Annotated in this window: 42 protein-coding genes; 17 read left to right on the top strand and 25 right to left on the bottom strand. The window is 64.8% G+C overall.

The features are described from left to right. On the top strand, positions 1-795 hold a 795-nt coding region (locus ACTJLC_RS22835), incomplete at its 5' end, for a LysR substrate-binding domain-containing protein (protein ID WP_440845189.1). Between the two features lie 393 nt (positions 796-1,188). Here the strand turns inward: ACTJLC_RS22835 and ACTJLC_RS22830 are convergent. The 4 genes from ACTJLC_RS22830 to ACTJLC_RS22815 form a co-directional block, all read right to left on the bottom strand. Beyond that, positions 1,189-1,974, bottom strand: coding sequence for a ProQ/FinO family protein (locus ACTJLC_RS22830; RefSeq protein WP_310132458.1), 786 nt, complete (start codon positions 1,972-1,974; stop codon positions 1,189-1,191). A gap of 157 nt (positions 1,975-2,131) precedes the next feature. Then, positions 2,132-3,517: a sensor histidine kinase gene (locus tag ACTJLC_RS22825; RefSeq protein ID WP_310132663.1), complete on the bottom strand. Its 1,386-nt coding sequence runs from the start codon at positions 3,515-3,517 to the stop codon at positions 2,132-2,134. Then, entirely contained in the window at positions 3,514-4,176 is a 663-nt protein-coding gene (locus ACTJLC_RS22820; protein WP_310132454.1) for a response regulator, read from the bottom strand. Before ACTJLC_RS22820 ends, ACTJLC_RS22825 begins: the two co-directional genes overlap by 4 nt. Positions 4,177-4,403: 227 nt before the next feature. Continuing rightward, entirely contained in the window at positions 4,404-4,607 is a 204-nt protein-coding gene (locus ACTJLC_RS22815; RefSeq protein ID WP_007181784.1) for a cold-shock protein, read from the bottom strand. Between the two features lie 470 nt (positions 4,608-5,077). Here ACTJLC_RS22815 and ACTJLC_RS22810 point away from each other — a divergent pair, with 470 nt between their 5' ends. Then, positions 5,078-6,523, top strand: coding sequence for an NAD-dependent succinate-semialdehyde dehydrogenase (locus ACTJLC_RS22810; RefSeq protein ID WP_310132452.1), 1,446 nt, complete (start codon positions 5,078-5,080; stop codon positions 6,521-6,523). A 115-nt stretch (positions 6,524-6,638) separates the two neighbouring features. Beyond that, positions 6,639-7,214 carry a GNAT family N-acetyltransferase gene (locus ACTJLC_RS22805; RefSeq protein WP_310132449.1) on the top strand — a complete coding sequence of 192 codons (576 nt, stop codon included), beginning with the start codon at positions 6,639-6,641 and terminating at the stop codon, positions 7,212-7,214. A gap of 39 nt (positions 7,215-7,253) precedes the next feature. Here ACTJLC_RS22805 and kdgT read toward each other — a convergent pair whose 3' ends face one another. Then, positions 7,254-8,270 carry a 2-keto-3-deoxygluconate transporter gene (gene kdgT / locus ACTJLC_RS22800; protein WP_114162516.1) on the bottom strand — a complete coding sequence of 339 codons (1,017 nt, stop codon included), beginning with the start codon at positions 8,268-8,270 and terminating at the stop codon, positions 7,254-7,256. Positions 8,271-8,573: 303 nt separating this feature from the next. Here kdgT and kduI point away from each other — a divergent pair, with 303 nt between their 5' ends. From kduI to kdgR, 3 genes are all read left to right on the top strand, one after another. Further along, on the top strand, positions 8,574-9,410 hold the full coding sequence (gene kduI, locus ACTJLC_RS22795; protein ID WP_073432815.1) for a 5-dehydro-4-deoxy-D-glucuronate isomerase: 837 nt from the start codon (positions 8,574-8,576) through the stop codon (positions 9,408-9,410). A gap of 40 nt (positions 9,411-9,450) precedes the next feature. Then, positions 9,451-10,221, top strand: a complete 771-nt coding sequence (gene kduD, locus ACTJLC_RS22790; RefSeq protein WP_154873932.1) for a 2-dehydro-3-deoxy-D-gluconate 5-dehydrogenase KduD — start codon at positions 9,451-9,453, stop codon at positions 10,219-10,221. Between the two features lie 108 nt (positions 10,222-10,329). Next, positions 10,330-11,199 carry a DNA-binding transcriptional regulator KdgR gene (gene kdgR / locus ACTJLC_RS22785; protein WP_310132661.1) on the top strand — a complete coding sequence of 290 codons (870 nt, stop codon included), beginning with the start codon at positions 10,330-10,332 and terminating at the stop codon, positions 11,197-11,199. Positions 11,200-11,266: 67 nt separating this feature from the next. On the opposite strand, the gene ACTJLC_RS22780 is transcribed toward kdgR, so the two are convergent. Then, positions 11,267-11,824 (bottom strand): cytochrome b, encoded by a 558-nt coding sequence (locus tag ACTJLC_RS22780; RefSeq protein ID WP_374710298.1) that lies wholly within the window; start codon positions 11,822-11,824, stop codon positions 11,267-11,269. 494 nt (positions 11,825-12,318) lie between these two features. Here ACTJLC_RS22780 and ACTJLC_RS22775 point away from each other — a divergent pair, with 494 nt between their 5' ends. The 3 genes from ACTJLC_RS22775 (at position 12,319) to ACTJLC_RS22765 (ending at position 13,307) form a co-directional block, all read left to right on the top strand. Next, positions 12,319-12,441, top strand: coding sequence for a hypothetical protein (locus ACTJLC_RS22775; protein WP_268802013.1), 123 nt, complete (start codon positions 12,319-12,321; stop codon positions 12,439-12,441). 111 nt (positions 12,442-12,552) lie between these two features. Then, on the top strand, positions 12,553-12,981 hold the full coding sequence (locus ACTJLC_RS22770) for a hypothetical protein (RefSeq protein ID WP_310132442.1): 429 nt from the start codon (positions 12,553-12,555) through the stop codon (positions 12,979-12,981). 77 nt (positions 12,982-13,058) lie between these two features. Further along, positions 13,059-13,307 (top strand): hypothetical protein, encoded by a 249-nt coding sequence (locus ACTJLC_RS22765; protein WP_073432821.1) that lies wholly within the window; start codon positions 13,059-13,061, stop codon positions 13,305-13,307. Between the two features lie 80 nt (positions 13,308-13,387). Here ACTJLC_RS22765 and ACTJLC_RS22760 read toward each other — a convergent pair whose 3' ends face one another. From ACTJLC_RS22760 to mprF, 5 genes are all read right to left on the bottom strand, one after another. Then, entirely contained in the window at positions 13,388-13,639 is a 252-nt protein-coding gene (locus ACTJLC_RS22760; protein ID WP_073432823.1) for a hypothetical protein, read from the bottom strand. Positions 13,640-13,855: 216 nt separating this feature from the next. Further along, a complete protein-coding gene (locus tag ACTJLC_RS22755) occupies positions 13,856-15,028 on the bottom strand; it encodes a 4-hydroxybenzoate 3-monooxygenase (protein ID WP_310132437.1) in 1,173 nt (390 codons plus the stop codon). Between the two features lie 254 nt (positions 15,029-15,282). Beyond that, on the bottom strand, positions 15,283-16,854 hold the full coding sequence (ilvA, locus tag ACTJLC_RS22750; RefSeq protein ID WP_440845181.1) for a threonine ammonia-lyase, biosynthetic: 1,572 nt from the start codon (positions 16,852-16,854) through the stop codon (positions 15,283-15,285). A gap of 466 nt (positions 16,855-17,320) precedes the next feature. Beyond that, positions 17,321-18,586, bottom strand: a complete 1,266-nt coding sequence (locus tag ACTJLC_RS22745; protein ID WP_073431094.1) for a virulence factor family protein — start codon at positions 18,584-18,586, stop codon at positions 17,321-17,323. Then, the gene (mprF, locus tag ACTJLC_RS22740) at positions 18,583-21,135 is read right to left on the bottom strand and encodes a bifunctional lysylphosphatidylglycerol flippase/synthetase MprF (protein WP_227470737.1); all 2,553 of its coding nucleotides are present in this window, start codon (positions 21,133-21,135) and stop codon (positions 18,583-18,585) included. The genes ACTJLC_RS22745 and mprF overlap by 4 nt, the downstream gene beginning before the upstream one ends. A gap of 411 nt (positions 21,136-21,546) precedes the next feature. On the opposite strand from mprF, the gene ACTJLC_RS22735 reads away from it, so the two are divergent. Continuing rightward, positions 21,547-21,759 (top strand): hypothetical protein, encoded by a 213-nt coding sequence (locus ACTJLC_RS22735; RefSeq protein ID WP_143031967.1) that lies wholly within the window; start codon positions 21,547-21,549, stop codon positions 21,757-21,759. Between the two features lie 144 nt (positions 21,760-21,903). Here the strand turns inward: ACTJLC_RS22735 and ACTJLC_RS22730 are convergent, their stop codons facing one another. Next, positions 21,904-22,056: a hypothetical protein gene (locus ACTJLC_RS22730; RefSeq protein WP_167363301.1), complete on the bottom strand. Its 153-nt coding sequence runs from the start codon at positions 22,054-22,056 to the stop codon at positions 21,904-21,906. Positions 22,057-22,286: 230 nt separating this feature from the next. Between ACTJLC_RS22730 and ACTJLC_RS22725 the strand changes: the two genes are divergently transcribed. Then, positions 22,287-23,684, top strand: a complete 1,398-nt coding sequence (locus ACTJLC_RS22725) for an MFS transporter (RefSeq protein WP_310132430.1) — start codon at positions 22,287-22,289, stop codon at positions 23,682-23,684. Positions 23,685-23,694: 10 nt separating this feature from the next. Here the strand turns inward: ACTJLC_RS22725 and ACTJLC_RS22720 are convergent, their stop codons facing one another. The 8 genes from ACTJLC_RS22720 to ACTJLC_RS22685 form a co-directional block, all read right to left on the bottom strand. Then, positions 23,695-24,195, bottom strand: a complete 501-nt coding sequence (locus tag ACTJLC_RS22720) for a DUF421 domain-containing protein (protein ID WP_073431091.1) — start codon at positions 24,193-24,195, stop codon at positions 23,695-23,697. 162 nt (positions 24,196-24,357) lie between these two features. Then, positions 24,358-26,331 carry a PAS domain-containing hybrid sensor histidine kinase/response regulator gene (locus ACTJLC_RS22715; protein ID WP_073431090.1) on the bottom strand — a complete coding sequence of 658 codons (1,974 nt, stop codon included), beginning with the start codon at positions 26,329-26,331 and terminating at the stop codon, positions 24,358-24,360. A 102-nt stretch (positions 26,332-26,433) separates the two neighbouring features. After that, the gene (locus ACTJLC_RS22710) at positions 26,434-27,921 is read right to left on the bottom strand and encodes a c-type cytochrome (protein ID WP_440845177.1); all 1,488 of its coding nucleotides are present in this window, start codon (positions 27,919-27,921) and stop codon (positions 26,434-26,436) included. A gap of 2 nt (positions 27,922-27,923) precedes the next feature. Next, positions 27,924-28,367, bottom strand: a complete 444-nt coding sequence (locus ACTJLC_RS22705) for a hypothetical protein (RefSeq protein ID WP_310124990.1) — start codon at positions 28,365-28,367, stop codon at positions 27,924-27,926. Then, positions 28,364-29,002, bottom strand: a complete 639-nt coding sequence (locus ACTJLC_RS22700; protein ID WP_310132421.1) for a cytochrome c oxidase subunit 3 — start codon at positions 29,000-29,002, stop codon at positions 28,364-28,366. The genes ACTJLC_RS22705 and ACTJLC_RS22700 overlap by 4 nt, the downstream gene beginning before the upstream one ends. A gap of 1 nt (position 29,003) precedes the next feature. Then, on the bottom strand, positions 29,004-31,046 hold the full coding sequence (ctaD, locus tag ACTJLC_RS22695) for a cytochrome c oxidase subunit I (protein WP_310132418.1): 2,043 nt from the start codon (positions 31,044-31,046) through the stop codon (positions 29,004-29,006). A 50-nt stretch (positions 31,047-31,096) separates the two neighbouring features. Next, a complete protein-coding gene (gene coxB / locus ACTJLC_RS22690; RefSeq protein ID WP_310132658.1) occupies positions 31,097-32,110 on the bottom strand; it encodes a cytochrome c oxidase subunit II in 1,014 nt (337 codons plus the stop codon). Between the two features lie 303 nt (positions 32,111-32,413). Continuing rightward, complete coding sequence (locus tag ACTJLC_RS22685) at positions 32,414-33,463, bottom strand: NAD(P)/FAD-dependent oxidoreductase (protein ID WP_310124980.1); 1,050 nt, start codon at positions 33,461-33,463, stop codon at positions 32,414-32,416. A gap of 202 nt (positions 33,464-33,665) precedes the next feature. On the opposite strand from ACTJLC_RS22685, the gene ACTJLC_RS22680 reads away from it, so the two are divergent. Beyond that, positions 33,666-35,066, top strand: a complete 1,401-nt coding sequence (locus tag ACTJLC_RS22680; protein WP_310132415.1) for a DHA2 family efflux MFS transporter permease subunit — start codon at positions 33,666-33,668, stop codon at positions 35,064-35,066. A gap of 34 nt (positions 35,067-35,100) precedes the next feature. Here the strand turns inward: ACTJLC_RS22680 and ACTJLC_RS22675 are convergent, their stop codons facing one another. Further along, on the bottom strand, positions 35,101-35,874 hold the full coding sequence (locus ACTJLC_RS22675; RefSeq protein ID WP_310124975.1) for an SDR family NAD(P)-dependent oxidoreductase: 774 nt from the start codon (positions 35,872-35,874) through the stop codon (positions 35,101-35,103). Between the two features lie 253 nt (positions 35,875-36,127). Between ACTJLC_RS22675 and ACTJLC_RS22670 the strand changes: the two genes are divergently transcribed. Next, positions 36,128-37,057, top strand: coding sequence for a LysR family transcriptional regulator (locus tag ACTJLC_RS22670; protein WP_310132413.1), 930 nt, complete (start codon positions 36,128-36,130; stop codon positions 37,055-37,057). Between the two features lie 86 nt (positions 37,058-37,143). Here ACTJLC_RS22670 and ACTJLC_RS22665 read toward each other — a convergent pair whose 3' ends face one another. Continuing rightward, positions 37,144-37,395: a DUF1488 domain-containing protein gene (locus ACTJLC_RS22665; RefSeq protein WP_073431083.1), complete on the bottom strand. Its 252-nt coding sequence runs from the start codon at positions 37,393-37,395 to the stop codon at positions 37,144-37,146. A gap of 195 nt (positions 37,396-37,590) precedes the next feature. Between ACTJLC_RS22665 and ACTJLC_RS22660 the strand changes: the two genes are divergently transcribed. From ACTJLC_RS22660 to ACTJLC_RS22645, 4 genes are all read left to right on the top strand, one after another. Next, positions 37,591-37,770, top strand: coding sequence for a hypothetical protein (locus ACTJLC_RS22660; RefSeq protein ID WP_073431082.1), 180 nt, complete (start codon positions 37,591-37,593; stop codon positions 37,768-37,770). A gap of 1 nt (position 37,771) precedes the next feature. After that, complete coding sequence (locus tag ACTJLC_RS22655; protein WP_440845172.1) at positions 37,772-38,017, top strand: hypothetical protein; 246 nt, start codon at positions 37,772-37,774, stop codon at positions 38,015-38,017. Further along, a complete protein-coding gene (locus tag ACTJLC_RS22650; RefSeq protein WP_073431081.1) occupies positions 37,983-39,065 on the top strand; it encodes a glycosyltransferase family 2 protein in 1,083 nt (360 codons plus the stop codon). Before ACTJLC_RS22655 ends, ACTJLC_RS22650 begins: the two co-directional genes overlap by 35 nt. Before the next feature lie 198 nt (positions 39,066-39,263). Then, positions 39,264-39,485: a hypothetical protein gene (locus ACTJLC_RS22645; protein ID WP_073431080.1), complete on the top strand. Its 222-nt coding sequence runs from the start codon at positions 39,264-39,266 to the stop codon at positions 39,483-39,485. A gap of 123 nt (positions 39,486-39,608) precedes the next feature. Here ACTJLC_RS22645 and ACTJLC_RS22640 read toward each other — a convergent pair whose 3' ends face one another. The 3 genes from ACTJLC_RS22640 to ACTJLC_RS22630 all read right to left on the bottom strand — a co-directional run bounded on the left by ACTJLC_RS22640 (position 39,609) and on the right by ACTJLC_RS22630 (position 44,234). Further along, positions 39,609-40,913, bottom strand: coding sequence for an MFS family transporter (locus ACTJLC_RS22640; RefSeq protein WP_114162535.1), 1,305 nt, complete (start codon positions 40,911-40,913; stop codon positions 39,609-39,611). A 340-nt stretch (positions 40,914-41,253) separates the two neighbouring features. Beyond that, entirely contained in the window at positions 41,254-42,966 is a 1,713-nt protein-coding gene (locus tag ACTJLC_RS22635; protein WP_073431078.1) for a SpoVR family protein, read from the bottom strand. Further along, positions 42,963-44,234, bottom strand: coding sequence for a YeaH/YhbH family protein (locus ACTJLC_RS22630; protein WP_073431077.1), 1,272 nt, complete (start codon positions 44,232-44,234; stop codon positions 42,963-42,965). Before ACTJLC_RS22630 ends, ACTJLC_RS22635 begins: the two co-directional genes overlap by 4 nt. Positions 44,235-44,454 lie beyond the last annotated feature (220 nt).

Genomic DNA, 44,454 nt, shown 5'->3' with positions numbered 1-44,454 from the left:
GCTGAGTGCGTCCGTCGGGTTCTCTTCGTCATCTTCAAGGTTCCTTTGTCGGCATTATCGCCGCCTCAGGCCCCGAGCGTTTCACTTATCCGGCTGTCCGAATTTGCGCGGCCACCTCTTCTCGAAGTTAAAGCGAAGGGAATTAGCGACGGCTGGGAGTCGGAACTGCGATTGTGCTTTGACGAAATCCTGCCGGCCAGATTCGTGTGGTCATATGTGAACGGATTTTATGACCTGAAAATACCCACTCAACTGCGTCTGTCTACTGAAGTGCTCGGGGGAGTCTGGGATGCTCTAATTTCGAGGCGTGTCGATTTGGCGGTCGGAACCGTCGGGGAGCCGCCGCTCGATCCGAACATCATCGCACGCCCGATTGGAACGCTCAATCATGTATTCGTCACGGCGCTGGATCATCCACTCGCGAGCATCCCAGAGCCATTGGAGAGCGAGACGATTGCGCGATATCGAGGTGTTGTCATGAGCGACACGTCCCGTGAGCTGGATCCCCAAGCCGTAGCTATCCACGAGGGACAACCGCTCATCTTCGTGTCGACTCGCGAAGCCAAACTCGAAGCACTCTGCGAAGGTATTGCGGTCGGCATGCTCCCCGAGCCGTTGGCCGAAGGGTTGATACGCAAAGGGAAGCTGGTTGCGCGCCGCATTGTGGGCGTACGCGAATACTCGAATTGCTATCTCGCTTGGCGCAGAGACAAGGCCGGGAACGCATTGAACTGGTGGATCGATCAGCTTGACCAAGCCGATCTGATTGGCCGGTTATTCGCACAGATTCGGTAGCGGTCGACCAACGCAGCCTGGCGGTTCGCGCGGGCCATTCCCAAGGCGTTTCGGTTCGCTACGCTGACAATTGTCGCCGCATCGGTCTGCGGAGACGCGGATGCATGCAGCCCAAACCCGGCTGTCTGAGACTCGAGGCGGGCTTCCTGGCGCCGCGCAGGGAACCTAATGAGGGGGATAACACACGACTGAGCGTCCGCTATCGGTCGATTCGGTCGTCCCTTGTGGGTCGATCAGCGACAATCACAGACAGCCAAGCCATCGTTGCAAACCGTCAGCCGCCTGGATCATTTCGCTAACCGTGTCATCGGTTTTCGACTTACCTAGCGCGGATTTTCACCTTGCGTGGCATCGCCCAGCAAAGCAGCCGCCCCTGGGCGGGGCGGCGGTCGTTCAAGCTTCGGGAGTACCCGGCGGTATGCTCACCGGCGAAGTAGCAGACGCGACGTCAGCTTCATCGCTGGCCGATGCGTCCGTCGAACCGACTTGCGGCTTGCCATCCGCATCATGCTGCGAGCCGGCCTGCGAAGCCACCTCGGCATCCCCGGACGAAGCCGCCGCATCGGCAGACGCATTCACCGCGCCGCCCGCCGCTTTCGACGCGCCGCGCGCCGCGCGATGCGCCTGCAAACGCTGCGCACCCGCGGCTTCCTGCGCCGTGACCTTGCCCGCCTCGGCGCCCGTCAGATCGACACGCGCCGCACCTTCGACCAGACACTTCCAGTAGCGGCTGCCACGGCACCACGTCTTGATCGCGTCGCGCAACTCCGCTTCGTTCAGCGACAGTTCCTTCGCGTGCGCGACGAGGTCCTCGAAGATGCCGACCTTCAACGGCAGCTTGGGCGCCGGATTCTTCGGGAAGGCATTCGGAAAATGTTTTTGCAGTCTGCCAATCGACTTCACCACCGGGTCCACCGGCTTCGCGTCCGCGGGCCTCGGCTGCGCCGCGGGATTGGCGGCGGCTTCGGGCGCGCCACGGCGCGCATGCGCCGGCTTGCGCGCAGGCCTCGCGTCCGGCCGCGCATCGGGCTTCGCGCCGGACTTGGCAGCGGGCTTGGAACCGGGCCGGGCACCCGACCTGGCGCCCTCGGACTTGGCACCCGGCTTCGCGGCGGGTGCCGCTTCCGCGCGGGCCGCGGCCAGTTGCTTCTTCAGTTCAGCGAGTTGTTCGAAACCCATGGCGCACAATCAATCGGAGGAAACCGAGATTGTAGCAGCGTGTGGCGACACGCTCATGACGCCGCTTGCGGGGCGCGGCCCTGCGGGAGCGGCGCGATCCTCCCGCGCGGCGTCTGAAACCGATTTTCTGGCGTATTCCTGTAGCGCCGCGCGCGTTTCAGCGGATCGGCGACACAGGGGACGCCATGCCCTCGGTCGGCAACGCCGCGCCCTCATACGTTTTCAGCCCAGAGACGCAAACGCACAAGCCTGGTCGACCCTCGTTATTGCGCAGCGAAAGCCCGAGCCGATGCCGCTCGGCGATCCGCGACACGATCGCAAGGCCTAGCCCACTGCCCTCCCCCTGCGCGTCCTCGCCTCGATAGAAACGGTCGAAAACACGTTCGAGCTCCGCCTCGGGTATGCCTGAGCCGCTATCCACCACATCGAATCCCACGCGCTCCGCCGAGCGCCTCAGGATCACGTCGACTCGACCGCCGCGCGGCGTATGGCGGATCGCGTTGTTGATCAGATTGCCCAACAGCACGCTCATTCCGTGCGGATCGGCGAGCACGGTGTAAGCATCGTCGGCCGTGCGGGCGTGCTCGCATTCGAGACCGAGGTCGATCTCCTTGGCCTCGGCCAGCAACGAACAATCGCCCACCACCTGCTCACCGATCCGGCGCAAGCTCACGGGCGTCATCGAGGTGACCGGATGCGCGTCCTCACGCGCCAGCGTCAACAATTGCTGGACCAGGTGAATCATCCGGTTCACGCGCCCCTCGACGCGTTCCAGCGTCTGCCCCTCGCCCTTCAACGAGCCGTCGCGCGAGGCCGCCTGCAATTGCAGCTTCAAGGCGGCGAGCGGCGAGCGCAACTCATGCGCGGCATCGGCGATGAAGGTGCGCTGCGCCTGCGATGCGGCGTTCAGGCGCTGCAGGAGATCGTTGAGCGCGACCACCAGCGGCGTGATTTCGACCGGCACGGTGCCGTCGAGACGCAGCGGTTCGAGCGAATCGATCGAACGCGTCGACAGCGCGCGCGACAGTCCGCCGATCGGCGCGAGCCCGCGCGCCACCACCAACAGCACCAGCGCGACCGTCACCGGCACCAGCACGCCGAGCGGCCACAGCGTATGCAGCGCCAGTTGCATCGCCAGGTCGTCGCGCACGGACACCGGCTGCGCCACCTGAACGTAGCGGTCGGCCTGCTGCAATCCGAACGCGCGCCAGTGGTACTCGCCGGTCTCCACGGTATTGAAGCCCACGGGCAGACGCGCGAACACCGGCTCCTGCATCGAGTGATAGACGAGCTTGCCGGAACGGTCCCAGATCTCGATGACGAGCCGGTCGTCGGCCAGGTCGCCCAGGTCGGGCTGGCGATCGCCCTCGCCCGCGCCGGCCAGATTCGCGGGCAGCGACAGCGCCACCGTGCGCAGTTCATAGTCGAACAGTTCGCCGGCCTCGACGCGCGCCGTGTGAAAGATGCCGTAGGCGGCCACGCCCGACGCCGCGGCGAGGCCGAAGATGAGCCAGCCGAGCAGCCAGCGGCGGATCGATCTCACCCGCATCGTTTCAGACGGTAGCCCACGCCGCGCACGGTTACCACCTGGTCCGCGCCGATCTTGCGCCGCAGGCTGTGCACGTGCACCTCGATCGTATTGCTGCCGACTTCCTCGCCCCAGCCGTACAGCTTCTCTTCCAGTTCGGTCTTGGTGAACACGCGCGTGGGCTCCTCGATCAGCGCTTGCAGGAGCGCGAATTCGCGCGGCACGAGCGGCAACGGTTCGCCGGCCTTGGTGACTTCGTGCGCCGCCGGGTCGAGCGTGAGTTCGCCGTGCGTATAGACGGGCTGCTTGTGGCCGGTGCGCCGCCGCAATAGCGCACGCACGCGCGCGCCGAGTTCGTCGAGGTCGAAGGGTTTGATCAGGTAATCGTCGGCGCCCGCATCGAGGCCGCGGATGCGTTCTTCCACCGCGTCGCGCGCGGTCAGGATGATCACCGGCGCGGCGCCGCCGTTCTTGCGGTAGGCGCCGAGCAGGTCGATGCCGTCCTTCTGCGGCAAGCCGAGATCGAGCAGTACGAGGTCGTACACGCCGTTGCCCAGCGACAATTCCGCCGCTCGGCCGTCACTGGCCCAATCGATCGCGTAACCGGCGCGGCGCATCGCGCCCAGCACCGTCTCCGCGATCATGTCGTCGTCCTCGACCAATAGCAGACGCATCGCCTCTCTTCCCCCGTTTTGCCCGCACTGTAGTCCGCTAGCTTAACGCGTCCTGGTGCTTGCACAGGGGCGATTCAGCGCCCGGTGCGCCTTCATGTTCTTCGTCAGCGTTCTTCTTCATCGCTCCGGTTCATGGAGCGATATACCGACATACGCGGGCGCGGCCGCATCGCGCGACGCGCTTGCCCGCGCCCGGCTCGGCTGGGAGCGCGAGCCGGCCGTCACCGTCATACCGGCTTGATGTCCGCCGCCTGCTTGCCTTTCGGCCCTTGCTTGATTTCGAAGCTGACCTTCTGGTTTTCCTGCAACGATTTGAAGCCCTCGCTGCGGATTTCGGAGAAATGCGCGAACAGGTCTTCGCCACCGTCATCGGGTGTGATGAAGCCAAAGCCCTTCGCGTCGTTGAACCACTTCACTGTACCGGTTGGCATGTCGATTCCTATGTGTATCCAGGTTGATGGGGCTGCATGTCGCCGTCTTTCGTCCGCTGATTCGACCAGCGCCGGCGCCCCGGGCACTACCGCAGCAGCGCTTCGTGCGCGGTCGATGACGCGGACATTCGCCGGCTCATGCCACTGCGGCTCGACTCTACGCCTCTTTACATGACGTTGCCGTGATGGCTGCCGTGATGGCTGCCGTGACCGCCGCCGTGGCTGCTGCTGTGACTACCTTCGTGAGATTTTCGCCGTGACCTCCGCATGACTTTCGCTATCGCGTCTACTCGCGTCGCAAGACGCGTGCCTCGCGCGAGCCGTGGCAGGCGCCGATGCGATTTCGCGCAATCAGATAAGATAATCGGAATCGGCAATCCACTCTGGTCGCGCAGGTTCATCCGACCGCCACACGGTCGCGCGGCTATCGTTTTCGCCTATCCAGGCTTTCCCACATACAGGAACTCAGCATGGCCATTTCGAGCTATACCGATACCCGACTTCTGATCAACGGCGAGTGGTGCGATGCCGCAAGCGGCAAGACGCTCGACGTCATCAACCCGGCCACGGGCCAGCCCATCGGCAAGGTGGCGCACGCCGGCATCGCCGATCTGGACCGCGCGCTCGCCGCCGCGCAACGCGGCTTCGAAGCCTGGCGCAAGGTTCCGGCCAACGAACGCGCGACCACCATGCGCAAGGCCGCGGGCTTCGTGCGCGAGCGCGCCGCCGACATCGCCCGCCTGATGACGCAGGAACAGGGCAAGCCGTTCGCCGAAGCGCGCGTCGAAGTGCTCGCCGCGGCGGACATCATCGAATGGTTTGCCGACGAAGGTCGCCGCGTGTACGGCCGCATCGTGCCGTCGCGCAATCTGTCCGCGCAGCAACTGGTGCTCAAGGAACCGATCGGTCCGGTGGCCGCGTTCACGCCGTGGAATTTCCCGGTCAACCAGATCGTGCGCAAGCTGAGCGCGGCGCTCGCAAGCGGCTGTTCGTTCCTCGTCAAGGCGCCGGAGGAAACCCCGGCGTCGCCGGCCGGTCTGTTGCAGGCGTTCGTCGACGCCGGCGTGCCGCCGGGCACGGTCGGCCTCGTGTTCGGCGATCCGGCCGAGATTTCGAGCTACCTGATTCCGCACCCGGTCATCCGCAAGGTGACGTTCACCGGCTCCACGCCGGTCGGCAAGCAATTGGCCGCACTCGCCGGCGCGCACATGAAACGCGCCACGATGGAACTGGGCGGTCATGCGCCGGTGATCGTCGCCGAAGATGCCGACGTGGCGCTCGCCGTGAAAGCGGCCGGCGGCGCGAAATTCCGCAATGCGGGCCAGGTCTGCATCTCGCCTACCCGCTTCCTGGTGCACAACAGCATCCGCGAGGAGTTCGCCGCGGCGTTGGTCAAGCATGCCGAAGGTCTCAAGCTCGGCGACGGTCTCGCGGAAGGCACGACGCTCGGGCCGCTCGCCAACGCGCGCCGTCTCAGCGCGATGAGCAAGATGCTCGATGACGCGCGCAAGACCGGCGCCACGGTCGCGACCGGTGGCGAACGCGTGGGCTCGGAAGGCAACTTCTTCGCGCCGACCGTGCTCACCAACGTGTCGCTCGAAGCCGACGTGTTCAACAACGAGCCGTTCGGCCCGATCGCGGCGATCCGCGGCTTCGACAAGCTCGAAGAGGCGATCGCCGAAGCGAACCGGCTGCCGTTCGGCCTCGCCGGCTATGCGTTCACGAAGTCGTTCAGCAACGTGCATCTGCTGTCGCAGCAACTGGAAGTCGGCATGCTGTGGATCAACCAGCCGGCCACGCCTTCCCCGGAAATGCCGTTTGGCGGCGTGAAGGATTCGGGTTACGGTTCGGAAGGCGGCCCGGAAGCGATGGAAGCGTACCTGGTCACCAAGGCGGTTTCGGTGATGGCGGCTTAAGCGCCCGAAGCGGCCTAAGGCTGGTTTTTCAGGCCTCTTCGCTTGCCATGAAGGTCCGCGGGCGTTTGCCCGCGGACCTTTTTTCTTGTGCTCGACCACCAACACGCCTGAACTCATGCAACCCACGCTGACTGGAACCATCGTCGAACTCAGGCCGCTTCGGCGGGAACACGCAAGCGCGCTGCTCGACGCCGCCGCGGACGGTGAACTCTGGAACATGACGCTGACCGTGGTGCCGGGACCGGACACCATCGGCGGCTATCTGGCAACCGCACTCGAAGGATGCGCGGCCGGCACCGTGATGCCGTTCGTGATCGTGAAGCGCGATACGGGCGCGATTGTCGGCAGCACGCGGTTCTGGAAAATCGATCGCGTGAATCGCAAGCTCGAAATCGGCCACACGTGGTTGAGCGCGTCCGTGCAGCGCTCGGCGGTGAACACCGAGGCGAAATATCTGTTGCTGTGTCACGCGTTCGAAGCGATGCAATGCGTGCGCGTGCAGTTCACCACCGACGAACTCAACGAGAAATCACGCGCGGCGATTCTGCGCATCGGCGCGAAGCAGGAAGGTGTGGTCCGGCATGAGCGCATCATGCCGGACGGACGCAAGCGCAACTCGGTGCGCTTCAGCATCATCGATGACGAGTGGCCTGAGGTGAAGACTGTGCTCGAAGGGAAACTGGGGCGGTGATACGGCCCAGCCACTCCCCGCCAGCACAAAGCTTCACGTTCAAACGTGCGCGTCGCGCTCGCTGAGCGGCTGCGCTTTCGCCACCGTGAACTCCTCGCGCAACGCGTCGCGCGCGTGATGCCGGCGCACCCATAGCGCGGTGAGGATCGGCACGAGAATCGCCGTGACGAGGCAGGCCGTCGCGACCATCGCGGTCGCGGCCGGCACGAGCGGCTTGAAGCTCGGAATCATCTCGCCGATGATCGCGGGGTTCGCCACCGCGGCGCCCGCCGTCGACGAGGCCGCGAGGCCCGCCGCGCCATTGCCGCCCGCGATCCAGCGGTCGGCGAGAATCAGCGGAATGCCGGTCACGACGATCACCGCGAGACCGAGCAGGACGCCCGGCAGACCGCTCTTCGCGATCACGTTCAGGTCGATGCCGTTGCCGAGCGCGAAGCCGAAGAACGGAATCAGCGGATGCACGCAGCGGCCGAAGAACTCCCGCAGCTCGCTATCGAGGTTGCCCAGCACGAACCCCACGAGAAACGGCAGCACCGCGCCGACGAAAAGCCGCGGCTCGAAGAACGCGACGCCGGCCGCGCCGAGAATGATCATGCTGACGAGTGGCCCCGATTCGACCGACATCAGCACGAACGCGCCCGCCTCTTCCTTGGTGCCGTATTGCTGCATCACCGCGGCATAGAGGCCGCCGTTGGTCATGTCCATCGACGTGGTGATCGCCAGCACCGACAGGCCGGCGAAGAGGCCCGCCTTGATGCCGTCGACGGGAATGAAATGCGATGCGACGAGCGTCGCGATCCACGCCACCACCATCTTGGTGACGAGCAGCGTGCCCGACTTGCGCAGCACCGTGCCGGTCGCCCGCAGGTCGATCGTCGCGCCCATGCAGAAGAACCACACCGCCAGAATCGGCACGGTGCCGCTGATCAAACCATTGGTAAACGAGCCGAAGTATTTCCCCGCGCCCGGCGCAAACGTGTGGACACAAGCGCCGAGCAGCAACGGCACCAGCATCAGACCGCCTGGAATGCGGTCGATGGCCTTCTTGATCTTCATGCCTCCTCCGTGGACTTCGCGTCCAGTTATCGGGTGGGTTACCCGGGGTAATGTCCCGGTCTTACGCCGGGCTGCTCCCTTTCGGCGCAATATAACATCGTGAAAGGAACACTGTTCCGATTCTCTTTGAATTTCGGATCATCGTTTACCCGAGCGATCCTGAAACACCGCACCATTACTCGACAGACCCCGCAATATTTTTTGGACCATCGTTCCGAAACGCGAATTCTGCGTTAAAGTCGAGCCCACACATCCGCCTCGATGCGGCATGGCGAGGCGCCCAATCAGACCGGAGACAGAACAATGGAAGTGAGACAGGCCATCAACAGCGAGTACGCAAAGACGCTCGATACCGCGGGGCTGCGCAAGGAATTTCTCGTCGACCAGGTGTTCGAGCGCGACGCGCTGCGGCTCACGTATAGCCACATCGACCGCATCATCGTCGGCGGCGTGTGGCCGGCCACGCGCGCCGTCGAAGTGCCCGCCTCGCTCGGCAAGGCGATCGGCGTCGGCTATCTGCTGGAGCGCCGCGAACTCGGCGCGATCAACATCGGCGGCGACGGCTGGGTCGACGTGGACGGCACGCGTCATATCGTGCGCAACGAAGAGGCGATCTACATCGGCAAGGGCGCGCAAGCCGTCGCGTTCGGCAGCGACGACGTCGCCCATCCCGCGAAGTTTTATCTGAACTGCGCGCCCGCGCACGAGACGCATCCGACCCGCACGATCTCGCTCGCGCAAGCTTCGCCGCAAACGCTCGGCGACCCGGCCACGAGCAACCGCCGCACGATCTACAAGTTCATCGTCCCTGAAGTGCTGCCCACCTGCCAGCTTTCGATGGGCATGACCAAGCTCGAACCCGGCAGCCTCTGGAACACGATGCCGTGCCACACGCACGAGCGTCGCATGGAGGTGTATTTCTATTTCAACGTCGCCGACGACGCCGCCGTCTTCCACATGATGGGCGAGCCGAACGAGACGCGCCATATCGTCGTGCACAACGAGCAGGCCGTGATCTCGCCGAGCTGGTCGATTCACTCGGGCGTCGGCACGCGCGCGTACACGTTCATCTGGGGCATGGTCGGCGAAAACCAGGTGTTCGGCGATATGGACCACATCGCCGTGCGCGATCTGCGGTGATCGACATGACGCTCTCCCTTCACGACAATCCGCGCACGATATGAGCCAGAAAACAGTGAACCCCTTCGATCTGACCGGCAAGGTCGCCATCGTCACCGGCAGCAATACGGGCCTTGGCGCGGGCATGGCGGTGGCGCTCGCGTCGGCCGGCTGCGACATCGTCGGCGTGAGCCGCGGCGACGCCGGCGACACACCCGCGCGCGTGCAGGCGGCAGGCCGCCGTTTCGCGGACGTGCGCGCCGATCTTGCCTCGATCGCGCCTATCGAGGACATCGTGCGCGCGGCGGTCGAGGCATTCGGCCGCGTCGACGTGCTCGTGAACAACGCGGGCATCATCCGCCGCGAAGACGCGCTCGCGTTCGGCGAGGACGACTGGGACGCGGTCATGGACGTCAATCTGAAGAGCGTCTTCTTTCTTTCGCAAGCCGTCGCGCGGCAGTTCGTCAAGCAGCAAGGCGGCGGCAAGATCGTCAACATCGCGTCGATGCTGTCGTTCCAGGGCGGCATACGGGTCGCCTCCTACACGGCGTCGAAAAGCGGCGTGCTCGGTCTCACGCGCCTGCTCGCGAACGAGTGGGCCGCGCGCGGCGTCAACGTGAACGCAATCGCGCCGGGCTACATGGCGACCGCGAACACCGCGGCGTTGCGCGACGACGCGCAGCGCAACGACGAGATTCTCGGCCGCATTCCGGCCGGCCGCTGGGGCACGCCCGACGACCTCGCGGGACCGGTCGTGTTTCTCGCGTCGTCCGCCTCGGACTACGTGCATGGCCATACGCTCGCGGTGGACGGCGGCTGGCTCGCGCGCTAGCTCGGCAGACGGCATCGGAAGCGGTATGCTTCTGATGCGGCGCGCGCGTTGACACGTTGACACGCCGACGCGGCTGACGTGGGCAGGCATCGACAGGGAATGACGGAAATGGCAGCAATGGGCAAGCAGCGCAAGGACGCCGCCACGCACGACGCGGAAAGCGCGGATTGTGTCGGCATGAGCGGTGAATCGGCTTCATCGGTCGGCCGGGTGTTCGCGATTCTCGGGGCGATCGGCGACAGCGGAGAAATCGGCATCAGCGACCTGTCGCAACGGCTCGGCATGTCGAAAACCACGGTGCACCGCGTGATCCAGACGCTGAAGGCGCTCGGCTACGTGACGCAGGAAATCGAAACCGAGCGCTACCGGCTCACCATTCGTCTGTTCGAACTCGGCGCGAAGGCGCTGGAGAGCGTCGATCTCGTGCGCGAGGCCGACGTCGAGATGCGCCGCATCGGTCAGATCACGCGCGAGGCGGTCCACCTCGGTGCATTCGACGAAGACGCGATCATCTACATTCACAAGATCGACGCCGACTACGGGCTGCGCATGCAGTCGCGCATCGGCCGCCGCAATCCGCTGCACAGCACGGCGATCGGCAAGGTGCTGCTCGCGTGGATGGACCCGGCCGAGGCGCGCGAAGTGCTCTCGCACGTGGAATTTCGCAAGTCGACGCAAAAGACGCTCGCTTCCGCCGAAGCCGTGCTGAGCATTCTGCCGCACGTGCGCGAGCAAGGTTACGGCGAGGACAACGAGGAACAGGAGGAAGGGCTTCGGTGTCTCGCGGTGCCGGTATTCGACCGCTTCGGCCGCGTGATCGCCGGCCTGTCGATTTCGTTTCCGACGATGCGCTGCGGCGCCGACACCAAATCGCACTACGTCGCGCTGCTCAAGCAGTCGGGTCTTGCGATCTCCACACGGCTCGGCTATCGCGAAGCGACCGCCGCCGCCGAGCATGCGGCCGCCGAGCCGGGCTGAGCGGCCAGGCCCAACGCGCGGCAGGCATCGAGCGGCGCGAGAGTCGACGCGCCCGCCGCGCGAACATTCAAGGCAGCATCCGCTGCATAACCCGATCCTTCAGCACGAAGCGATGAAAGAGCGCCCCGCCGACGTGCAAGACAATCAGCGCGAACAGCACCCAGGCCAGCACGCCATGAATGTCGCCCATTTCATGAGCGACAGGCGAGCCGACTGGTGCGATCGCCGGATAAGGCAGCACGCCGAATAGCCTGATCAACCAGTCGCGCGAGGATGCATTGGCCCAGCCCAGCACCGGCACGATCACCAGCGCGAGATACAGCAACCCATGCGTGACGTTCGACACGATCCGCAGAGAAGGTGAAACGTCCGCGGGCGCGGGCGAATGCGTGAGACGCCAGACGATTCGCAACGCCACCGCTGCAATCAGCGTGGCGCCCACGCCGAGGTGCCATGCGATCAGGCCGTCCGGCCGCGTGTCCTTGTGAATCTCCGGCATGGTCCAGCCGATCACGAACTGGGCCGAGATCAGCAGGACCACCAGCCAGTGCAAGAACTTCGCTACGCCGTCGTAACCCGCCGTATAAGGGCGAAAAAGATCGGCTTGGTCGGATTGCATTTTCATGAGCGTTTGTCGCCGTCGTTTAGCGGTTGGTTGGGGATGCAGGTCACGCCGGCATAAAGAATCGCGGGCGCATGCGCCGGGTATGCTACACACGCAACCTTAAGAATTGCTGATGCGCATCTGTCGGCGCGCTGCGCGTGCGCGGCCGCTAGGTCCATTGATAATCCGCTACAGGCGATCTTGCGTCGTTGCGCGAGCGCAAGATCATCCACGCAGTCTGCAACCGAATGTATCCGCTGAGCAAAGTCGCCGGCCCCTGAACGCGCCCGGCAGCGCCGGATGCCGCAGCCGTCCTCTTTTCCATAACGCGCTCAACGGGTTGCCGGCAACTGCTTGCTGGCGCATCGCTCCGCCGCGCGCCTTTCCAACGCCCTCCTGCCCACGTCCGCGCTCCGGCGACAGCGGATCGAATCGACACGTCCTGTTACACACGAACACATCGGTAATGCGACGGCTCAGTAGAGTTCCGATCAACAAGGAAAGGGAGCAAGGTCATGAAACGAATTCTCGCGCTGGTCATATTGGCGGTAACGCTCGGCAGCGCCTTGAGCGCTTGCATCGTGGTGCCCGCAGGCGGCGGCTATCACGACCATTACCGCTATCGCGACCGTTACTAAGCCCGTTACTAAGCCGGTTACCAAGCCCGTTACCAAGCTCGTTACCAAGCTCGATCCGCGCAGTCCCGCATCCCGCGGTGCAAACTCAATCGTAAAACCCGAGAATAAAACATGAGTCATTCACGAAACCGCTGGCTGTCCATGGCGATCGTTGCAGGTCTGGGGATCGGCGCATCGTCGGTCGCGCTCGCGCACGTCGATGTGGGCGTCGGTGTGAACATCGGCGTTCCGGGCGTCGCTTACGCGCCCGAGCCGGTCTATGCGCCACCCCCCCCGGTGTATGCGCCTCCTCCCGTGGTGGTCATCAGCCCCGGCTGGTACGGCGAGCGCTATTACGACGGTCATCGCTATTGGGAGCGGCGCGACTGGGAAGCGCATCACCGTGGCGGACGCGAATGGCACGAAGCCCGCGGACCGCGCGGCGACTGGCACGACGGCGGGCGCGACTACGGCTACGGGCGCGGCTACGGCGGCCCGCGCGGCGATTGGCGCGGCGATGGTCATGGTCACGGCGAGGGCCGCGGTCACGGCGACCATTGATACGCGGCACCCGGCGGCATCATCGGCCACGCCGGGCCGCACACGCATGAGCGTCACCCACTTTGAGGAGCGACGATTTGCTAAGCAGCGATCCCCGGCGTGTCACCGCGCAAGTCGACGGCGTGCTCATGTGCGCCGAATACAGTGAATTGACCGGCCAATTGTGCTTGCGTCAGGATGGCGCGTTGCTGCGCGAATGGTTTCCGCCTCATTCGTGGATCGCGATTGCATCCGCGGCGGGGGCGCGGCATTGGGGCACGCGGCCGACCGATGAAGATCTGCTCGCGCTGTTGCGCAATGAAGTGACGTTGTTGCGTGGAGCTTAGGTTAAAACTTAGATGCGAGACGGACGAAGCACGCGGCGAGGCGCTCGCCGCGTGCTTCGTTGGATGCTTCGTTGACTGCTTCAACGCGCGTTATAAATCGGCGGCGAATACGAACTGACCGTGGTATCGCGGCCATGTCCGGCTTGCCACGTGCCGTGGCTACCCGAACCATATCCGCTGGTGTCGGCTTGAGCCGCGTTTTGCGGGTCGGAGGTCCGCGCTTGCGTGGCTTGAACGTCTTGCGAAGCCGGCTGAGCGGACGACTGCGCAAACGAAGCAAGCGGCGCGGCAAGAACGACAGCGATAGCAACAGCTTGAATGAGCGATTTCATGTAACCACCTCCAGAGATTGTCTTTGTACGCGCTGCCGATGCGGCTTGTGTTGCAGCGATGAAGGCAGTGTAGGTGGCCGGCCTTACGGGATAAATCCGCTAATCATGAATTCACTGTTGCTTCGCGCACGACAATGAAAAACGTCCTGATCGGGCGTTCCTTCGCACGCACTCGGCGCCGGACACATTCAATCGCCGACGCCCTCCCCATTCGCTCTAAACGGCGGCGACCCCCACGTAGTTTTCCGCCATGACCGTGGCCGCCGCGCGCGACGTGGTCACGTATTCGAGTTCGGCCACCTGAAGCTGCTGCTCGAACGGCGACGCGCCTTCGATACGATGCATCATGCTCGTCATCCAGTAAGAGAAGTGCTCGGCGCGCCAGATGCGCTTGAGCGCGGTTTCGCTATAGCTGTCGAGCAGATCGGTGCGATTTTCCACGTAGAACGCCTTCAACGCGCGGGTGAGCACGCGCACATCGGCGACGGCGAGATTCATCCCTTTCGCGCCGGTGGGCGGCACGATATGCGCGGCGTCCCCGGCAAGAAAGAGCCGGCCATGCTGCATCGTGGCCGACACGAAACTACGCATGCCGACAATGTTCTTCTGAAAGATCTTGCCGTCGACAAGCTTCTGGCCGTCGTGCGAATCGACGCGCGCGTGCAGTTCCGCCCAGATTCTGTCGTCGGACCAATGGTCGACGGAGTCTTTCGGATCGCACTGGAAATACATGCGCTGCACGTTGCGCGAGCGCGTGCTGATCAGCGCAAAACCGCGTTCGTGCCGCGCATAGATCAATTCTTCCGAAGAAGGCGGCCCTTCGCACAAGATCCCGAACCAGCCGAATGGATAAACGCGTTCGAAGTCCTTGCGCAGCGCCTGCGGAATCGACGCGCGCGAGACGCCTTGCGAACCGTCGCAGCCGATCACGAAGTCGCATTGCAGTTCGCATGCTTCGCCTTCGTGGCGATAGCGGATCGAAGGCGAGTCGGTCTCGATGTCGTGCAGCGAGGTCTCCGACACGCCGAAACGCAGCGCCCCGCCCGCGGCGATACGCGCCGCGACCAGATCCTTGATCACTTCGTGCTGCGCGTAAACGGTGATCGAATGGCCGGTGAGTCCGGTCAGATCGATGCGCCGCCGCTTGCCCTCGAAAGCGAGTTCGAAGCCGTGATGCAGCGCGCCCTCCGCTTTCATGCGCGCGCCGACGCCGGCTTCGGTCAGCAGGTCCATCGTGCCCTGTTCGAGCACGCCGGCGCGAATGGTGGATTCGATCTGTTCGCGCGTGCGCGATTCGAGCACGACGGAGTCGATACCACGCAAATGAAGAAGATGGGAAAGCAGCAGGCCCGCGGGCCCGGCACCGATGATGCCAACCTGGGTGCGCATGAGTTGTCTCCTGAATGCGGCGATTGATTTGCGCCCAGTTTGACGATCATGCGCGGTATCGCGCAACGCGATATCGCGGATATGCCGTATGCCGATTCAAGATAGCAGGTCGACGTGCGAGCGTGGCGCCGAGGTGCACGTATGCACTCGAACGCCCTGCCGACAGAGCTTGCGGTCTCTTGCAACGATCACTGCTGTTCCACATCGCTTTAGCCGATCTCAAGGTAAACCCCGAACGGCAACCGGCTCCACCATTACGCAAGAAACAGGCGATACACGGGGTTTTGCGTCTCTTCCCAGTACGGATACCCCAGCGTCGCGAGAAAGCGTCCGAACTCGCTGTTCTCGCTGTCGGGCACCTGAATGCCGACGAGAATCGAGCTGTAGTCCGCGCCCTGGTTGCGATAGTGAAAGAGGCTGATATTCCAGTTCGGCGCCATCGACGACAGGAACTTCATCAGCGCGCCCGGCCGCTCGGGAAACTCGAAGCGGAACAGCCGTTCGTCATGCGCGAGCGGCGAGCGGCCGCCGACCATGTAGCGGATGTGCTGCTTCGAGAGTTCATCGAAGGTCAGGTCGACGGTCGCGAAGCCGTGCGCTTCAAACGCGCCCGCGATCTGCGCGGACTCGCTGCGGTTCCGGATCTGCACGCCGACGAAGATATGCGCCGAGCTCGCGTCCGCGATCCGGTAGTTGAACTCGGTGACGCTGCGCGTGCCGACCAGTTCGCAGAAGCGCCGGAAGCTGCCGCGCTCCTCGGGAATCGTCACGGCGAACACCGCCTCGCGCGCTTCCCCCACTTCGGCGCGTTCGGCCACGAAGCGCATGCGGTCGAAATTCATGTTCGCGCCCGACGTGATCGCGACCAGCGTCTGGTTCTCGATGCCTTCGCGCTCGGCATACTGCTTCGCGCCGGCCACCGCGAGCGAGCCGGCGGGCTCGAGCACGCTGCGGGTGTCCTGGAACACGTCCTTGATCGCCGCGCACAGCGCATCGGCGTTCACGAGCAGCACGTCGTCGAGATACTCGCGGCACAGGCGGAAGGTTTCCTCGCCGACCAGCTTCACCGCGGTGCCGTCCGAGAACAGGCCGACCTCGTTTAGCGTGACCCGCTCGCCGGCTTTCAGCGACGCGGCCATCGCGCACGAATCGTCGGTCTGCACGCCGATCACCTTGATCTCCGGGCGCACCGATTTCACGTACGCGGCGACGCCCGCCGCGAGTCCGCCGCCGCCGATCGGCACGAAGATCGCGTGAATCGGTCCCTGATGCTGGCTGAGAATTTCCATCGCGACGGTGCCCTGGCCGGCGATCACATACGGATCGTCGAACGGATGCACGAAGGTCAGGCCGCGCGCTTCCTGCAGCGTCAGCGCATGCGCGTACGCGTCGCTATACGACTCGCCCGACTGCACCACCTCGACGGTCGGCCCGCCATGCGCGCGCACCGCATCGACCTTCACCTGCGGCGTCGTCACCGGCACGACGATGATCGCCTTCACGCCCAGCCGTGCCGCCGACAGCGCCACGCCCTGCGCATGATTGCCCGCCGACGCGGTGATCACCCCGCGCTCCAGCGCCTCGGCCGGAATGTGCGCCATCTTGTTGTACGCGCCGCGCACCTTGAACGAGAACACCGGCTGGTTATCCTCGCGCTTCAGGTAGACCGGATTGCGCAGGCGCGCCGACAGATTCGGCGCGCGTTCCAGTTCGGTCTCGCGGGCCACGTCGTAGACGCGCGCGGTCAGGGTTTTCTTCAGGTAGTCGTGGCGCAGCGCCACGCTGTCGGCGGCTTCGGCAACCTGGTCGAGTTCGAATAGCGGCAAGGCAAGCTCCTGTGCGGCAAAAGCGGATCCAGCAGAGAGAGACCAGGAGGCAAGCAAGCGGACATAAAAAAACCCGCCTCGTGGGGCGGGTTAATGTGTCACTGCAAGCCGACGCGCGCTAACCCACCATTCGATGAATGATGCTAATAATCAGCGCAATACGGATGTCGAGGCAGTTCATGCGCCGGATCATCGTTGAGCTCGCGATGTTTGTCAAGGACGGTGCGCCGCCTGGGCGGCGCGCAAACCCGTATCGGACACAACCGGCCCGATATGAAAGCTCGGTTGGTCCAGTCGTTCGTCGAGCGGACCGCTGCAGCAGCGGCAGTTGGGACCGTCCCGCAACGCGCGCTGCGTTAGCGCGGGAAAAATCGCCGGGCCGTCCCATGAGCGATAGCGCTCCCGACATACGCTTGAGCGCGCGCGAAGACCGGCCCGAAGCGGCACGCCGGGCACCGCACGCCGGTCAGTTGCCCACGCCGCTGCGCTTCTTGAAGGCGCTCAGAATGTGCCGCTCGAGCGCGTTGTAGTCGCCGCCGAAGTGATGGCTGCCCGAGGTGCGGATCACCTCGATGCCGGTTTTGCCGAGTACCGGACACAAGGTGTCTTTCTCGCTCTCGCCGTAGAAGCACTGCACGATCGCGGGCGGCACGCGCGCCACTTCGGGCAGCACCTTCAAGGCCCTATCGCTTGCCGGCATGCCGAGCCAGCCGCCCACGCGAATCTGGAAATCGGCGTCGGGCGCGAAGCCGAGCAGCGCGATCAACGACACTTTCGCGCGCTGCGCCTCGGGCAGCCGGTTGTACGCGAACGGCATCACGTCCGCGCCGAACGAATAGCCGATCAGCGCGATGTGCTGAGCATGCCAGCGTGAGCCGTAGGTTTGCATCACGCGCGCGAGGTCGCGGCTCGTCTGCGCGGGCGGCTTCTCGCTCCAGAAATAACGCAGGCTGTCCCAGCCGATCACGGAAACGCCGTCTTTCTGCAACCCTTGAGCGATGGTCTTGTCCAGATCGCGCCAACCGCCGTCGCCGGAAATCACGATCGCCATGAGCCCGTTTGGCTGCGCCGCCGGCAACTCGATGAGCGGCAAGTCGGAGACGTCCTCGTCGCTCGTCGACACCGCTTGCAGATGCGGCGTGAGCAACGCGACGAGGCGCGCGCGATCCGCGTTGCCCGTCGCGGCCTTTTCGACGAAGCCCGGCACCTTGTCGCGGATCACGGTCGGGTCGGGCGGGCATGGCCGAAAGCGCGCATCGAGCGTGCGTTCCGCATCCACGGTCACCGCGCCGGCGATCGTGTTCGACGGCGCCTGCTCCAGCACGTGCATCGCGAGCGTCGCGCCCTGCCCCGTACCCGCGACGATCGGCGCGAAATAATGGCTCGATTGCGATTGCCGTTCCAACTGGTGGCTCAAGGCCTCGGCATCGCCCACCAGTTGATGGCAGGCCTCCTTCCGCGCGCGCAGATTGGCCGCATAACGCGCCGTATCCACGCCGACGGTCAACGCGCCGGCCTTGGCGAGCTCATCGGCAGCCTGCTGGTCCGCGGCGCTCCAGCCGCTCGCTTGCGAGTACAGCACGACGAAACCCCGCAACGGTCCCGCCGGCTGCGTGACCCTGACCTCGCCATAACGGCCGCCCGGCACGATGCTGGTCGCGGCGTGGGCGCCGCTGCCGCCGATCAGGCAGCTCGCCGCCACGGCGAGCCTGAAGAAACGATGCAATGTCATGAGCGCCGGCCTCCCGCCAGCAATGACAGGTCCGCGAGCGTGAAGAACACGCCCACCGAACCCGACGCCGCGAGATAGCGCGGCTCCCAATGCGGCTGGAACTTGCTCTTGAAAGCGCGCAGTCCGCGGAAGTTGTAGAAGCGGCCGCCGAAGCGCCACACGATGCCGGCGAGGCGATGCCAGCGCGACGCCAGCGGCGTGGGCTGCATGCCGGAGAGCGGCGCGATGCCGAGACTCAGCGAGCGGAAGCCCGCCTGCTTCAGATGCAGCGCCAGTTGCGTGAACAGGTATTCCATCGCGTAAGGCGAGGCGCTCGCCACATGCCGCATCACGCCGACCGTGGCTTCGGTATGCATGTCGGTCGTCATGAAGGTGACGAACGCCACCGGCTCGCCGTGCTGGCGCACCAGCATCACCGATTGCGCGGCGAGGTAGTCGTCGGTAAACGCGGCGACCGAAAAGCTCTTTTCGCGCGCGTCGCGGCTGCCGAGCCAGCCGTCGGAAATCTGCCGCAGCGTTTCGAGCGACGCCGGCACATCGGCCCGATGAATCACGTCGACGGTGAAGCCGTCACGCTCGCCACGCTTGAGCGCATAGCGCAGATGCGCGCGATGCGAGCCCTTCAGGTCGAAATCGTCGAGCACGACGTGGGCTTCCTCGCCGAGCTTCATCAGCGTGAGGCCGGCGTCGAGGTAAAGCGGCAACGCGTTGGCGCGCACCTGATAGAACGCCGCGCGCCCGCCGTGCGCATGCGCGAGCGCGACGAACTTGCCGATCAGGCCGGCCCATTCCTCGCGCGGCCCCACCGGATCGTGCAGCGCGGCCCACGTGCGGCCGTTTTTCGCGTACATCAGGAAGGCTTCGCGCGACTCGGAAAAGAGGAAGCTCTTGTCGCCCATCAGCGCGAGGCCGGCGTCGCTGCGCTCCTGCGCGCGCACGATGCGCGCCGCGTCCTGCAGATCTTCCGGCGCCGGCTTGACGAAATGGCCGGGCGCCGGGCGCAGCAGTTGCCAGAAACAGAACGTCGCGGCGAACAGGCTCGCGGCCAGCGTGGCGCGCAACGCACGCGGCGCGCGTTCGTCGAAGGCGAATTGCCACCACAGGTCGTCCGTGTACGGCACGTCGCGGAAGGCGAACAGCATCACCCAGACGGCCAGCATCAGCACCATCGCGACAGAGACCAGCCAGCCCGCCGTAAAGCGTTCGGCGAACAGCGACGAGTGACGATTGAAGCGCTTGCGCGTGGCCAGCAGCAGCACGATCAGCATGCCGAGCACGGCCGCCTCCACGAACGCGAGACCCTTGGTGAGCGACAGCGCGAGGCTCAGCACCGCCAGCAGCAAGGTCATCCACCAGGCGGCGTCCAGCCGGCGCAACAGCCCGCGCGCGACGAACAGCAGCAATACGCCGAGCACGCTGCATAGCAGCTGCGAGCTTTCGAGCACCCACAGCGGCAGCACGTCGCGCAGAATGCGAATGCGTTGCCAGAACGCGGGCGTCGCGCTGGAAATCACCAGCATGCCGCCGACCACGAACGTGACGAGACTCAGAAACAGCGGCGCGAGCTTCGATACGGCCGCCGCGTGGTGCAGCGGCAAACGCCCTTTCAGCGCGCGGCCCTCGAAGCCGGCGAGCAGCGCGGCCGAGACGACCAGCGGCGCGCCGAAGTAAATCGCGCGATAGGCGAGCAGCGCCGCGACCATCTGCTGGGTGGGCACGCTGCCGTTCAGCGTGAACACCATGGCGGCTTCGAATACGCCGACGCCGCCGGGCGTATGGCCGATCATGCCGAGCAGCATGGCCGCGGCATAGACGGTGATGAAGGTGACGAAGCTCACGTCCGCATGCGGCAGCAGCGCCCACAGCGCAAGGCCCGCGGCCACCACGTCGACCACGGCGAGCGCCACTTGCTCGAGCAGATCGCGGCGCGCCGGAATGTCGAACGACAGCCACGCCCAGCGCGTGCGGACCGCGCGCGTGTCGCGACGGCAGGCAGCGGCCGCGAGCGCAAGCGCGATGAGCAGCGCCGCGCCGCTCCAGCGGAGCGCCATCGGTGTGAGATGAAGCATCGGCGCGAGCGGGCCGGCGGCGCAGACCATGCCGAGCGCCGTCATCAGCACCAGCGCGAGCGCCAGCGACACGCTCGTGAACACCGTCATGCGGCCGATCTGCGCGGGCGTGACGCTCGCCACGCCGTAGACCCGCGCGCGCACCGCGCCGCCCGTCAACGCGCCGAACCCGGTCGCATTGCCGAGCGCCGAGCCTGCGGTGGCGCCGATCCACAGCGCGGCGCGCGGCACGGCGACGCCCAGGTATCGCAAGCCGACGAGATCGCGGCCGACCAGCGCCACATAACTGAGCGTGGTCGCGGCGAGCGCGGCGGTCCACTCGCCGGCGCTCAGGTGACGCAATTCGCGCATCACCGAGCGGTAGTCGACCGCTTGTGAAAGATGCTGCAAGACGATCAGCAGCAGCCCGCCGATGACGAGCGCGAGCAAGGGCGAGAGGATTCCCCGGTGGCCAAGCGTTTTCGATGCACGGTCGAACATCGCGACTAGCCGGTCGAACTTATTGTTATGTCGATGGAACATGGTCAATGCGGGCCTTGCGTGGAGCTGTCACGACGACGGGTCGTCTGCCGCGACATCGCCTTGCCTCGGCGATTACAACGAGATAACGGCAAAACATTGAAAAGGTTGACAGCAGCAGCCGTTCAACCCGGGATTAACCTGGGCTCGTGATCGAGGCTGAATGCGCGTTGCGCGTTTGCCATGGCGGTGCGCAAGATGATTGGGTCGAGATGTCGACGAGGATCGCGCCGCGCTCGACAGGGGCAGGAGTGTAAACGCGAATCGCGTCGTGCGGGATGAAGATTCGGCGTCGCGCCGATGATCCGAAACAGCCATGAGCGATCCGTAAGCCGCTCTGCTCTATCAAGCTTTGCGCTTCATGTGCCGTAAATGGAAGTAACGGCCCGGCAACCTGTCGCGAACGTGCCGCGTGAAGCGAAGTTCGACCCAAGGAGAACGATGATGGCGAATCAGGAATGGATGATGGCGGGAATCTGTCTGCTGGGTCTGGTGTCGACCGCGCTTTTGATGAGTTCGTTTTCCGCGCGAGCGATGAAGATGCGAAACGTCGTGGCGAGGGTGTCGAAGCGCACTCGCGACTGAATACGCAAGCAAAGCAGTAGGCAACCGGACGGGCGCGCGTGAATCGCGAGCGTGCTGCCGCGAGCGCGGCAGAGACGGCGCACTCGCGCGCCCGCCCGGTCTTGCAGCCGGTGCCGGCTGCGGTACTGCCCTTACTGCGTGCGCTTACTGCGGACGGCGGTGCGCTTCAGCGATCACGGCGCAGGTTTGCAGATGCAGGTTCAGCGCGTGCAGCGCCAGGGCGCGCAGTTTGCCCAGCAAGGTGATGTTCTTGGCGGTGGTGGCGCGAGCGGCTGCGGTATGAGTAGCGGTGTTCATGGTGGGCTCCTTTATAGGGTTTATACCTAGGGAATAACCCGATTATAGACCTATCCTGTCGCACTGCAACAAATATTAAAAACCCGCTGTGGACTTGTTGCGCGACGGTCACGGCCGCTCGCTGCGTCTTCCGCAGCGGAATGGCCTCAGCGCCCGGCTATTAGCAAACCGCACCGTACAGGTGCAATAATGGCCCTTTGCCTGCGACGGCACGCCGCAGACCCGCCTTCATGCCCGTCGTCCAGAAAGCCCTAATCGCGCCGCTCATCGTCGCCTGCGCGATGTTCATGGAAAGCGTCGACGCCAATGTGATCGTCACCGCATTGCCGGCCATGGCACGCGACTTCGGGCGCGATCCGGTCACGCTGAAAATCGCGGTGACGAGTTATGTGCTCGGTCTCGGCGTGTTCATCCCCGTGTGCGGCTGGCTCGCCGACCGTTTCGGCGCGCGCACTATCTTCCGCACCGCGATCGGCATCTTCGTGACCGGCTCGCTGTTGTGCGCCGCGTCGAACTCGCTGGCGACCTTCACGCTCGCGCGTTTCGTGCAAGGCGTGGGCGGCGCGATGATGGTGCCGGTCGGCCGCATCATCATTTTCCGGGTGGTCCACAAATCCGATTTCATCCGCGCGATGAACTACCTGAGCGTGCCCGCGATGCTCGGCCCGGCCGCCGGGCCGCTGCTCGGCGGCTTCATCACGACCTATCTGCACTGGCGCCTGATCTTCTTCATCAACGTGCCGATCGGCATGCTCGGCATCTATCTGACCAACCGGCACATCGCCAATACGCGTGAACCCGACCCCGGCCCGCTCGACTGGATCGGTTTCTTTCTCTCGGCGGCGGGCGCGGTGCTGCTTCTGCTGGGGCTCTCGCTGGTGGGCGGCGAACTGATTTCGAATCGGGACGCCTTCGGCATGTGCGCAAGCGGCGCCGTGCTGCTCGCGGGTTACGTGATGTACGCGCGGCGCGTCGAGTTGCCCTTGCTCGATCTGCGCTTTTTCAAGGTGCCGACGTTCCAGGCGAGCGTGCTCGGCGGCTCGCTGTTTCGCATCGGGCTCGGCGCCTTGCCGTTTCTGCTGCCGCTGATGCTGCAGGAGGGCCACGGCATGAGCGCGTTCGAATCCGGCCTGATCACCTGTGCTTCCGCGTTCGGCGGCATGTTCATGCGCACGGTCGCCTCGAGCGTGCTGCATCGCTATGGCTTTCGCTCGGTGCTGGTGGTCAACGCGGCATTGTCGGGCTTGTCGATCGCGGCGTGCGGACTGTTTTTCCCCGGTACGCCGGTCTGGATCATCTGGGTGGTCGTGCTGCTCGGCGGCTTCTTTCCCGCGCTGCAATTCACGAGTCTGAACTCGCTCACTTACGCGGAAATCGCGAGCCGCGACGTGGGCCGCGCCACCAGTCTCGGCAGCGTGGTGCAGCAGATGTCGCTCGGTCTGGGCGTGACGATCGGCGGTATCGTGCTGCAGATTTCGCGCGCACTGCATGGGCATCCGAGCATTATGTGGTCGGACTTCTGGCCGGCGTTCCTGGTGGTGGGTTTGTGCTCGTTCGCCTCGATTCCGGTCACGCGGCGCCTGCCGCACGGCGCCGGCGACGAGATCGCGCGCGGCGGCCGCGGCTAACCCGGCGCCCTTAACCGGGCTGCTTCTTGCGAATCACGCTCACCTCGCCGTTGCGTTCGAGAATCGCGGCGGCCACGTTGTCGAACGAGCACGCGCCGGTTTTCTGCCGCACGCTCTCGCGAATATCGGTTGCCGTAATCAGCGCGGCGTTCATTTCGTCGTCGTTGAATTTGCCGTTGCTGAACACCTCGCGTTCGCCGCCGCCGACCAGCCGCTCCAGCCCATGCGAGTGCACGCAAGCCCACGCCAGCAGCCGATGGCACACGACGATCACGAACGCGGCCGCGATCGTCGCGAGAAACGGCGACGCGCCGACGATCGCCCGGCTCAGCGTCGCGCCGAGCAGGATCACCACCACCAGATCGAACGGCGAGCGCTGCCCGAACGAGCGCCGGCCCGAGATGCGGATCAACACCAACGTGATCACGAACACGATCACGGCGCGCAGGCCCATCTGCAGCGGATCGAGATTCCTGCCGTCGCCAAACAGCGTGAAAATCACGTCGTTCATATCGCCCTCCTCGCGACAGGCGGCCGCCCTGGTTTTCTCTGTCGCGAGCGGCGGCCGCAGCGTTCATAGGGCGCGCAGCAAACGATGTGCCTCGGGTATTCAATGCCCGCAAGGCAGCGCGATGCCCGGAACGTGAAGCGATGAAAACGGGCGTGAGCGCGGCTAGCCGCCACCGCCCCCGCTGCGCCGCTGTTCGACCTGCGCCAGCAACGCATCGAAGCGGGCAAGCTCGACCGGCTTCACGAGATGAACATGGAAGCCGGCCTTTGCAGTGCTCTCGCGATCGCTCTCATGGCCGAAGCCGGTCATCGCGGCGAACATCGTGTCGGCGAGTTCCGGCATGGCCCGCAGCGCCGCGAGCGTCGCGTAGCCGTCCATCTTCGGCATCGCCAGGTCGATCACGGCGAGATGCGGCGCAAAGCGCGGCGCGACGTGCAGCGCCGCCTCGCCCTCGTAGGCGATGCGCACTTCGTGGCCTTTGAGTTCGAGCAGCATCGCGAGACTGTCGGCGGAGTCGCGGTTGTCGTCGACCAGCAGGATGCGCAGCGGCGCAACCTCGCCCGAGGCCTCGCCCGGCTGAGCGGCGGCGGCCTCGGAGGGCGCCGCGGCGAGCGGCAGACTCAGCGTGAACGTGCTGCCGCGCCCCGGCCCCGCGCTGCTCGCGACAATGCTGCCGCCATGCATTTCGATCAGCGACTTGCACAACGTGAGGCCGATGCCGAGGCCGCCTTCGCCGACACTTTGCCCTTCCTTTTCCTGCACGAACAACTCGAAGATCGTATCGAGCGAACGCAGCGGAATGCCGCAACCCGGGTCGCGCACTTCCATCACGGCCATCTGATAATCGAGGCGGACCACGATCTCGATGCGGCTGCCCACCGGCGAGAACTTCGACGCGTTGTGCAGCAGGTTCTGCAACACCTGCACGAGACGCGTCATGTCGCCGCGCACGACCACCGGTTCGCGCGGCAGGTTCGTTACAACGGTCTGCGAATGCGCGTCGGTAAACGGCCGCGCCGCTTCCATGCCGCGCGCCACCACCTCGCCGAGATCGACGCGGCCAATGCGCAACTCGACCTTGTCCGACATGATCCGGCCAATGTCGAGCAGATCGTCGACGAGCCGCGTGAGATGCGTGACCTGGCGATCGATCAGATCGCGCGAGCGCGCCAGCGTGGGACTCACTCCCGCCTCGATCTGCATCACGCCGATCGCGTTGCGCACGGGCGCGAGCGGATTGCGCAACTCGTGCGCGAGGGTCGCGAGAAACTTGCGCATGCGTTCGCCCGAGCGCTCCAGTTCTTCACGCTGACGCCGCTCGGTCAGATCGCGCGTGATTTTGGCGAAGCCGCGCAGCCGCTTCGATTCGTCATACACCGCCGTGATGTTGACGTTGGCCCAGAAACTCGAGCCGTCCTTGCGCACGCGCCAGCCTTCGTCCTCCACGTGGCCGAGCTGCCGGGCGATCGCGAGTTCGCGCGCGGGCTTGCCCGCCGCCGCGTCTTCCGGCAGATAGAACACCGAGAAATGCCGGCCGACGATTTCGTCGCGCGCATAGCCTTTGATGCGCGCGGCGCCCTCGTTCCAGCTCGCCACATGACCTTGCGGATCGAGCATGAATATCGCGTAATCCTTGACGTTGTCGACCAGCAGACGAAAACGCTCCTCGCTTTGCCGCAGCGCTTCGAGATATTCGCGTTTCGCGGTCAGGTCGCGCGTGATCTTGGCGAAACCGCTGAGCAGGCCCGCCTGGTTGCGGATCGCCGTGATCACGACGTTGGCCCAGAAGGTCGAGCCGTCCTTGCGCACGCGCCAGCCTTCGTCCTCGAAGCGGCCGGTCAGCGCCGCCTGTTGCAGTTCGTAGGCGGGCCAGTCGCGCGCCAACGCTTCCGCGGTGTAGAAGCGCGAGAAGTGCTGGCCGATGATCTCGTGTTCGGTGTAGCCCTTCATTTTCTGCGCGCCGACGCTCCAACTGACGACATGCCCGGTCGCGTCGAGCAGGAAGATCGCGTAGTCCTCGATCGCCTGCACCAGCGTCCCGTAATCGACGTTGACGAGCGCGCTCGCGCGGACGGCGGCGGGATTCTGGGCGGGACCGCCGTTCTCGCCGGCGGAAGGGAGATCGAACTCTTTCATGGGATCGGGAAGAATAGAGGTTCATTCAAAAGCATACACCGCCGACAGCCGGCCGCCTCGCTCATCAGGCCGTGCGCGCCGTTGCGACGGACCCGGGCCGCGCTATTTGTGTAAAGCGCCGCGCACGCTCGACACGTCGCGCGTCGTCACCGGCGCTGCCGCATTGCCCCACGTATTGCGAATGAACGTTAGCACGTGGGCCATTTCGCTGTCGCTCAACTGATCGGCGAACGACGGCATCTTGCGCGGCTCGGGACCGTGTTCCGTGCGCGGGCTCCGGCCGCCCTCGACGAGCAAACGCACGAGCGACGTGCTGGACGCCGACAACACCGCCGGATTGCCCGCGAGGCGCGGATACTTTTGCGGCACGCCCGCGCCGTCCGTCTGATGGCAACGCGCGCAATAAGCGGCGTAGAGGCCGGCGCCGGGCCGTTCGACATCGCCGGTTTTCAGCGCCTGCACGCTCTGCCGCGCGGCGCGCGAACGCTCGTTGAAGTGCCCGCTCGGCGCGCGCGGCGGCAAGCTCTTCAGATAGGCGGCGAGCGCCGCGAGGTCGGCGTCGCTCAGATATTGCGTGCTGTCTTCCACCACCTGCACCATGCTGCCGAACGCGATCAGTCCGCCGCCGTGGCCGTGCTTCAGGAACGCGGCGATGTCCGCGGCCGAATGCCTGCCGAGACCCGAGCCGGGGTCGCCCGTCAGATTCGGCGCGAACCAGTGGTCGTTGGTGCCGCCCGTCAGAAAGAGCGGATCGGCCTCGCTATAGCCGCGCTCCTGGTAGGCGGCTCCGCGCGGCGTGTGGCACGTGCCGCAATGTCCGAGCGACTGCGCGAGATACGCGCCGCGATTCCATTGCGCGTCGCGGGTCGGCTCGGGCTTGAACGGGCCGCTCGGCGCGAAGGCCCAGTTCCAGACCGCGAGCGCCCAGCGCTGGTTGAACGGAAACGGCAGGCGGGTCGCGGGCGCGGGTGCCGCCACCGGTTGCACGCCGTGCATGAAGTACGCGTAGAGCGCGTGCAGGTCGGCATCGTCGATCTTCGCAAACGAGGGGTACGGCATCGCCGGATACAGCCGTTTGCCGCCGGGCGCCACACCCTCGCGCACGGCGCGCGCGAAATCGTCGTAGCTATAGCGGCCGATGCCCGAGCGCGGGTCCGGCGTGATGTTCGACGAGTAGATGGTGCCGAACGGCGAAACCATGCCGAGGCCGCCGGCGAATGCAGGCGTTGCGGTGGGCGCGGCGCCGGGGTGCGTCACGCGTGGCGGGGCTGTGTGGCAGCCGGCGCAGTCGGCGGCTTTCGCGAGGTAGGCGCCGCGGGCGATCTGGGCGGTGGTGGTGTCGGTGGTGGGCGCGGTGCTGGTCGTGACGCCGTTCGCGGTGCTATTCGCCGTGCTGTTCTCGGTGCCGCCCGTGCCGCCGTTCGCGGTGCTATTCGCCCTGCTGTTCTCGCTGCCGCTCGCTGTGCCGCCCGTGCCGCCCGCGCTCGACACCAACGCCAGCGTCACGACGCCGCCGAGCACGGCATGCCAAAGCCGGCGCCACCCCGGCCGGCCGCCGTGCCACGCAACGTGATCGCTGAACCCGCGCATCGTCACCACCCCCTGCATGGCGACACGATCGCCAACGCCACGTCGGTCGCGATCAGCGCGAACAGGAACAGCGCGCTGCACATCGCGGCGATGCGGCTCAGGAACCAGTCCAGTTCGGCGCGCGTGCGGCGCTTGCCGCTCAACGCGCCCCACTGCATCGGCCCGATGCGGCGCATCGTGCGCCACGCGGTCAACGTGCCGAACACGCCGGCCGCGAGACACAGCGCGCTCACCGTGAAAAGCGCCGGACGCATCCACACGACGAGCGGCGCCGACAGCGGCCGATCGAACGGATAGCAGCTCTGCGCGGCGAGCGCCTCCGTCGTCACCATCTGCGCGAGCCATGCAAACGGCGCGAGCAGCAGGCCGATCAGCATGTGGCGCATGGCCGGATGCGGCACCTGCGGCGGCTCGCGGCTCAGGCGCGGCGTCATGTCATCGGTCACGACCACCCCCGAAACAGGTAAGGCGTCAGATACAGCGTGCTGAAAATAAACAGCCACACGACATCGACGAAATGCCAATACAGCCCGCCGATCGTCAACGCGGCGCAGCGTTGTTCGTCGAAATAACCGAGCGCGGTCCACAGCAGCAGAAACAGCAGCACGACGATGCCCACCGCCACGTGCGCCATATGAAAACCGGTGATCGTGAAATACAGCGAACCATAGAGATGCGTGCTCAAGCCATACGGATGCGCGCGCCACTCGATCAACTGAATGCCCATGAACGCGCAGCCGAGCACCACGCCTAGCGCCATCGACGCCGCCGCCCAGCGCAGACGGGCGCGCCGCACGCAGCGCTCGCACAGCCACACGAACACGCTGCTCGACAGCAGAATCGCCGTGTTGGCGATGCCGAGCCCGAGCTTCGGCAGCCCTTCAGGCGGCCAATGCTGCGGCGTCTGCGAGACCAGGTACAGATACGAAAAGATCAGATAACCGAACAGCGAACCTTCGGTGGCGATCAGCGTGAGGCACCCCCACCAGCCGCCCGAGCGCTCGCCGGCGCTGCCCACCGGCAAGGGGCGCGGCTGCGCCGGCTCGCGTGAAGGCTGATTCAGGTCGACGGCGTCGCTCACGTCAGCCTCCCGCGTCGCGCACGGCGACCGGCTCGCGCTGGATCAACGCGCGCTCGGGCCACAACCAGACCACGATCGATACCGCGCAGCCCGCCAGCATCGCGCCCGCGAAAATCCACGCGCCCGTCGCGAGCCCGGCGAACACCAGCGTCGCGAACACCGCGAGCCAGAACGGCGCATACGAATCGCCGGGCATCTTCAGAATCACATCGGGGATGGCTTCGAGCGCGGTCGTGCCGAGCGCCTCGCGGCCCTGCGCGAGCAGATAGCCTTCGTCGAGTTGCGAGCGCATGGGGACCGTGATGCCCGGCTCGTCGATGCGGCCTTCCCACAACGGATGACGGCTCGCGAGCCACGGCACGACCGCGAAGTTGTACGGCGGCGGCGGCGAACTCATCGACCATTCGAGCGTGGGCGCGTCCCACGGATTGTCGCCGGCCGGCTTGCCGCGTTTCAGGCTCACGAGCACGTCGATCAGAAAGATCAGCACGCCCGCCGCGAACAGAAACGAACCCAGCGACGTGATCAGATTCGCCGTGTTCCAGCCCATCTCGGCGGGATAGGTGTAGATGCGTCGCGGCATGCCGAGCAGCCCCGCGATATGCATCGGAAAGAACGCGACGTTAAAGCCGACGAACAGCACCCAGAAACCGAGCTTGCCGAGGCGCTCGCTCATCATCTTGCCGGTGAACTTCGGAAACCAGAAATAGATGCCGCCGATCACCGGGAACACGTTGATGCCGAGCAGCACGTAATGCAGATGCGCGACCACGAAGTACGTGTCGGTGAGTTGCCAGTCGAGCGGCACCGCTGCCGTCATCACGCCGGAGACGCCGCCCACCACGAACAGCAGCACGAAGCCCGCGAAGAACAGGAACGGCACACGAAACACCGGCCGGCCCGTCCAGATCGTCGCGATCCATGCGAAGGTGGCGACCGCGCTCGGAATCGCGATCACCATGCTGGCCGCGCCGAAAAACGACAGTGCCAGCGCCGGAATGCCGGTCGCGAACATATGGTGAATCCACACGACGAAGCCGATCACCATCGTCGCGACGGTGGCGAGTGCGACCGGTCCATAGCCGACCAACGGCCGCCGGCAAAACACCGGCAACGCATCCGAGACGATGCCCATTGCCGGCAGCACGACCGCATAGACCCACGGATGCGCGAAGATCCAGAACAGGTGCTGCCAGAGCAGCGGACGGCCGCCGTTGAGCGCGTCGAAAAAATGCGTGCCGATGCGCCGATCCATCCACAGCAGCAGGAACGCGAGACTCACCGAGGGCACCACCAGCAGATTGCCGCCCGACGCGGTGAGCGTGCCCCACACCAGCACGGGCATCCGGTCGAGCGACATGCCCGGCGCGCGCATGCGCAGCAACGTGACGACGAAGTTCATCGCGCCGACCGTCGTCGAGATGCCGAGCAGCACCATGCCGAGCGCGTACACGTCGATATTCGGCCCGCTGCTGTATTCGAGGCCGGAGAGCGGCGCGTAGTTGAACCAGCCGGCGTTCGGCGCCTGGCCGCTCGGAAAGCTCGCATACAGAAAGATGCCCGCGAACAGAAACACCCAGTACGACAGCGCGTTCAGCCGCGGAAACGCCATGTCGCGCGAGCCGAGCACGAGCGGCCACAGGTAGTTCGAAAAGCCGGACAGCACGGGCAACGCGTACAGAAAGATCATCGTCACGCCGTGCATCGTGAAGAGCTGGTTGTATTGCTCGGGACTGAGCACGGTCGCGTTGGGGCGCGCGAGCTGGACACGCATGATCAGCGCTTCGACGCCGCCCATCAGCAGAAAAACGAACGCGGTGACGAGGTAGCGCAGGCCGATGGTCTTGTGATCGACCGTGGAGAGCCAGCCGCGCCAGCCCGGCGGGGCTTCCCAGATTTCGCGCAGGCGCTTTTCCTCGGCGCTGCCCGGCAGCACGCGGCCGCGCCGTGGCGTGCGCGCAAGTGGCGACGCGGCGGGCGGCGTGCTCGTTGAAGCGGTGTTCGTAGCGCCCGGTGTGGCGGCGGACGCGGCGTGATCGGACATCGAAAGGCGCTCCGTAATGTGTCGGGAGGGTCGGGCGGGTCGGCGGGATTTCAACGCAGCGTCGCCAGATAGGCGGACAGCGCGGCGGCGTCGTCCGTTGTCAGCGCGATATTCGGCATCAACGCCTCCGGCTTGATCCGCTGCGCGTGCTGAATCCAGTCGAGCAGATGATCCGGCGTATTGGTCAGCGCGCCCGCGGCGATCGTGCGACGCGAGCCGAGATGCGTGAGATCGGGCGCTTGCAGGCCGGCTGCGTCGGTCCCGCGAATCATGTGGCAGCCGGCGCAGCGCTCGGCGAACAGATGCCGGCCCGCGGCGAGCGCACGATCGCCAGGATCGCCACGATCGCTGACGGGCGCGGCCGGTCGTCCTTGCGCGTCGCGCCAGGCATTGAAGTCCGCGGCGTTTTGCGCGACCACCTCGAAGGCCATGTGCGCGTGCTGCGCGCCGCAAAACTGCGAGCACTGTCCGCGATAGACGCCGGCATGATCGGCCTGAATCCACTGCTCGTTGGTTTGTCCGGGGATGGTCTGCGTCTTGCCCGCGAGTTGCGGCACCCAGAACGCGTGCACGACGTCGGCGCTTTTGAGCTGAACCTTGACGGGCTCGCCGACCGGAATATGAATCTCGTTGGCCGTGCTGAAGTTGCGGGCCGGGTCGGGATCGTCGGCGTAGTCGACTTTCCACCACCAGTCGTATGCCGTGACGGTGATGGTCAATTGCGGATGCGCGGCGGGCGAAGCGACCGACTCGAGCGTCACCAGCACATAGACGAGCATCGCGAACAGGACGATCGACGACACGCCGGTGCCGACATAAATCCAGCGCATGCCGCCCGCCTCCGCATCGAGGGAGTCGCTGGGCGCGGCCGGACGCTTGCGCGCGATCGCGCCGAACAGCAACCCGGCGACGATCAGCGTCACGCAGACGGCAATGGCGGTGAGCGCCCAGCCGAGCCGCATCGTCGGCGCGGCGGCAGGGCCGGCCGCGTGCAGGAAGTAATTGAGCGGCGCCGTGGGCAATGCATGAGTCGTGGATGCCACCCAGGCGATCGCCGCGAGCATGACGCGCGCGCACGCGTCTCGTGACGCACGAATGCCGTTGCTTCGCGTGGGCATCGCTCGTTGCATGCCGCTTTTGCTCCATGGGTTCGCCGTTCAGGGTCGTCACCCGGCAGGTTTTCCGACCTCGCGCGGGTGAGCATCAACCTGGTGAACCAGCAAGAAACGAACCTTTCAGGCGTAAGCAGAACGGCATCGGAACATCGCGGAGCGTAGGCGCAAAAAGAACCCGGTAGTGACCTCTCGATCATCTACCGGGTTCGATCAACGCTTCAGCCGACTGCAACCGGGCCTCACAGTGAGAACCTACCCCGCCGCGCTCACTTTTTCCGCCAGCTTCGCGTCGTAACTGGAATGCACATGCACCCGCTTTTTCTCGGGATAAGCGTACGAATACGCCTTGCGCAGCGCCAGCGATGCCTCGTGGAAACCGGACAGAATCAGCTTCTGCTTGTTCGGATAGTTGGCGATATCGCCGACCGCGAAGATGCCGGGCCGCGAACTCTCGTAGTTCGACGTATCCACGTCCACGCGGCCGCCGTGAATCGTCAGCCCCCATTGCGCGATCGGCCCGAGATCGGCGACCAGCCCATACAGCACGACGAGCTCTTCCGCTTCGAGCCGGCTCTCGCCTTCGATATGCCGCAACGTGATCGCCTTCAACGCATCGTCTTCCACGACGAGCCCCGCGATCGCGCCGACGACGAAGTCCATTTCCCCGACCGCGACCGCGTCTCGCATCAACTCCACGCTCGAATCGGCCGCGCTGAAACCGTTGCGCCGGTGCACCAGCGTCAGGCGCCGCGCGACCTTGCGCAGCGCCAGCGCCCAGTCGAGCGCGGAATCGCCGCCGCCCGCCACCACCACCGTCTTGTCGGCGAAATCGGCGAGACGCTGCACGCTGTAGTGCACGTGACGCGACTCCAGCGCCGCGGCTTCGGGCAGCAACAGTTTCTGCGGCACGAATGCGCCGTTGCCGGCGGCGAGCAGGATCGCCGCGACGTCGAACACGAGGCCGCGATCGGTGCGCACGGTCCAGCGTCCGTCGCCGCCCTGCTCGACCGACTGGACGCGTTGCTCCAGATGAATCGGCACGTCGAATGGCTTACATTGCGCCATCAACCGCTCGACGAGTTCACGCGCGGTGCAGGATGGAATCGCCGGAATATCGTAGATCGGCTTGTCGGGATAAAGCTCGGTGCATTGGCCGCCGATCTTGTCGAGCGCATCGACGATCTGGCACGACAGGCCGATCACGCCCGCCTCGAAAGCGGCGAACAGCCCCACGGGGCCGGCGCCGACGATCAGAACGTCGGAGCGGATCGGTTGCGTTTGCGGGTCGGCGGCGGGCGTCATTCGGCGTCTCTTCGGATGGGTGGATAACCCACCATACAGAATCAGCCCCAGCCCGGCAACGATGTCATTACACGCGGTAAGGGCGCTGGCGACGGAACAGCGGGGACCGGACGCGCGGGGTTCCGATCGACCGGGATGTCCAATATGATGACGCCATCCCACTGAATCGCCGCGGGCTCCCGCGCTCGCCGCCTCGTTGAACATGACCCGCGATTCCTCCCAGACCGCGCTATTGCGGATCGTCGCCGCCGGCTTTTTCATGCAGGCGCTCGACACGACGATCGTCAACACCGCGTTGCCGTCGATGGCGCACAGCCTGCGGGTCGCGCCGCTCGCGATGCAGCCGGTCGTGGTCGCCTACACGCTGACGATGGCGATGCTCACGCCCGCCTCCGGCTGGCTCGCCGACCGCTTCGGCACGCGGCGCGTGTACTTCGCGGCGATTCTCGTGTTCGTGCTCGGCTCGATAGGCTGCGCGAGCGCGCATACGCTCGGTCAACTGGTGGTCGCGCGAATCCTGCAAGGCGTCGGCGGCTCGATGCTGCTGCCGATCGGACGGCTCGCCGTGCTGCGCAGCGTCTCGGGCGAGCAGTACGTATCGGCGCTCGCGTTCATTTCGGTCGCCGGCCAGTTGGGACCGATCGTCGGACCGACGCTCGGCGGCTGGTTCGTGCAAACGATCAGTTGGCATTGGATCTTTCTGATCAACGTGCCGATCGGCGCGCTGGGTCTTTACGCGGTGCAGCGGTTTCTGCCGGCGCATGGCGAAACCCGGGCGCCGCCGTTCGACTTCCTCGGTTGCGGGCTGCTGTCGCTTTGCATGATCGCGTTTTCGCTGGCGATCGACGCGCCCGTCGAGACGCATCGCGCGGCATGGTCGGTCGGGCTCTTCGCGCTCGCCGCCGTGAGCGCGCTCGCCTACATTCCCTACGCGAGACGCCGGCGCGATCCGCTCTTCAAACTGTCGCTCTTCGGCGAGCCGAACTTCAGCGTCGGCCTGATCGGCAATCTGTTATGCCGGATCGGTTCGAGCGCCGTGCCGTTTCTCGTGCCCTTGCTGCTGCAATTGCAGTTGGGCTACTCGCCGCTGCATTCCGGCCTGATGATGCTGCCCGCGGCGCTCGCCGGCACCGTCGCCAAACGCTGGATCGCGCCGCTCATACGACGCTACGGTTATGACCTGTTCCTGCTCGTCAATACCGTGATCGTCGGCTTGTCGATCGTTGCGTTCGCGCTGATTTCGCGCGGCACGCCGCTCGTCGTCGAGGCCGCGATTCTCGCGGTGTTCGGTGCGGCCAACTCCATGCAATTCGCGGCGATGAACAGCGTCACGCTCAAGGGCCTGTCGCATGAAGACGCCGGCAGCGGCAACAGTCTGTTTTCGATGGTGCAGATGCTCGCGATCGGGCTCGGCGTGTCGATCGGCGGCGGTCTGGTGAATCTGTTTTCGGCGCAATGGGGCTCGGCCACGCTCGGCTTTCGCCTGAGCTTCGTGTGCGTCGGCGCGATCACGCTGGTGTCGGCCTGGGTGTTTCGCCATCTCGACGAAGCGCCCGCCGCGCGCGCGGTGCGTGCGCGGGCGACACAGGGCGCGGGGCGCTGAACGAGCGCGTCCTCGGCCCCGGCTTTTCAATTCGTCAGTCCGGCAAGCGGATGCCGGAGAAGCTCGCGCAAGCTTCGATCAAACGCTCCTGCACGGCGACGTCGCGCACGGCCGGATGCGTCTCGCGCGGCTTCATGTGATAGAAGTATTCGCCGCTGACGGTTGCCGCGGGTTCGTCGCTGACCGCGAGCCAGGCTTGGGTTTTGGGCGCGGCCCGCAGATCATCCGGTGCGCCCGCCCCGCCCATTTTCGTCGCGACCCAGCCCGGCTCCAGCGCATTCGACAACACCCGCGGCCAGCGGCGCGCGATCGCGAACGCCAGCAGCGCGTCATGCAGCTTCGAGTCCGAGTACGCCGCCGTGCCCTGCCACGGGCGCCGCTCCCACGCGAGGTCGTCGAGGCTCGCGTCGCCGCTGCGATGCAAACCCGAACTCAGGTAGACGAGCCGCTTCGGCTTCTCGATCAGCGCCGTCAAGATGTAAGGCGCCAGCGTGTTGATCGCGAACACATGCGGCAGACCGTCGACGGTGGCGATCCGGCGCGGCTCCTGATAGCCGACCGCCGCGTTATGGATCACCGCGTCGAAGCGGCCGAGCCGATTCGCCTGCCCGGCCAGCGCGACGGTGGCCGCGATACTCGAGAGGTCGCCGGTGAGTATCGTTTGCGCTTCCGGTATCGCTTTTAACGCGTCCTCGGCGCGCGCCGCGTTGCGCGCATGCAAAACCACCTGATGCCCGGCGTCGACCAGAAGACGGGCGGCCATCTGACCGAGGCCATCGGCGGAACCGGTTATGAAAACACGCGACATGAGGAGTTCTCCGTTGATCGGTTCAAATATGCCCGATGCATGACGAGAATCTGGTTTCATCGTGCATCGGACGAACGCACCTAGCTTAGCGCGCGCTCCGCGATTGACGCGATAGCGTGGCTGTCATTCGATTCATGACGCCGCATCATCTATTCGCTGTGACGTGCGGCATGACGACGAACCGACGCATGATTTAAAACGGACTTTCGCGTTAGCATGTCGTGCAACGAATACATAACAAAAGGACTATCACATGCCATTTGACGAGCGCATGCTGAACGGCATGGGCGTGTTGACGGCGATCGTCGATTGCGGCAGTTTCGCGGCGGCGGGCGAAGCGCTCGATATGTCGCAATCGGGGGTCAGCCGTTCGGTGGCGCGGCTCGAAGCGCGCCTCGGCATCCGGCTATTCGATCGCACCACGCGCTCGGTCGCGCTGACCGACGAGGGCCGGCGTTTCTACGAACAGATCGTGCCGCTGCTGGGCGGGCTCGAGGAAGCGGCAGCCTCCGCGACCCGGGGCGCGAGCGCCGTTCGCGGACGCCTGCGCGTGAACATGGACCCGTTCTTTTCGCGCCTCGTGCTCGGGCCGCGACTGGGCGGCTTCATCGACAAGCATCCCGATCTGCAGCTCGAACTGGTTACGCGCGACCAGTTGGGCGATATGGTCGCGGACGGCTTCGATCTCGCGGTCCGCTTCGGCGAGCCGCCCGTGTCGACGCTGATCGCGCGCAAGCTGCTGGATACGCGCATTCTGACCGTGGCCGCGCCGTCGTATCTGAGGAAGCATGGACATCCTGCCACGCCGGCCGAACTCGAAAGCGGCAAGCACGTGTGCATCAAGTTTCGCGACCCGCTCACGGGCTATCCGTTCAGTTGGGAATTTCATCGCGGGCGCAAGAAGATGGTGATCGCGCCGCAAGGCCGCCTGACCGTGAACGACGTGGGCACCTTGCATAGCGTGTGCAAGGCCGGCCAGGGCGTCGCGCAGATTCTCGCGCTCGGGGCCGAGCCGCTGCTCGCCAACGGCAAGCTCGTCGAACTGTTTTCCGACTGGGGCGACGAGGTTTATCCGCTGTATGCGCTCTACCCTTCGCGGCATCATCCACCGGCGAAGGTGCGGGCGTTCTTCGACTTCATCGTTTCGCTGACTGGCGGCGCGCCGCGCGAACCGGCCGGTTGATTCGGCGGCCGGCTTCACGCACGCCCGCGACGAAGCGACGAGGCGCGAGTGCGCCGCGTCGATAAGCCCGCGCCGGGAAAGCCGTCTCAGGAAATCGTGTAGCGGTTTTGCGTGCCGCTCGTGTACACGTTGCGCGCGAGCGTGAGAATCTGCTCGCGATGCCGGTCGAAGGCGGCCAGCACGGCCGGTTCGTCGGCGCCCACGCTCGGGCTCAGCGTCGAAATCACCGATTGATTGACGGCGAAAGCGATTTCACGCGCGTTGTCGTAGCCCCAGAAATTGACGCAATGGTGGAAGGCGTCGTAACTGCGGCTTGGGTTCGGAAAGTTGAGAGACATATCGGGCCCCCGCGAGATGTGTTTCCGCTTCACGGTGCGCTGAAAGGCCCACCCGGTCAAGCCCTCGTTTATCAGGAAGGGGCGCTACCAGGTCCGTTGCGCTCCGCCGGGCAAGGCATGAGCCGCACCGCGGAATTCGCGCGCGGGTCCGAGCCTTGCTGGCGTGTAAGCGTCTTCGACACCAGGAGCCAGATGATGAGCGACACCAGGGAACCCGCCAAAAACAAGCCGGCCGACATCGAGCATCCGCAACCGGCCGTGCACAGCGACAACGAGAAGAGCAAGCTGCCGGAACGCGACGATGAAGGGCGCAATCAGTCGCCGGCGGACAGTCCCGGCAAGAAACCGGGTGAAGGCGAACCGTCGGTTGGTTGAAATGTCAAGCGCCAAACGGGAGGCGGCTTTGCTGCGTTTCAGCGACGAAGCCGCACAAATTTTTCTTTTGAAACCCTTTCAGAAGCCGGACAATTTTTTCCTATTTATTACCGATTATTTTTTTGACGTGATGAACTATTTTTCTGCTTGCAGCGATGTGTGCGTCAAGCAAACCGGCTGCCGCCCCTCAACTGATAACAAAGGCGACGCCCATGTCCATCCCTTCAACCTCCTTCAAGGGCCCTAAAGTTTCGATTTGCCTGCCCACCTGCGAGCGTCCCGAACTGCTCGTGCAGTGTATCGATTCGTGTCTTGCGCAGACCTACGGCAATCTGGAGATTCTGATCGGCGACGATTCGAGGAACGCGCAGACGCAGCAGATGATCGCCGCGCGCTATGGGAAGGAATCGCGCGTGCGTTATACGCTCAATCAGCCGCCGCTCGGCCAGGCGCGCAATGTGGCGAGCCTGTTCGAGCGCGCGAGCGGCGACAAGATCGCGCTGATTCACGACGACGACCTGCTCACCACGGACGGCATCGAGAAACTGGTGTCGCTGTGGAAGCGCCATCCGCGACTGGACGCGGCATTCGGCGATCAGTACGAGGCCGATCACACCGGCTCGATCGACTTGCGGGCCAGCACGCGCCTGAACACCGCGTTTCGACGGACGAAAGAAGCCGAAGGCCTGCAGCCGCTGCCCGGCCGAACCGGTCTGATCCAGATGTTCCCCAACAACGGCTGGATGGCCGACGCCAAACTCGTCAAACGGATCGGCTACAAGGAAGAATATGCGGTGTGCTGCGATTTCGTGTTCGGCACCGAACTCTGTCTCGCGGCGCGTGAGGTGTTCTATCTGCACGATTACGTGTCGGTGTATCGCAAGACGGCAACCTCGATCTCGCACCGCACGCGCGGCACCACGGCCGCCGCGGCGGTGAGCGCCTATGCGTTCGTCAAGGCGTTGAAGCTGCCGCCGCAACTGGAGCCTTCGCGCAAGCTCAGCTTGCGCCGTCTCGCGCCCATCGTCGTCTCGGTCCATGCGAAGAATCGGCTGGCGCCCGGCGGCTTGAAGATCGCGCTCTCCCATCTGTCCGCGTACAGGTATGGGCTCAGTATCCGGCTTTACTACCATCTGCTGATGCTCTCGCGCGCGGCGCTGCGCATACGGCCGCAGGCCGCCGCCGCGGCCACCGTCGCGGCGGTGGCCGCGGTGCCCGGTGTGGCCGCCGGGCAGGCCGCGGCAGTGACGGAGCTCGTCAAGGAACTCGCCGCGGAGCAATCGGAGCCGGTGTGACGCCTCATGACGCGTGTGCATGAGCGTCTGCATGAGCGGCGGGTTGATTTCATCGTTTGCGGAAGCTGGCTAGCGCGTGCGATATGCGCGTTTTCTGCTAAGCATCCGCTGCTTAGCAAACGCGTATTTGTTGCTTGGTCCGGCGCGCCATGCTGATTACGATGAAGTCGAACATCATCCGCCCCAAGGTGAGCCGCCATGTCCGACAGTGCCTGTTTCAAGCCCCGCGTGATCGAACCGGTCGTCGATAATCAGCCCGAGGGACTCGGGCTCGCGGTGGAGTTGTGGCTCGCGCATCCGGTCGACGGCATCGCCGGGCGCGCGGTGCAGATTCACTTGCGCAGCGGCGCGAAGATGGCGCAGGCCGAGGCGCTGCGCGATCTGCTGCATGCGTTCGGCACGGACATCGTGGTGGCTTGAAGCGCGTCCCTGCCCGGCTGCCGCATCGCGCGTTGCCGGCTTCGATAAAAAACGGCGGCCGGGTTGCCCCTGACCGCCGTTGTCAATCAGCGCTCATTCGCGCTGTCCGGGCGTCTTGCACGCTCACGGCTCGTGACGCAAATACCCTTCTTTCGACGGATCGCGCATGCGCAGCGCGACGAGGCCGGCGATCGCGCACAGCGCGGTGACGTACCAGTAGAACATCGACTCGTTGCCCACCGACTTCAGCCACAGCGCGACGTATTCCGCCGAGCCGCCGAAGATCGCGTTGGCCACCGCATACGACAAGCCCACGCCGAGCGCGCGCACTTCCGGCGGGAACATCTCCGCCTTGATCAGACCGCTGATCGACGTGTAGAAGCTGACGATCGCCAGCGCCAGCACGACCAGGCCGAAGGCCGCATACGGGCTCGTCACGTCTTTCAGCGCGTGCAGCAGCGGCACCGTGCCGATGGTCGCGAAGAAGCCGAAGAACAGCATCGAACGGCGCCGGCCGATACGGTCCGACAACGCGCCGAACGCCGGCTGCATGATCATGTAGACGAACAGCGCCGCGGTCATCACGTTGCTGGCCGTCTTGGCGTGCATGCCGGCCGTGTTGACCAGGTACTTCTGCATGTAAGTCGTGAACGTGTAGAAGATCAGCGAGCCGCCCGCCGTGAAGCCGAGCACCGTCATGAACGCGACCCGGTGGATCCACAGGCCGCGCAGCGTGCCGGCTTCCTTGCGTTGACGCGTCGCGGCGCTGGTGGTTTCGTCGAGCGATTTACGCAGGTACAGCGCGACCAACGCCGCCAGCGCGCCGATCACGAACGGCACGCGCCAGCCCCACGCCTTCAGTTCCTCGGTGGAGAGCGTCTGCTGCAGGATCACCAGCACCAGCAGCGCGCACAACTGGCCGCCGATCAGCGTGACGTACTGGAACGACGCGAAGAAACCGCGCCGGCCCTTGAGCGCGACTTCACTCATGTAGGTTGCGCTGGTGCCGTATTCGCCGCCCACCGACAAGCCCTGGAACAGCCGCGCGACCAGCAGCAGCGCCGGCGCGAGCGCGCCGATCTGCGCATAGGTGGGCAGCACCGCGATGACGAGCGAGCCGCCGCACATCATGAAGACCGACACCATCATCGCCATGCGGCGGCCGTGCTTGTCGGCGAGTCGGCCGAAAAACCAGCCGCCGATCGGACGCATCAGAAAGCCCGCGGCGAACACGCCGGCCGTATTGAGCAACTGGGTGGTGGTGTTGCCGCTCGGGAAGAACGCGGGCGCGAAATACAGCGCGCAAAACGAATACACGTAAAAGTCGAACCACTCGACGAGATTGCCCGATGAAGCGCCAACAATCGCGAAGATACGGCGTCGTGTGTCGTGAGCCGAGGCCACGGTTTGGTCGGTTAGGTCGGTCATGCTTGTGTCTTTCCTTGTCTTTTGAACGGAGGTCGCGGTCTTGTTGCCGCCTTCACAACGCGCGCTGTGCATAGCGTGGGTGCCGCGGTGGCACCGGAGCGTCACGGCCGGCACGCGTGCGCGAATTTTACAGAATCGCAAGACAAAGATGGGAGGTTTATGCGCGGGCCGTCACGGGGAAACGGCGAGCGAGCCGCCAACCCCTTACGGCGCGAAAGGTTCCAGCGAGAAAAAGCCCCTCTGGGCCTTCACGGACCCAGAGGGGCTTTTTTTTGACGAGTCAGACGGCTCATCCGGCCGGCGCTTTATGGGCGCACCAAGCGACGCACCAAGCGCCGCATCAAGCCCTCACCGCCGGCGGCACATACCGGCACTCATAGCGCTTGCGCACGGTGCCGTTTTCATCGACGCTTTCCAGATACACGTCGAACTGCCACAAGCGCGCCATGTGCTTGAGCACCTCGTCGCTATCCGACGACAGATGCCGGTTGTCGCTCATGAAATGCCGCAGCGTCAGGCTCCGGTCGCCACGCGTATTCACCGCCCACACCTGAATGTTCGGCTCGCGATGATGCATGTCGTACTGCCGCGACAACGCCTGACGCACGTACTGATAGCCGCTTTCGTCATGAATCGCGGAGACTTCGAGCGCGTCGCGCATGTCGTCGTCGAGCACGGAGAAGAGGCGCATTTCGCGGATCAGATGCGGCGACAGATACTGCGCGACGAAACTCTCGTCCTTGAAGTTGCGCATCGCGTAGTGCATGGCGGGCAGCCACGGACTGCCGGCGAGTTCCGGGAACCACTTGCGGTCCTCGTCGGTTGGCGCCTCGCAGATCCGGCGAATGTCGCTCATCATCGAAAAACCGAGCGCATACGGATTGATGCCGCTGTAGTAAGGCTTCGTGACCGGCGGCTGATAGACCACGTTGCTGTGCGAATGGAGAAACTCCATCATGAAGCCGTCTTCCAGCTTGCCCTGGTTGTACATCGTGTTGAGCAGCGTGTAGTGCCAGAACGTCGCCCAGCCTTCGTTCATCACCTGGGTTTGCCGCTGCGGATAGAAATACTGGCCGACCTTGCGCACGATGCGGATCACTTCCCGCTCCCACGGCTCCAGCAGCGGCGCATTCTTCTCCGCGAAATACAGCAGGTTTTCCTGCGGCTCCGGCGGATAGCGCTCCTCGATTTCCTCGGGCAACGGCGTGTGCCGGGTCGGCAAGGTGCGCCAGAGTTCGTTCACCTGCGATTGCAGATACGCCTCGCGCTCGCGGCGCGCGGCGAATTCCTTTTCGAGCGAGAGCTTCTGCGGACGCTTGTAACGGTCCACGCCGTAATTCATCAACGCATGGCAGGAATCGAGCAGTTCTTCCACCCGGTCGAGCCCGAAACGCTCCTCGCACTCCGCGATGTAGTTCTTCGCGTAGACGAGGTAATCGATGATCGCGTGCGCGTCCGTCCAGAGCCGGAACAGGTAGTTGCCCTTGAAGAACGAGTTGTGCCCGTAAGCCGCGTGCGCGATGACGAGCGCCTGCATCGTCATCGTGTTCTCTTCCATCAGATACGCGATGCAGGGATTCGAATTGATGACGATCTCGTACGCGAGCCCCATCTGCCCGCGACGGTAGCTTTTTTCGGTGGAGAGAAAGTGTTTGCCGAACGACCAGTGACGGTAGTTCACCGGCATGCCGACGGACGCGTAGGCGTCCATCATCTGTTCGGCGCTGATGAGTTCGAGCTGGATCGGATAGACGTCGAGTTCATATTGCTCGGCGACGCGGGCAATATGCGAGTCGTACTCTTCGATCAATTCGAAGGTCCAGTCGGACGGGCACGGCAGAGGCCTTCTATCGGCTACGTTCATACGGACTTCCCTTTGCCCCTCAGTGGGCGTTCCGGTGTGTCCCCGTGCTGCAGCGGTGTCGACTGCTCCGGTGGCGGCGCCTGCCTGATCCGCCCCACCCTCGGCATGCCCCGACTGACGCTGCGGCACGCCTTTTCCACGCTCCGGCTGATAGCCGCGCGCTTCGTTATGCAAATGCTTGGTCGTCATGAGGACGCCACCTGCTTTTCAAACAACTCGCGAAAGACCGGATAAATGTCCGCCGCGGTTTCGACCTTCTTCATCGCCATGTGCGGCTGGCTCAGGGCCAGTTGCGCATATTCGAGCCACAGGTTCTGCTCTTCGGGCGTCACCTGAATATACGCAAAATAGCGCACCTTCTCCAGGATGTCATCCGCGAGTATCTTGCGGCACTTCGGCGAGTCGTCGGTCCAGTTGTCGCCGTCCGACGCCTGCGCGCCGTAAATGTTCCATTCGGTGGGCGAATAACGCTCCTCCATCACCTTCTGCATCAGCTCCAGTGCGCTCGACACCACCGTGCCGCCGCTTTCGGTCGAATGGAAGAACGTGTCTTCGTCGACTTCCTCGGCGCGCGTATGGTGGCGGATGAACACGACCTCGATGCGCTCGTAATTGCGCTTGAGGAACAGATACAGCAGGATGAAAAAGCGCTTGGCGAGATCCTTGCGCTGCTCGTCCATGGAACCCGACACATCCATCAGACAAAACATCACGGCCTGGCTGGACGGCGTGGGCTGCTTCACCCGGTTCACATAGCGCAGATCGAACGGGTCGATAAACGGAATGCGCCAGATGCGTCCCTTCAGGTGGTGAATTTCTTCCTCGAGCAGTTTGATCTCGTCGCGGCGGTCGTCGGGGTCGGCCTTCATGACCTCCAGTTGCCGCTCCATCTCGTGCAACTGATTGACGAGCGGTGCACCGAGCGCGATGCGGCGGCCCAGCGCGCTGCGCAGCGAGCGGACCACGTCGATGTTGTTCGGCGTGCCTTCGGCGGCCCAGCCCGCGCGAATGCTTTTCCACGTGGGCACGGCCATCAGATGGGTTTTGACGAGACGCGGCAGTTCGAGGTCGTCGAAGAAGTACTGCATGAATTCTTCGCGGCTCAGTTCGAACACGAAGTCGTCTTGACCCTCGCCCTCGTTGCTGGCCTGATTGCCCCCGCCACCGCCGCCGCCCCCTTGCGGGCGCTGGATCTTGTCGCCGCGGATGTAGTCGGAATTGCCCGGATGCACCATTTCCCGCTTGCCGCCGGGGCCATGCCGGAACGACGGCTCCGCGATGTCCTTGCGGGGAATCGTGATGCTCTGGGTGTTCTGGATGTCCTTGATGCTCCGGTCGCGAACCGCTTCCGAGACGGCGCGACGAATGTAGTTCTTAACGCGACGCAAAAAGCGTTCGCGATTGGCGATGCTTTTGTTCTTGCCTGCTAACCTGCGGTCGATGATTTGATGAAGCACACCGCTCTCCCGTGTCGATCGGAGTTAGCGCTTCAGCGCTTACTCCGATCCCATACACTCGTACGTCGATCGGAGTTGGCGCTTCAGCGCTTACTCCGATCCCATACACTCGTATGTCGATCGGAGTTGGCGCTTCAGCGCTTACTCCGATCCCATGCACTCGTATGTCGATCGGAGTTGGCGCTTCAGCGCTCACCCGGACCCCATGCAACTGTACTAA

Origin of the sequence: Paraburkholderia sp. 22099, from assembly GCF_052045835.1 — a bacterium.
Lineage (GTDB): Bacteria > Pseudomonadota > Gammaproteobacteria > Burkholderiales > Burkholderiaceae > Paraburkholderia > Paraburkholderia terricola.
This window is presented reverse-complemented; position numbering and strand designations above follow the sequence as displayed.

What these genes read in the sequence shown, in the direction of transcription:
- ACTJLC_RS22645 (WP_073431080.1), top strand. Translation starts at nt 39,264, where the DNA reads ATGTCCGACAGTGCCTGTTTCAAGCCCCGCGTGATCGAACCGGTCGTC.
- kduD (WP_154873932.1), top strand. Translation starts at nt 9,451, where the DNA reads ATGAGCCAGAAAACAGTGAACCCCTTCGATCTGACCGGCAAGGTCGCC.
- ACTJLC_RS22715 (WP_073431090.1), bottom strand. Translation starts at nt 26,331, where the DNA reads ATGAAAGAGTTCGATCTCCCTTCCGCCGGCGAGAACGGCGGTCCCGCC.
- ACTJLC_RS22830 (WP_310132458.1), bottom strand. Translation starts at nt 1,974, where the DNA reads ATGGGTTTCGAACAACTCGCTGAACTGAAGAAGCAACTGGCCGCGGCC.
- ACTJLC_RS22735 (WP_143031967.1), top strand. Translation starts at nt 21,547, where the DNA reads ATGGAAGTAACGGCCCGGCAACCTGTCGCGAACGTGCCGCGTGAAGCG.
- ACTJLC_RS22685 (WP_310124980.1), bottom strand. Translation starts at nt 33,463, where the DNA reads ATGACGCCCGCCGCCGACCCGCAAACGCAACCGATCCGCTCCGACGTT.
- kdgR (WP_310132661.1), top strand. Translation starts at nt 10,330, where the DNA reads ATGGCAGCAATGGGCAAGCAGCGCAAGGACGCCGCCACGCACGACGCG.
- ACTJLC_RS22755 (WP_310132437.1), bottom strand. Translation starts at nt 15,028, where the DNA reads ATGCGCACCCAGGTTGGCATCATCGGTGCCGGGCCCGCGGGCCTGCTG.
- mprF (WP_227470737.1), bottom strand. Translation starts at nt 21,135, where the DNA reads ATGTTCGACCGTGCATCGAAAACGCTTGGCCACCGGGGAATCCTCTCG.
- ACTJLC_RS22820 (WP_310132454.1), bottom strand. Translation starts at nt 4,176, where the DNA reads ATGCGTCTGCTATTGGTCGAGGACGACGACATGATCGCGGAGACGGTG.
- ACTJLC_RS22660 (WP_073431082.1), top strand. Translation starts at nt 37,591, where the DNA reads ATGAGCGACACCAGGGAACCCGCCAAAAACAAGCCGGCCGACATCGAG.
- ACTJLC_RS22745 (WP_073431094.1), bottom strand. Translation starts at nt 18,586, where the DNA reads ATGACATTGCATCGTTTCTTCAGGCTCGCCGTGGCGGCGAGCTGCCTG.
- ACTJLC_RS22665 (WP_073431083.1), bottom strand. Translation starts at nt 37,395, where the DNA reads ATGTCTCTCAACTTTCCGAACCCAAGCCGCAGTTACGACGCCTTCCAC.
- ctaD (WP_310132418.1), bottom strand. Translation starts at nt 31,046, where the DNA reads ATGTCCGATCACGCCGCGTCCGCCGCCACACCGGGCGCTACGAACACC.
- kdgT (WP_114162516.1), bottom strand. Translation starts at nt 8,270, where the DNA reads ATGAAGATCAAGAAGGCCATCGACCGCATTCCAGGCGGTCTGATGCTG.
- ACTJLC_RS22710 (WP_440845177.1), bottom strand. Translation starts at nt 27,921, where the DNA reads ATGCGCGGGTTCAGCGATCACGTTGCGTGGCACGGCGGCCGGCCGGGG.
- ACTJLC_RS22680 (WP_310132415.1), top strand. Translation starts at nt 33,666, where the DNA reads ATGACCCGCGATTCCTCCCAGACCGCGCTATTGCGGATCGTCGCCGCC.
- ACTJLC_RS22775 (WP_268802013.1), top strand. Translation starts at nt 12,319, where the DNA reads ATGAAACGAATTCTCGCGCTGGTCATATTGGCGGTAACGCTCGGCAGC.
- ACTJLC_RS22770 (WP_310132442.1), top strand. Translation starts at nt 12,553, where the DNA reads ATGAGTCATTCACGAAACCGCTGGCTGTCCATGGCGATCGTTGCAGGT.
- ACTJLC_RS22640 (WP_114162535.1), bottom strand. Translation starts at nt 40,913, where the DNA reads ATGACCGACCTAACCGACCAAACCGTGGCCTCGGCTCACGACACACGA.
- ACTJLC_RS22810 (WP_310132452.1), top strand. Translation starts at nt 5,078, where the DNA reads ATGGCCATTTCGAGCTATACCGATACCCGACTTCTGATCAACGGCGAG.
- ACTJLC_RS22780 (WP_374710298.1), bottom strand. Translation starts at nt 11,824, where the DNA reads ATGAAAATGCAATCCGACCAAGCCGATCTTTTTCGCCCTTATACGGCG.
- ACTJLC_RS22805 (WP_310132449.1), top strand. Translation starts at nt 6,639, where the DNA reads ATGCAACCCACGCTGACTGGAACCATCGTCGAACTCAGGCCGCTTCGG.
- ACTJLC_RS22720 (WP_073431091.1), bottom strand. Translation starts at nt 24,195, where the DNA reads ATGAACGACGTGATTTTCACGCTGTTTGGCGACGGCAGGAATCTCGAT.
- ACTJLC_RS22670 (WP_310132413.1), top strand. Translation starts at nt 36,128, where the DNA reads ATGCCATTTGACGAGCGCATGCTGAACGGCATGGGCGTGTTGACGGCG.
- kduI (WP_073432815.1), top strand. Translation starts at nt 8,574, where the DNA reads ATGGAAGTGAGACAGGCCATCAACAGCGAGTACGCAAAGACGCTCGAT.
- ACTJLC_RS22650 (WP_073431081.1), top strand. Translation starts at nt 37,983, where the DNA reads ATGTCCATCCCTTCAACCTCCTTCAAGGGCCCTAAAGTTTCGATTTGC.
- ACTJLC_RS22635 (WP_073431078.1), bottom strand. Translation starts at nt 42,966, where the DNA reads ATGACGACCAAGCATTTGCATAACGAAGCGCGCGGCTATCAGCCGGAG.
- ACTJLC_RS22655 (WP_440845172.1), top strand. Translation starts at nt 37,772, where the DNA reads ATGTCAAGCGCCAAACGGGAGGCGGCTTTGCTGCGTTTCAGCGACGAA.
- ACTJLC_RS22725 (WP_310132430.1), top strand. Translation starts at nt 22,287, where the DNA reads ATGCCCGTCGTCCAGAAAGCCCTAATCGCGCCGCTCATCGTCGCCTGC.
- ACTJLC_RS22760 (WP_073432823.1), bottom strand. Translation starts at nt 13,639, where the DNA reads ATGAAATCGCTCATTCAAGCTGTTGCTATCGCTGTCGTTCTTGCCGCG.
- ACTJLC_RS22675 (WP_310124975.1), bottom strand. Translation starts at nt 35,874, where the DNA reads ATGTCGCGTGTTTTCATAACCGGTTCCGCCGATGGCCTCGGTCAGATG.
- ACTJLC_RS22815 (WP_007181784.1), bottom strand. Translation starts at nt 4,607, where the DNA reads ATGCCAACCGGTACAGTGAAGTGGTTCAACGACGCGAAGGGCTTTGGC.
- coxB (WP_310132658.1), bottom strand. Translation starts at nt 32,110, where the DNA reads ATGCTCGCGGCGATCGCCTGGGTGGCATCCACGACTCATGCATTGCCC.
- ACTJLC_RS22730 (WP_167363301.1), bottom strand. Translation starts at nt 22,056, where the DNA reads ATGAACACCGCTACTCATACCGCAGCCGCTCGCGCCACCACCGCCAAG.